The sequence below is a fragment of the Ruegeria sp. CDSA221 genome (assembly GCF_059611825.1).
In genome coordinates this window covers 55915-111795 of the sequence record NZ_JBXWPK010000005.1, presented here as the reverse complement: position 1 = coordinate 111795, position 55881 = coordinate 55915, and the positions used below count along the sequence as shown (strand labels likewise).

59 protein-coding genes (2 of these 59 cut by a window edge) are annotated in these 55881 nt (G+C 58.2%); 44 read left to right on the top strand and 15 right to left on the bottom strand.

Going from position 1 to position 55881, the window contains the following annotated elements; all coding sequences use genetic code 11:
* From gatB to pepN, 4 genes are all read right to left on the bottom strand, one after another.
* On the bottom strand, positions 1-203 hold the 5' portion of the coding sequence (gene gatB, locus AC2FJ5_RS09500) for an Asp-tRNA(Asn)/Glu-tRNA(Gln) amidotransferase subunit GatB (protein WP_496793208.1). Its footprint begins 1309 nt before the window's first position; the window shows 203 of its 1512 coding nt (coding positions 1-203); it begins with the start codon at positions 201-203; its stop codon lies beyond the left edge, outside the window.
* Between the two features lie 70 nt (positions 204-273).
* Positions 274-1485: a hypothetical protein gene (locus AC2FJ5_RS09495; RefSeq protein WP_496793207.1), complete on the bottom strand. Its 1212-nt coding sequence runs from the start codon at positions 1483-1485 to the stop codon at positions 274-276.
* A gap of 177 nt (positions 1486-1662) precedes the next feature.
* Positions 1663-2091 carry a hypothetical protein gene (locus tag AC2FJ5_RS09490; protein WP_496793206.1) on the bottom strand — a complete coding sequence of 143 codons (429 nt, stop codon included), beginning with the start codon at positions 2089-2091 and terminating at the stop codon, positions 1663-1665.
* Entirely contained in the window at positions 2088-4697 is a 2610-nt protein-coding gene (gene pepN / locus AC2FJ5_RS09485) for an aminopeptidase N (protein WP_496793205.1), read from the bottom strand. Before pepN ends, AC2FJ5_RS09490 begins: the two co-directional genes overlap by 4 nt.
* 221 nt (positions 4698-4918) lie before the next feature.
* Here pepN and AC2FJ5_RS09480 point away from each other — a divergent pair, with 221 nt between their 5' ends.
* The 3 genes from AC2FJ5_RS09480 (at position 4919) to AC2FJ5_RS09470 (ending at position 8502) form a co-directional block, all read left to right on the top strand.
* The gene (locus AC2FJ5_RS09480; RefSeq protein ID WP_496793203.1) at positions 4919-7051 is read left to right on the top strand and encodes a malate synthase G; all 2133 of its coding nucleotides are present in this window, start codon (positions 4919-4921) and stop codon (positions 7049-7051) included.
* A 25-nt stretch (positions 7052-7076) separates the two neighbouring features.
* Positions 7077-7502 carry a GlcG/HbpS family heme-binding protein gene (locus AC2FJ5_RS09475; RefSeq protein ID WP_271950308.1) on the top strand — a complete coding sequence of 142 codons (426 nt, stop codon included), beginning with the start codon at positions 7077-7079 and terminating at the stop codon, positions 7500-7502.
* Between the two features lie 220 nt (positions 7503-7722).
* Positions 7723-8502: a gamma-glutamyl-gamma-aminobutyrate hydrolase family protein gene (locus AC2FJ5_RS09470; RefSeq protein WP_496690873.1), complete on the top strand. Its 780-nt coding sequence runs from the start codon at positions 7723-7725 to the stop codon at positions 8500-8502.
* A gap of 42 nt (positions 8503-8544) precedes the next feature.
* Here AC2FJ5_RS09470 and AC2FJ5_RS09465 read toward each other — a convergent pair whose 3' ends face one another.
* Together AC2FJ5_RS09465 and AC2FJ5_RS09460 are read right to left on the bottom strand one after the other, a co-directional pair.
* Complete coding sequence (locus AC2FJ5_RS09465) at positions 8545-10785, bottom strand: xanthine dehydrogenase family protein molybdopterin-binding subunit (protein WP_496793202.1); 2241 nt, start codon at positions 10783-10785, stop codon at positions 8545-8547.
* Positions 10786-10788: 3 nt separating this feature from the next.
* The gene (locus tag AC2FJ5_RS09460; RefSeq protein ID WP_496793201.1) at positions 10789-11253 is read right to left on the bottom strand and encodes a (2Fe-2S)-binding protein; all 465 of its coding nucleotides are present in this window, start codon (positions 11251-11253) and stop codon (positions 10789-10791) included.
* A gap of 102 nt (positions 11254-11355) precedes the next feature.
* On the opposite strand from AC2FJ5_RS09460, the gene AC2FJ5_RS09455 reads away from it, so the two are divergent.
* The gene (locus AC2FJ5_RS09455) at positions 11356-11934 is read left to right on the top strand and encodes a TetR/AcrR family transcriptional regulator (protein WP_142634953.1); all 579 of its coding nucleotides are present in this window, start codon (positions 11356-11358) and stop codon (positions 11932-11934) included.
* Here AC2FJ5_RS09455 and kynU read toward each other — a convergent pair.
* Positions 11927-13120 (bottom strand): kynureninase, encoded by a 1194-nt coding sequence (gene kynU, locus AC2FJ5_RS09450; protein ID WP_496793200.1) that lies wholly within the window; start codon positions 13118-13120, stop codon positions 11927-11929. The two genes, AC2FJ5_RS09455 and kynU, sit on opposite strands and share 8 nt — an antisense overlap.
* Before the next feature lie 183 nt (positions 13121-13303).
* Between kynU and AC2FJ5_RS09445 the strand changes: the two genes are divergently transcribed.
* From AC2FJ5_RS09445 to AC2FJ5_RS09415, 7 genes are all read left to right on the top strand, one after another.
* Entirely contained in the window at positions 13304-13756 is a 453-nt protein-coding gene (locus AC2FJ5_RS09445) for a methyltransferase family protein (RefSeq protein ID WP_142634949.1), read from the top strand.
* Positions 13757-13884: 128 nt separating this feature from the next.
* The gene (locus AC2FJ5_RS09440; RefSeq protein WP_496793198.1) at positions 13885-15456 is read left to right on the top strand and encodes a Re/Si-specific NAD(P)(+) transhydrogenase subunit alpha; all 1572 of its coding nucleotides are present in this window, start codon (positions 13885-13887) and stop codon (positions 15454-15456) included.
* Positions 15457-15469: 13 nt separating this feature from the next.
* Complete coding sequence (locus AC2FJ5_RS09435) at positions 15470-16924, top strand: NAD(P)(+) transhydrogenase (Re/Si-specific) subunit beta (RefSeq protein ID WP_271950227.1); 1455 nt, start codon at positions 15470-15472, stop codon at positions 16922-16924.
* 160 nt (positions 16925-17084) lie between these two features.
* The gene (locus AC2FJ5_RS09430; protein WP_496793197.1) at positions 17085-17441 is read left to right on the top strand and encodes a VOC family protein; all 357 of its coding nucleotides are present in this window, start codon (positions 17085-17087) and stop codon (positions 17439-17441) included.
* A 108-nt stretch (positions 17442-17549) separates the two neighbouring features.
* Complete coding sequence (locus AC2FJ5_RS09425; protein WP_496793195.1) at positions 17550-18827, top strand: DUF3422 family protein; 1278 nt, start codon at positions 17550-17552, stop codon at positions 18825-18827.
* A gap of 68 nt (positions 18828-18895) precedes the next feature.
* Positions 18896-20044, top strand: coding sequence for an MFS transporter (locus AC2FJ5_RS09420; protein ID WP_496793194.1), 1149 nt, complete (start codon positions 18896-18898; stop codon positions 20042-20044).
* Between the two features lie 15 nt (positions 20045-20059).
* Positions 20060-21223: a M20 aminoacylase family protein gene (locus AC2FJ5_RS09415; RefSeq protein ID WP_496793192.1), complete on the top strand. Its 1164-nt coding sequence runs from the start codon at positions 20060-20062 to the stop codon at positions 21221-21223.
* Positions 21224-21260: 37 nt separating this feature from the next.
* Here AC2FJ5_RS09415 and AC2FJ5_RS09410 read toward each other — a convergent pair whose 3' ends face one another.
* Together AC2FJ5_RS09410 and moaA are read right to left on the bottom strand one after the other, a co-directional pair.
* Entirely contained in the window at positions 21261-22577 is a 1317-nt protein-coding gene (locus AC2FJ5_RS09410; protein WP_496793191.1) for a 3-deoxy-D-manno-octulosonic acid transferase, read from the bottom strand.
* 1 nt (position 22578) lies between these two features.
* The gene (gene moaA / locus AC2FJ5_RS09405) at positions 22579-23586 is read right to left on the bottom strand and encodes a GTP 3',8-cyclase MoaA (protein ID WP_496694854.1); all 1008 of its coding nucleotides are present in this window, start codon (positions 23584-23586) and stop codon (positions 22579-22581) included.
* A gap of 90 nt (positions 23587-23676) precedes the next feature.
* On the opposite strand from moaA, the gene AC2FJ5_RS09400 reads away from it, so the two are divergent.
* A complete protein-coding gene (locus AC2FJ5_RS09400) occupies positions 23677-24093 on the top strand; it encodes a hypothetical protein (RefSeq protein ID WP_496690863.1) in 417 nt (138 codons plus the stop codon).
* On the opposite strand, the gene AC2FJ5_RS09395 is transcribed toward AC2FJ5_RS09400, so the two are convergent.
* From AC2FJ5_RS09395 to glmU, 4 genes are read right to left on the bottom strand one after another with little or no spacing between them, the layout of a single operon-like run.
* On the bottom strand, positions 24081-24770 hold the full coding sequence (locus AC2FJ5_RS09395; protein ID WP_496789525.1) for a DNA alkylation repair protein: 690 nt from the start codon (positions 24768-24770) through the stop codon (positions 24081-24083). The genes AC2FJ5_RS09400 and AC2FJ5_RS09395 overlap by 13 nt on opposite strands.
* Positions 24767-25312 carry a pyridoxamine 5'-phosphate oxidase family protein gene (locus tag AC2FJ5_RS09390; protein ID WP_496702129.1) on the bottom strand — a complete coding sequence of 182 codons (546 nt, stop codon included), beginning with the start codon at positions 25310-25312 and terminating at the stop codon, positions 24767-24769. Before AC2FJ5_RS09390 ends, AC2FJ5_RS09395 begins: the two co-directional genes overlap by 4 nt.
* Positions 25313-25315: 3 nt before the next feature.
* Entirely contained in the window at positions 25316-27136 is a 1821-nt protein-coding gene (glmS, locus tag AC2FJ5_RS09385) for a glutamine--fructose-6-phosphate transaminase (isomerizing) (RefSeq protein WP_281994883.1), read from the bottom strand.
* A gap of 3 nt (positions 27137-27139) precedes the next feature.
* Positions 27140-28492, bottom strand: coding sequence for a bifunctional UDP-N-acetylglucosamine diphosphorylase/glucosamine-1-phosphate N-acetyltransferase GlmU (gene glmU / locus AC2FJ5_RS09380; protein ID WP_496701727.1), 1353 nt, complete (start codon positions 28490-28492; stop codon positions 27140-27142).
* Between the two features lie 134 nt (positions 28493-28626).
* Between glmU and AC2FJ5_RS09375 the strand changes: the two genes are divergently transcribed.
* Positions 28627-29298 carry an HAD-IA family hydrolase gene (locus tag AC2FJ5_RS09375; protein WP_142634920.1) on the top strand — a complete coding sequence of 224 codons (672 nt, stop codon included), beginning with the start codon at positions 28627-28629 and terminating at the stop codon, positions 29296-29298.
* Between the two features lie 40 nt (positions 29299-29338).
* Complete coding sequence (locus AC2FJ5_RS09370) at positions 29339-30529, top strand: DegT/DnrJ/EryC1/StrS family aminotransferase (protein WP_271950215.1); 1191 nt, start codon at positions 29339-29341, stop codon at positions 30527-30529.
* Here AC2FJ5_RS09370 and AC2FJ5_RS09365 read toward each other — a convergent pair whose 3' ends face one another.
* Positions 30530-31600, bottom strand: a complete 1071-nt coding sequence (locus AC2FJ5_RS09365; protein WP_496793189.1) for a Hint domain-containing protein — start codon at positions 31598-31600, stop codon at positions 30530-30532.
* Between the two features lie 175 nt (positions 31601-31775).
* On the opposite strand from AC2FJ5_RS09365, the gene AC2FJ5_RS09360 reads away from it, so the two are divergent.
* On the top strand, positions 31776-32939 hold the full coding sequence (locus tag AC2FJ5_RS09360) for an isovaleryl-CoA dehydrogenase (RefSeq protein ID WP_496793187.1): 1164 nt from the start codon (positions 31776-31778) through the stop codon (positions 32937-32939).
* 53 nt (positions 32940-32992) lie between these two features.
* Here AC2FJ5_RS09360 and AC2FJ5_RS09355 read toward each other — a convergent pair whose 3' ends face one another.
* Positions 32993-33598 carry an OmpW/AlkL family protein gene (locus tag AC2FJ5_RS09355; RefSeq protein WP_496793355.1) on the bottom strand — a complete coding sequence of 202 codons (606 nt, stop codon included), beginning with the start codon at positions 33596-33598 and terminating at the stop codon, positions 32993-32995.
* 136 nt (positions 33599-33734) lie between these two features.
* Here AC2FJ5_RS09355 and AC2FJ5_RS09350 point away from each other — a divergent pair, with 136 nt between their 5' ends.
* From AC2FJ5_RS09350 to nuoL, 29 genes are all read left to right on the top strand, one after another.
* Positions 33735-35261 (top strand): AMP-binding protein, encoded by a 1527-nt coding sequence (locus tag AC2FJ5_RS09350; RefSeq protein ID WP_496793186.1) that lies wholly within the window; start codon positions 33735-33737, stop codon positions 35259-35261.
* Positions 35258-35740, top strand: coding sequence for a DUF4365 domain-containing protein (locus AC2FJ5_RS09345; RefSeq protein WP_281994878.1), 483 nt, complete (start codon positions 35258-35260; stop codon positions 35738-35740). The genes AC2FJ5_RS09350 and AC2FJ5_RS09345 overlap by 4 nt, the downstream gene beginning before the upstream one ends.
* 1 nt (position 35741) lies before the next feature.
* A complete protein-coding gene (locus AC2FJ5_RS09340; protein WP_496793185.1) occupies positions 35742-37346 on the top strand; it encodes a carboxyl transferase domain-containing protein in 1605 nt (534 codons plus the stop codon).
* Between the two features lies 1 nt (position 37347).
* Positions 37348-37773, top strand: coding sequence for an ASCH domain-containing protein (locus AC2FJ5_RS09335; protein ID WP_496690855.1), 426 nt, complete (start codon positions 37348-37350; stop codon positions 37771-37773).
* A 3-nt stretch (positions 37774-37776) separates the two neighbouring features.
* Positions 37777-39708 carry an acetyl/propionyl/methylcrotonyl-CoA carboxylase subunit alpha gene (locus tag AC2FJ5_RS09330; RefSeq protein WP_496793183.1) on the top strand — a complete coding sequence of 644 codons (1932 nt, stop codon included), beginning with the start codon at positions 37777-37779 and terminating at the stop codon, positions 39706-39708.
* 64 nt (positions 39709-39772) lie between these two features.
* Positions 39773-40627, top strand: a complete 855-nt coding sequence (locus tag AC2FJ5_RS09325; protein WP_496701735.1) for a hydroxymethylglutaryl-CoA lyase — start codon at positions 39773-39775, stop codon at positions 40625-40627.
* Positions 40628-40630: 3 nt separating this feature from the next.
* Positions 40631-41413 (top strand): crotonase/enoyl-CoA hydratase family protein, encoded by a 783-nt coding sequence (locus tag AC2FJ5_RS09320; RefSeq protein ID WP_496793182.1) that lies wholly within the window; start codon positions 40631-40633, stop codon positions 41411-41413.
* A gap of 182 nt (positions 41414-41595) precedes the next feature.
* The gene (locus AC2FJ5_RS09315; protein WP_496690852.1) at positions 41596-41961 is read left to right on the top strand and encodes an NADH-quinone oxidoreductase subunit A; all 366 of its coding nucleotides are present in this window, start codon (positions 41596-41598) and stop codon (positions 41959-41961) included.
* Entirely contained in the window at positions 41952-42485 is a 534-nt protein-coding gene (locus AC2FJ5_RS09310; protein ID WP_037307875.1) for a NuoB/complex I 20 kDa subunit family protein, read from the top strand. Before AC2FJ5_RS09315 ends, AC2FJ5_RS09310 begins: the two co-directional genes overlap by 10 nt.
* A 10-nt stretch (positions 42486-42495) precedes the next feature.
* A complete protein-coding gene (locus tag AC2FJ5_RS09305) occupies positions 42496-43101 on the top strand; it encodes an NADH-quinone oxidoreductase subunit C (protein ID WP_271950203.1) in 606 nt (201 codons plus the stop codon).
* Positions 43101-43274 (top strand): hypothetical protein, encoded by a 174-nt coding sequence (locus AC2FJ5_RS09300; protein WP_170433422.1) that lies wholly within the window; start codon positions 43101-43103, stop codon positions 43272-43274. The genes AC2FJ5_RS09305 and AC2FJ5_RS09300 overlap by 1 nt, the downstream gene beginning before the upstream one ends.
* 7 nt (positions 43275-43281) lie before the next feature.
* Positions 43282-43410 carry a hypothetical protein gene (locus AC2FJ5_RS09295; protein WP_496793180.1) on the top strand — a complete coding sequence of 43 codons (129 nt, stop codon included), beginning with the start codon at positions 43282-43284 and terminating at the stop codon, positions 43408-43410.
* Positions 43411-43633: 223 nt separating this feature from the next.
* Complete coding sequence (locus tag AC2FJ5_RS09290) at positions 43634-44860, top strand: NADH-quinone oxidoreductase subunit D (RefSeq protein WP_496793179.1); 1227 nt, start codon at positions 43634-43636, stop codon at positions 44858-44860.
* A complete protein-coding gene (locus tag AC2FJ5_RS09285) occupies positions 44857-45387 on the top strand; it encodes a hypothetical protein (protein ID WP_496793177.1) in 531 nt (176 codons plus the stop codon). Before AC2FJ5_RS09290 ends, AC2FJ5_RS09285 begins: the two co-directional genes overlap by 4 nt.
* Positions 45387-46487 carry an NADH-quinone oxidoreductase subunit NuoE gene (nuoE, locus tag AC2FJ5_RS09280; protein ID WP_496793176.1) on the top strand — a complete coding sequence of 367 codons (1101 nt, stop codon included), beginning with the start codon at positions 45387-45389 and terminating at the stop codon, positions 46485-46487. Before AC2FJ5_RS09285 ends, nuoE begins: the two co-directional genes overlap by 1 nt.
* 32 nt (positions 46488-46519) lie before the next feature.
* The gene (locus AC2FJ5_RS09275; protein WP_496793174.1) at positions 46520-46741 is read left to right on the top strand and encodes a DUF5337 domain-containing protein; all 222 of its coding nucleotides are present in this window, start codon (positions 46520-46522) and stop codon (positions 46739-46741) included.
* Between the two features lie 12 nt (positions 46742-46753).
* Entirely contained in the window at positions 46754-48052 is a 1299-nt protein-coding gene (nuoF, locus tag AC2FJ5_RS09270; RefSeq protein ID WP_142635179.1) for an NADH-quinone oxidoreductase subunit NuoF, read from the top strand.
* A gap of 5 nt (positions 48053-48057) precedes the next feature.
* The gene (locus AC2FJ5_RS09265) at positions 48058-48474 is read left to right on the top strand and encodes an MAPEG family protein (RefSeq protein WP_142634887.1); all 417 of its coding nucleotides are present in this window, start codon (positions 48058-48060) and stop codon (positions 48472-48474) included.
* The gene (locus AC2FJ5_RS09260) at positions 48474-48857 is read left to right on the top strand and encodes a hypothetical protein (RefSeq protein ID WP_496690849.1); all 384 of its coding nucleotides are present in this window, start codon (positions 48474-48476) and stop codon (positions 48855-48857) included. The genes AC2FJ5_RS09265 and AC2FJ5_RS09260 overlap by 1 nt, the downstream gene beginning before the upstream one ends.
* 98 nt (positions 48858-48955) lie before the next feature.
* The gene (locus AC2FJ5_RS09255) at positions 48956-49360 is read left to right on the top strand and encodes a DUF5333 domain-containing protein (RefSeq protein WP_271950189.1); all 405 of its coding nucleotides are present in this window, start codon (positions 48956-48958) and stop codon (positions 49358-49360) included.
* 20 nt (positions 49361-49380) lie between these two features.
* Positions 49381-49806 (top strand): DUF5333 family protein, encoded by a 426-nt coding sequence (locus tag AC2FJ5_RS09250; RefSeq protein WP_271950187.1) that lies wholly within the window; start codon positions 49381-49383, stop codon positions 49804-49806.
* Positions 49807-49814: 8 nt separating this feature from the next.
* Positions 49815-51836, top strand: coding sequence for an NADH-quinone oxidoreductase subunit NuoG (gene nuoG / locus AC2FJ5_RS09245; RefSeq protein ID WP_496793172.1), 2022 nt, complete (start codon positions 49815-49817; stop codon positions 51834-51836).
* A gap of 204 nt (positions 51837-52040) precedes the next feature.
* The gene (nuoH, locus tag AC2FJ5_RS09240; RefSeq protein ID WP_496690845.1) at positions 52041-53078 is read left to right on the top strand and encodes an NADH-quinone oxidoreductase subunit NuoH; all 1038 of its coding nucleotides are present in this window, start codon (positions 52041-52043) and stop codon (positions 53076-53078) included.
* A gap of 1 nt (position 53079) precedes the next feature.
* Positions 53080-53574, top strand: a complete 495-nt coding sequence (gene nuoI / locus AC2FJ5_RS09235; RefSeq protein ID WP_037307839.1) for an NADH-quinone oxidoreductase subunit NuoI — start codon at positions 53080-53082, stop codon at positions 53572-53574.
* Complete coding sequence (locus tag AC2FJ5_RS09230) at positions 53571-53981, top strand: carboxymuconolactone decarboxylase family protein (protein ID WP_142634878.1); 411 nt, start codon at positions 53571-53573, stop codon at positions 53979-53981. The genes nuoI and AC2FJ5_RS09230 overlap by 4 nt, the downstream gene beginning before the upstream one ends.
* Positions 53978-54580 carry an NADH-quinone oxidoreductase subunit J gene (locus tag AC2FJ5_RS09225; RefSeq protein WP_039534292.1) on the top strand — a complete coding sequence of 201 codons (603 nt, stop codon included), beginning with the start codon at positions 53978-53980 and terminating at the stop codon, positions 54578-54580. The genes AC2FJ5_RS09230 and AC2FJ5_RS09225 overlap by 4 nt, the downstream gene beginning before the upstream one ends.
* A 98-nt stretch (positions 54581-54678) precedes the next feature.
* Positions 54679-55212, top strand: a complete 534-nt coding sequence (locus tag AC2FJ5_RS09220; protein ID WP_142634876.1) for a hypothetical protein — start codon at positions 54679-54681, stop codon at positions 55210-55212.
* Positions 55209-55514, top strand: a complete 306-nt coding sequence (gene nuoK, locus AC2FJ5_RS09215; RefSeq protein WP_050602759.1) for an NADH-quinone oxidoreductase subunit NuoK — start codon at positions 55209-55211, stop codon at positions 55512-55514. The genes AC2FJ5_RS09220 and nuoK overlap by 4 nt, the downstream gene beginning before the upstream one ends.
* A 6-nt stretch (positions 55515-55520) precedes the next feature.
* Positions 55521-55881: the 5' end (the start) of an NADH-quinone oxidoreductase subunit L gene (gene nuoL, locus AC2FJ5_RS09210; RefSeq protein ID WP_496793171.1), read on the top strand. 1790 nt of this gene lie beyond the right edge of the window; the window shows 361 of its 2151 coding nt (coding positions 1-361); its start codon is at positions 55521-55523; the stop codon falls past the right edge of the window.

Sequence of the window (55881 nt, the reverse complement as noted above, 5' to 3'; positions counted from 1 at the left end):
ACCGGCAGCATTCCCGGCATTGCCGCGTCCACAAAGGCCACGTTCGAGTTCGGCTCGGCCCCGAATTGGGTCGACGCGCCAGAGAACAGCTTGGCATCGGACGAGACCTGCGCATGCACCTCCATCCCGATTACCAGTTCCCAATCGTGCTTGGCCCCGGCAATGGTTTTGGGCTTAGGCATTTCGTATGTCAGGTCGAGCATGGCGCGCCTCATTTCCGCAGAAGTCTAAGCCTGCGTATTAGGCCCGGCGCGCCAAAGGGGCAAGGGGGAATCAGTGTCCGGACAGGTGCAACCCTGTCGGAGTAAAGGTCACATCCATGCCACTGCGCAGTTCCTCACGAAACAGGTCACCGATTGCCCGCAACGCATCGCGGTGCCCGCGGGCTGCAAACCGTTCGGGCGAGTTGATGCGGACCGAGTTATTGAACCCTTGTGCCGCATGGGCCCAGATCAGCGGATGCAGTTCGGTCAGGTGATCACGGATCAGCCAGTTGGCCGCGTCGTGGATCTGAGCGCGCACCGCGTCGGCCTTTTCATTCCCCCCAAGGCCGTTCTGGATGGTTATCGCACAATAGGCAGCCAGCATATTGACCATCTGCTGATCGGGGCGGTTGCGCAGAATATCGTGCAAACCCTGCAGGAAATATTCGATATCCAGCCGTGCGCAGGCTTCGTCGTCCAGGGCGATGGCATCAAACTGGACCCACGTGTAGCCACCGGCGCCCCAAAGGTCATGGGTACGGGCTGCATTGCGCAGAGCCTGAACCTCAAGCTCTTCATAGCTGCCGAACCAGCGTGGCAGCAGATGAGTGCCCATTGCACGCATATGGCGTTGGTTATGCGGGTCCAACGTAATCAACTGTTCATACTGATCAGCCACGCGCAGATTGGACTTGCGCTGACCTGCCAGCAGAGCACAGCCAACAGCCGCAACCAGCGCATTGTTGGGCGCGGCTTCGCGGCATTTTGGCAGGATATCGGCCGCGCGGTCGAAATGGGCGGTGCAGCGAGACCGGTGCAAGGGGGGAAGAACTGCGTTTGTCGCAGTGCCGCGCCACGCCCAGGCCAGGTCAATATGCGCCATAGCCACAACAAGGGCGATCATCGGATCATCCTCATGCGCCCGCATTTCATCCTCAAGCTCAGAAATTCCGCCAAGAAGATCATAGTCTGACAATGCCCGATAATCGGACAGAGCGTGTTCGACCGCCAGCACTACATCGGACCGAGCGCCGAATGCCAGCAAATCCGCGATTGGCATCCCATCGGGCGCAGTTTCGCGCGCGTCATCGGCGGCAAGCATCTTTGCAGAAAGGTCTGCCCACCGATCCTGACGGGCCAGATCGCGGCCAAGTTCGATGACGTCCTGACCGATCAGTTCATCGGCCGAGACATTTGCGACGGGGATATTTACCGAACCCTGATCTGGCAGAGCAGCGGCCAGCACTGCATCGGCGGCGTCGAAATCTGACGCAATTTTCAAGGATGGATGTGGAACGCGGGCCTTTTGGGCCATCAGAAACCGGAACATGCTTACACTCGAAACAAAAAAAATCGTAACCTAGCTTTAGAGACTGGCCTCTATTTGGCTCAAATTCAAGCTACAACCGTCTTATTGTCGCTTTGTTCCGGTCAATGCGCCCTGAGGCTCGGGATCGTTTCAAAATGGGCTGAAATGATGCCGTTCAACCTTTAGGCCAGCCTCTTTCAGGCGGGACTCGAGTTCCTTATGCGGAGGGGTCGACTCATCGGGCAGGCGAATCCGCTTTTCCGAGGTCAGCACCAGCGACATGCGCACCGAGAAATCCCAGCGTGTATCCAGACGCACATGGTCGATTTCGCTCAATCTTACGCCAGCCTCGCGCCGCCCCGAGAACCACCGCAGCCCATCCTGATCCAGCCGGAGCCCCGAACGGGTGTTTTGTGCAAAGTCCCATAATGCGGGCAGGGTGAACAGGGCCAGCAGGCCAATCAGCCACCAGACGGCATCAAAGGCGATGACCAACACAGTCAGCGCGGAATAGACCGACAGCAGAATGGCGATGACCTGCGGTGACCTGTTATGCCGTGTATAGGAATAGGGGGTCATGCGTTCAGGATGCGCGTCACCATTTCGGTCGTGTCCCGTGAAAGGTCTGGCGTTTCGGCGATGCGGGTCAGCTGGGTGCGGATAAGGGCCTGGCGATCTGCGTCATAGCGCTTCCACGTCTGGAATGCCGAACACATCCGCGCCGTGGTCTGCGGATTGACCGGATCCAGTTTGATCAGCCAGTCCGCCAGCAGAGAATAACCAGCTCCATCAGCACGGTGGAAACCGGCGTGATTCGTCGCCAACGCCCCCAGAACAGCCCGGAAACGGTTCGGGTTCTTCCAGTTGAAATCCGGGTGCCCGGTCAGGTGGCTTACGATATCTGCTGTCTCTGCCGGGGCTGACATCGCCACCTGCAGGCCGAACCATTTGTCCATCACCAGCCGGTCATCTTGCCACCGGTCATAAAACGCGTTCAGTTCCTGTTCCCCTTTGCCCGCACGCAACAGGCAGGACAAAGCCGAAAGCTGAAGGGTCATGTTATCGGCGCGCTGATAATCCTCGGCCGCTTTTGCACCCCCGTCCAACCGTGAGGTCAACGCCAATGCGGCCCCACCCAGAGCCCGCTGGCCGGCTTGTTCTGCGTCCGGGCTAAAGGCTGCTTCGATGCTGGTTTCGCTGTGCAGGCGGGGCAGCAGATCCTGAACGTGCTGGGCCGTTACCTGCCGCAGCGTTTCAACAGCGGTCCAAATGGCCATCGGGTCGGGCGTGACACCCTGTTCATGCATCATCGCAGCAAGTTCAGATTGGGACGGCAACCCCAGCATCAAGGCGCGATAAGACGGGTCAAGATCGCTGTCGCGCAATACGGCGAGGATGCCATCGAGATAATCCGTTTCCGGTGCCGCATCCGTCAAGATCATCTTGATCAGCGTGTCTTCGGCTAAAGATCGCCCCGCCTGCCAGCGGTTGAACGGGTCGCTGTCATGAGCCAGCAAAAAGGCCCGCTCAGCGCTGCTCTGGTCATGTTCCAGAATCACAGGGGCCGAGAAATCGCGCAGGATTGAGGCCGTGGGTTTGGGCGGATTGGCACCGGCCACGCGTTCCGGTCCTTCGCAACCCTGCAAGCGCCAGCCTTCTACTGTGTATTCGAAAGCAAAGCTTTGGGTTTCCTGCGTGAACTCCAGAATGGTTGTGGGCATGGTTTCATCCCCGTTCGCGCCGATCAGCCCGACCGCAACGGGGATAACCTGCGGCAGTTTTTCTGACTGTCCGGGGGTCGGGTCGGTGCGCTGTTTCAGCGTTAAGGTGTAGATGCCATCAGTCCATTCTTCGGTCACCGATACGCGCGGGGTGCCAGACTGGCTGTACCAGCGTTTGAACTGGGTCAGGTCGCGACCTGTGGTGTCTTCAAACACCTTGATCCAGTCCTCGATGGTGCAGGCCTGACCGTCATGCCGATCAAAATACAGCTCCAGCGCCTGCGCATAGGCCTCGTCACCTACCAGACGTTTCAGCATGCCGATCACCTCGGCGCCTTTTTCGTAGACCGTCGCGGTGTAGAAGTTGTTGATCTCCTGAAAGCTCTCTGGCCTTACCGGATGTGAAAGCGGGCCGTTATCCTCGGCGAATTGGCGCGCCCGCAGGTCGATGGCATCGTGGATACGTTTGACCGGGGCCGAGCGCATGTCCGAGGTGAACTGCGCATCGCGGTACACCGTCAGACCCTCTTTCAAGCACAGCTGAAACCAGTCGCGGCAGGTGATGCGGTTGCCAGTCCAGTTGTGGAAATACTCATGCGCGATGATCGCCTCGATCCGTTCGAAATTCATATCGGTGGATGTCTCAGGGCTGGCCAGCACGGCGGACGAGTTGAAAATGTTCAGACCCTTGTTTTCCATCGCCCCCATGTTGAAATCATCGACGGCGACGATGTTAAAGACATCCAGGTCGTATTCGCGGCCATAGACGTCCTCGTCCCATTTCATCGACTTCTTCAGCGCCTCCATACCGAAGGCGCATTTTCCCTCATCGCCGGGGCGCACCCACAGGTTCAGTTCAACCTCGCGGCCCGATTTGGTTGTGAACTGACCGGGATGTGTAATCAGGTCGCCTGCGACAAGGGCGAACAGATAGGCGGGTTTGGGCCAGGGGTCATTCCATTCGGCCCAACCATCCCCCTTGCCGGTCGGGTTGCCGTTCGAGAGCAGAACCGGCAACGCGCCAATAATGCGTACGGTGAAGATCGACATCACGTCGGGTCGGTCGGGATAGAAGGTGATCTTGCGAAACCCCTCGGCCTCGCATTGGGTGCAATACATGCCGTTCGACATGTAGAGCCCCTCAAGCGCAGTGTTATTGCCTGGGTCGATTTCGACCTCGGCTTCCCAGACAAATGCCGCGTCGGGAACAACCGCCGTCAGGCCGGTCTCTGTGACGTCTGGAGTGATCTCAACCCCGTCAACAGTAGCACGGATCAGTTTCAGTTGCTCACCATGCAGGAAAAACTGACGGTCTAAGGCATCAGGATTGGGCCGGAAGGCGATGCGCGAAGTCACTCGGGTCGCATTTGGGGCCAGATCAAAGGTCAGATGTACGCTGTCCACCAGATAACCAAACGGAGTGTAGTCTTTCAGATAGATCGTCGTGGGGGCTGCGTCGCGCATCGGTGGCCTCGAATGGGGGTTGGTATCAGGCGCGACGTTATGGGTTGCTGCGATGGGCTGCAAGCGGTGCAAGTAAGCTTGTTCAATAGGCGATAAGCATCTGTCGATGTCGACGTGGCCTGACGACCAAAGACCCAAACTGACCAAGACATGTTGCCTATCGGAAATATCCGCCCTAATTGGGGCCTGTATACAACGGCGTACATACGAGGGAATGTGGCATGAGCAGCAGACAGGTGCGGAGCGGACTCAAGGTCGACGGGATTCTGACCGAATTCATAGAAGGGCATGCTCTGTCTGGAACAGGCGTTGCGGCTGACACCTTCTGGAACGGGCTTGCGCAGATGGTTCACGAGTTGGGCCCAAAGAACCGTACACTTTTGGCAAAGCGGGCCGATATCCAGGGGCGCGTCGATGCCTGGCATCTGGAAAACAATGGCCAGCCGCATAATGCTGCCGCCTATCAGGATTTCCTGCGCGAGATCGGTTATTTGGTGGCTGAAGGCGGGGATTTTCAGATCGAAACTGACAATGTGGATCCCGAGATCGCGTTGATTCCCGGTCCTCAGCTGGTGGTTCCTATTACCAATGCGCGTTTTGCACTGAACGCTGCGAATGCGCGCTGGGGCAGCTTGTATGACGCGCTTTATGGCACCGACGCGATGGGCGATCTTCCCGTTGGTGGTGGTTATGACGATGCGCGCGGAGCACGTGTGATTGCTTGGGCCAAAGCGTTTCTGGACGATGCCGCCCCGCTGGCCAGCGGATCATGGGCTGAAATGTCAGAACTGCGCGTTGAAAATGGGGTTCTGGTGCCCGCGCTGGCAGATGCAGCGCAGTTTGTGGGTTTTGGCGGTGCTGCTGAAAACCCGGACTTTGTTCTGCTGAAGAACAACGGTCTGCATGTCAAAGTCGTGATTGACGCTTCCAGCACCATTGGCGCCACCGACCCGGCCGGTATTGCTGACGTGCATCTTGAATCGGCGCTGTCGACGATCATGGACTGCGAAGATTCAGTCGCCTGTGTGGATGCCGAGGACAAGGTGGTTGCCTATGGCAACTGGCTGGGCCTGATGAAGGGTGATCTGACCGAAGAGGTCTGCAAAGGCGGCACGACTTTTACACGCAAACTGTCCGATGACCTGACTTTTACCGCGGCGGACGGTGGCGCTGGTGTTCTTAAGGGCCGGTCGCTGATGCTGGTCCGCAATGTGGGGCACCTGATGACCAACCCCGCCGTTCTGGATGCCGAAGGGCGCGAGATCGGCGAAGGTCTGATGGACGCGCTGTGCACCACTCTGATTGCGATGCACGACCTGCAGCGCGATGGCGGCAACTCGGTCACTGGTTCGGTCTACGTGGTAAAGCCCAAGATGCACGGACCTGAAGAGGTTGCCTTTGCCGTAGAAATTTTCGATATGGTTGAAGACATCCTCGGCCTGCCGCGGAATACCGTAAAGCTCGGTATTATGGATGAAGAGCGCCGCACCTCGGCGAACCTCAAGGAATGTATCCGCGCCGCCAAATCGCGCGTGGCCTTCATCAACACCGGCTTTCTGGACCGGACCGGGGATGAAATCCACACTTCGATGGAGGCAGGACCAATGCTGCCCAAGGGCGACATCAAGAACACGCCGTGGATTGCGTCTTATGAAGATCGCAATGTTGATATCGGTCTGGCATGTGGCTTGAAGGGCAAGGCACAGATTGGCAAAGGCATGTGGGCGATGCCCGACCGTATGGGTGACATGCTGGACGCCAAGACCGGTCATCCGAAATCGGGCGCAACTTGCGCCTGGGTGCCGTCGCCGACTGCCGCGACGCTGCACGCAACACATTACCATAAGGTCAACGTCCTAGAGCGCCAGGACGAATTGGCTGCCGGTGGCGCACGTGGTACGCTGGATGATCTGCTGACTGTGCCTTTGCTGGGCGGCCGCAATCTCAGCGATGATGAGATTGCGCGTGAGATCGAAAACAACGCGCAAGGCATCCTGGGCTATGTGGTTCGCTGGGTCGATCAGGGCGTTGGCTGTTCGAAAGTGCTGGACATCAATGATGTTGGCCTGATGGAAGACCGTGCCACGTGCCGGATTTCGTCTCAGGCCTTGGCCAACTGGCTGCATCATGGCACTGTCGATGAGGCGCAAGTCATGGCCGCGATGCGGAAAATGGCCGTAGTGGTCGATCGGCAGAATGATAACGATCCGGCGTATCGCCCAATGGCTCCCGGTTTCGACGGCATCGCCTTCCAAGCGGCCTGTGATCTGGTTTTCAAAGGCCGTGTTCAGCCCTCGGGTTATACTGAACCTGTCTTGCACGCCCGCCGTCTGGAGATGAAAGCCAGCCTTTAACCCAACAGAAATGACTGGATCGAATATGGTAATTTCTTTGCGCAAAGCCCGTACCCTTATCCGCAAAGCCCTTGAAAAAGGGCGCGAGTTGGGGCTGAAACCCCTCTCGGTCATCGTTCTTGATGCTGGTGGCCACGTCATCGCGTTTGAGCGTGAAGACGGTGCTGCCCCTGGTCGTTTTGCGATTGCGCAGGGCAAGGCCTATGGCTCGGTCATGCTGGGGATGGCGGGCACAGCCCAGATGCAACGCGCCGAGGCGCAGGCCTATTTCATGGCCGCCGTAAACGGTGTTTATGGCGGTCAGGTCGTGCCGGTTCCGGGCGGTGTTCTGCTGCGTGACCGAAAAGGTGCCGTAATCGGCGCAGTCGGTGTGACCGGCGACACGTCGGATAACGACGCCATCGCTGCCATGGCCGGGATCGAAGCGGCCGGGCTGACTGGCGAAGTTTGACCTTTGGTGAACTCGGAGAGCCGGCAAAGGCTCTCCGATCTTTACGCGGCACAAGCGGCGCGCAAACCGAATAGGGCTTATTCGGCGGTTGTCCGATCAGGCCCCTTGTTGTGCAGGGGTGAACAGAGACTTGCGCTGACACACAGGCTATGTGCTATTGCGCGCCTGTGACCCTGTCGATACCTTTCCCGGAACGTGCGGAAAGAACTAGGAAAGAATAATGGCTCGACCTGTCGTCGGTATCATCGGCAATTCATATTTGATGAACGATCAATATCCGACTCATGCCGGCGGCACGATGAACTCGGACGCCGTGGCCAATGTCTCGGGTTGCTTGCCGATGCTGATCCCTGCCGACCCGCGGTATGTCTGTGTCGAGGAACTGCTTGAGGTCTGTGATGGTTTCCTGCTGACAGGAGGACGCCCCAATGTACATCCTGAGGAATATGGCGAACCCGCAACCGAAGCGCACGGTGATTTCGACCGGGCTCGCGATGCGATCACGTTACCCTTGGTGCGGGCCTGTGTCGAAAGAGGGCAGCCCTTTTTCGGCATCTGCCGCGGCTTTCAGGAGGTCAACGTGGCCATGGGCGGAACACTTTATCCAGAAATCCGGAATTTGCCGGGGCGAATGAACCACCGGATGCCACCCGACGGCACGTTGGAAGAAAAATTTGCCCTGCGCCATGTGGTCAACCTGACCGAGGGGGGCGTGTTTCATCGGTTGATGGGCGCTGCCGAGGTGATGACCAACACGCTGCACGGGCAGGGGATCAAAACTGTTGGACATCGCATTGTGATTGACGGCGCTGCACCAGACGGCACGCCCGAGGCGATTTATGTGCAGGACGCGCCCGGTTTCACCCTGTCGGTGCAATGGCACCCGGAATGGGACGCGGTCAATGACCCTGTCTCGCGGCCGCTTTTTGAGGCGTTTGGCGATGCGGCACGCGACTGGTCCGCAGGAGTGCGATCGGGATTGGTTAAACAAACCGCCTGAGTCCCTGCGCCGGCCCTGATTGAAGGGACCGGCGCTTTGCTATCAAACCAGCAGATTGAATTGATTGATCAATGGCAAGCTGCGGGCGCGCTTGCCGGTAAGGTCGAACAGGGCGTTGCCAAGCGCTGGCATCGACGGAGGCGTTCCCGGCTCGCCCACACCACCCAGATGGCGGTTGGTTTCCAGAATACGAACCTCGGTCACCGGGGCGTTATGCATTCGCAGCGCGTCATAGTCGGGGAAGTTAAATTGCTCGACCTCACCGTTGGCGAAGGTGATCTCACCCATCACGGCTGCTGACAGGCCATAGATCATGCCACCGAACATCTGCGCTTCGACCGTTCCCGGATCCAAAGCAAGACCCACATCGCAGGCAATCCACGCCTTTGCGATGCGAATGGTGCCGTCCTCATCGACCACCTCGATCACCTGCGCTACCGGGGTGCCAAAGCTGTAGGTCATTGCTACGCCACGACCAACACCGGCAGGCGTATCACCCGTCCAACCTGACATTTCCTTGACGGCTTGCAGGACAGCTGCCGAAGGCGCGTGCTCGGTTTGGGCCAGCTCAAGACGGAACTCCAGCGGGTCGCGACCGGCGGCCAGGGCCAGCTCGTCCATGAATGTCTCGTGGAAGAACCCGTTATGGCTATTGCCGACCGAACGCCAGAACCCGACAGGCACATCCAGATCGGCGATGTGGCCGCTGACGCGATAGTTGGGCACGGCGTAGGGCTGGTTGAACAGGCCTTCGACCAGGACCTTGTCGGGGCCAGCGCCGGGCAAGCCCGATATGCGTTCCACGGCCTGTTGCGTGCAGGATTGCGATGCAACTCTGGCGTCGATCAAAACCGCCTTGCCGTCTTTGACTGCGCCACGCATCCGCGCCAGTGCACCGGGCCGGTAGAAGTCATGGCGCATGTCCTCCTCGCGGCTCCAGGTGGTCTGGACCGGAGTATTGGGCATGGCCATGGCAACTTTGGTTGCGATTTCGATGAAATCCAGTTCTCCGCGACGACCAAATCCGCCCCCAAGATAGGTGGTGTGAATCTCGACCGCTTCTTTATCCAGATTCGCCGTGTTTGCAGCGCGGGTCAGAAGGAAGGTCGGCGCCTGGTTGCCACACCACAGCTCGAGGTTGGAACCAGTGAACAGCGCGGTGGCGTTCATGGGCTCCATCGTGGAATGCGCCAGATAGGGTACCTGATATTCAGCGGTAATTTCGGTGGCCCCTTCGGGCAAGGTTTCAACATCGCCATCGTCGCGCATTGTCGAATTTGGCGAGTCGTCAAACGCCTCGGCAATTTTTGCGAATATACCGTCAGTATCCGGCGGGTAGGGGGCGTCGGCCCAATCGACGTCTATTGCCTCAACCGCTTGAATGGCCAGCCAGGTGTTATTGGCAATAACGGCCACGCCGTTGCCCAGATCGACCACCTTTTCCACGCCGGGCATGGATTCCGCAGCGCTGGCGTCAAAGCCGTTCATCGCACCGCCCAGTTTCGGGTTCATCCGGACCGAGGCGAATTTCAGACCTTCGGGGCGCACGTCAATGCCGAACTCAGCCGTTCCCGTGGATTTGCCAACCATGTCGACTCGTGGCAGGTTCTGTCCCAGCAAACGCCAGTCTGAGGGATCGCGCAGCTCGACCTGCATGGGTTCGATCTGCCCGGCGGCCTCAGCCAGTTCGGTATAGGGAATGCGCGTCCCGTCCGGCGCGATCACGGCGCCGTTTTCGGTCTTCAACTGGTCACGCTCCACGCCCAGACGATCAGCCGCTGCTTGTTTCAGCGTTTCCCGGGCTGTTGCCCCGGCTTCCCGCATGCGTTCGAACCCATCGCGCATCGAGGTCGAGCCGCCTGTGACCTGCAGACTGACAACCTTGCCCAGAACGCCCAGCGACTGTGCCAGATTGTGCTGGAAATTCGAGATGTCATATCCCTTGTTCGGCAGGCTCTCACCCAAAATGGCCGAGTTGTAATAGGCGGCTGCCGCAGGCCCGTGAAGGACCCGGATATCGTCCAGTTCGATGTCCAGCTCTTCGGCAATCAGGGCTACCCAAGTGGTCATTACGCCCTGTCCCATCTCGGCACGTGGCGCGAACAGGGTTACGCCCTGCTGATCAATCAGGATGAACGGGCTAAGCGCGGTTTCCCCATCACCAGGCTTCAGCGGGTTGGCTGCCGGGCGGCTGACATAATAGGCGCCAAACGCGACGCCGCCAACAATGGCGGCTGAGCCGATAAGAAACGTGCGGCGAAGAATTTTTCCTACGGAAGCCATCGCTTATGCCTCCTTCAGTCTGGAGGCTGCGTCATGGATCGCGGCACGGATACGGGGATAGGTGCCGCAGCGGCACAGATTACCCTGCATCGCATCGTCTATGTCCTGATCCGTGGGGCTGGGGTTCTCGGCCAATAGCGCGGCGGCTTGCATGACCTGACCCGATTGGCAATAACCGCATTGCGCAACCTGATGGTCAACCCAGGCCCGCTGTATCTTGGCCATCGCGTCCGGGCTGCCCAGACCTTCGATTGTGGTGACGTCACCCCAGACATCGGACAAGGCAACCTGGCAAGAGCGCACGGCTTCTCCGTCTATATGAACGGTACAGGCGCCGCATGCCGCAACCCCGCAGCCAAACTTGGTGCCGGTCAGTCCGATCTCGTCGCGCAGAACCCATAAAAGGGGGACATCCTCGGGTAGATCGACCTCATATGACGTCCCATTTATCTTTAAGCTGGCCGTCATAGCTGCGTCTCCCTCTTGGCATTTAGTGACGTTCTGACATAAATGGGTGTGAGTGTCAGAGTGTCAACTGACAAATTGAGTGAAAAGTGTCAAAAGGTTCAGATGAGAGATTTCGTGCTAGACGCAAAGTGCCTTGCCATACTGGATTCGGCGCGTAAGGCATTCGCGGCTTACGGCTTTAAAAAGACGTCGATGGATGAAATCGCAAAGGGCGTGGGGATCTCGCGCCCGGCATTGTATCTGTATTTCGACAACAAAGAGGCGATCCTGCGCAGACTCACCGAGTTGCACTATGAGGAGAAGATCGAAGCCGTTGCGAAAGCCCTGCAGGCAGACGGCTCGGTTTCGCAGATCATCGGCCAGGCAATCCACGTGCAGACCGATGGTATGGCTCAGATCATGTCCTCTCCACACGGGATGGAACTGTTAGATGCAGGAAAGTCGCTGGCCTCGGATATCATCACGCAGGGCGAGGCCCGGCTGCAATCTTTATATACCGGGTGGCTACAGAAAGAAGCGTCGAATGATCGTGCCCGTTTGTTTGATGGCGCAAGAGAAACTGCGGAGACCATTGCCTCTGCGCTGCGGGGAAACAAAATCAGCGCGACGGATTTTCAAGAATTCGACCGGATGAACTCGAACCTTGCCGCCATGATTGGTGCAGCGTTGGAAATCAGGTAACCCGCTGTCTGACTTTGAATTCCGGTGCGTCCCATAACCGGTTGGTCATGATGTCGGCCAGAATGTCCACCGCGCCGTTTACATCCTGCTCATCGATATAGAGCGGGGTGAACCCAAAGCGCATGATGTCCGGGGCGCGGAAATCACCGATCACGCCGCGCGCGATCAAGGCCTGCATTGCGGCATAGCCATCGGCGAAACGGAATGAAACCTGACTGCCACGCTGCGCAGGGTCGCGGGGGCTGGCCAGTTTCAGGTCAGGGCAGGTGGCCTCGACGCCCGAAATAAACAGCTCGGTCAGTTCGATTGACTTGGCGCGCACGTCCTTGATGTTGGCCATGTCCCAGATGTCCATCGCCGCAGACAGCGCGGTCATCTGGATGATTGGAGGTGTGCCGACACGCATCCGCTCGATACCCTGTCCGGGGCGGTAATCCAGATCGAACGTGAACGGGGCTTCATGGCCCAGCCATCCGGATAATGCAGGGCGCACGCGATCCGCATGGCGGGGCGCCACATAGATGAACGCCGGCGCGCCAGGGCCTCCGTTCAGATACTTATAGCTGCAGCCAACGGCAAAATCTGCATTGCAGCTGGACAGCTCAACCGGGATCGCCCCTGCGGAATGGGCCAAATCCCATACGGTTATTGTGCCGTTCGCATGGGCCTGTTCCGTCAGCGCCTCCATGTCATGGATCCGGCCAGACCGGTAATCGACCTCGGTCAGCATCAGAACCGCGACGTCTTTGGTGAGGTTTTCGGCAACATCCTCGGGTGCGACCACCCGTAGTTCGTATTCCGATCCGAGTGAACGCAGCAGACCGTCGACCATATAAAGGTCCGAAGGGAAATTGCCGTTATCAGACAGCACAACCTTGCGGTCGGGGCAAAGCTCCAGCGCCGAGGCGACAGCCTGATAGACCTTGATCGACAGGGTATCGCCGGTCACGATGGTACCCGGTTCCGCCCCGATCAACCGCCCGATACGGTCGCCAAGCCCGGTCGGAAGCCCCATCCACCCGGCCTTGTTCCAACCGGTGATCAGCATTTGACCCCATTCGTGTGTCATCATTCCGCTCACCCGCTCGGCGGCAGCACGTGGCAATGGGCCAAGCGAGTTGCCGTCCAGATAAATGGTTCCATTCGGCAGATCGAACATGGCTTTGGTTGCAGCGAAATCAGTCATGGAGGTCCTGTGCAGAATTCTGACAAATGTCTGACTAAAGGGCTATCTGATCAGTTCTGCCGTGTCTACGCGTTCGGCCGAAAATGCACAGATGCGACCAACTGTGGTTTTGCTTTCGTGGATGCAAAGCGGTACATACCCCGACAAATGCGACATCCATACCGCAGGATCAAAGGAACAAGCATGAAGCGCAAACTCGACATTCCGCCCGCTTGGTTGGTGGCCTTTGCTGTTCTCGCCTGGCTGCAGGCGAACTATGCGTCCTTCGGTCTGTCGCTGGCCAGCGGGTTTACCGACCTGCTCAGCGGCCTTCTGATCGGGGGCGGCGTCGTTCTTGTCGTGCTGGCGATTGCCGAGTTTCGTCGGCATCGAACGACCGTCCTGCCGCATGAAACTCCATCGAGTCTGGTTCAAACAGGTATCTTCAAGCGCAGCCGCAATCCGATCTACGTTGGCGATGTACTTATTCTGGCCGGCTTGATTCTGCGTTTCGACGCGGTGCTGTCCTTGGTGTTGATGCCTGTTTTTGTCTGGATTTTGGAACGCAGGTTTATTGTGCCGGAAGAAAACCGTATGCGCCGTGCCTTTCGCACGGATTTCGCCAGATATGAAAGGCAAACCCGCCGCTGGATCTGAGGTGGACGGGATTTTACACGACGTAACAATGCTGCGCTTGCGAAATAATCTTGCGCAGTTAAAACTGGTTCTTCAGATAGAATGCCAACTATCCTTGCGAACTGACCGAAAATTAGGGGGACGCGCCGTTGAAGATTGGAACGCCAAAGGAAACATTTGACGGTGAGAGCCGGGTCGCGATGACTCCGGATTCAGCCCGTCAACTGCAAAAGCTCGGGTATGAGTGCCTGATCGAGAAAGGGGCCGGCGCTGCGGCCGGGTTCTCGGACGCGACATATAAAGAGGCGGGTGTCGAGGTTATCGGAACCGCGGCGGCGCTGTGGAAAGCCGCCGACATCGTCGCCAAGGTACGTCAGCCAAATGAAACCGAGCTGAAGCGTCTTGCCAAGGGCAAGACATTGATCTCGTTCTTCAACCCCGCAGGGAATGAAAAGGGCATGGAGGCCGCCAAGTCCAAGGGCGCCAACGTGATCGCCATGGAAATGGTGCCGCGTATCAGTCGTGCCCAGAAGATGGACGCTCTGTCGTCGATGGCCAACATAGCGGGCTACCGCGCGGTGATCGAAGCGGGTAACAACTTTGGCCGGTTCTTCACCGGTCAGGTGACGGCTGCTGGTAAAGTACCGCCTGCCAAGGTTCTGATCGTAGGTGCCGGTGTGGCCGGTCTGGCCGCCATTGGCACCTCGACCTCTCTGGGTGCGATCACCTATGCGTTCGACGTACGCCCCGAAGTGGCGGAGCAGGTTGAATCCATGGGCGCCGAATTCGTCTATCTGGACTTCGAAGAAGACCAGCAGGACGGCGCGGCAACCGGCGGTTACGCGAGTGTTCAGTCCGATGAATTCCGCGAGGCACAGCTGGCCAAGTTCCGCGAGCTTGCTCCGGAAATGGACATCGTGATCACCACCGCGTTGATCCCCAACCGCGAAGCGCCCGAGCTTTGGACCAAGGACATGGTCGAAGCGATGAAACCGGGTTCGGTGATCGTGGACCTTGCGGCGGAAAAAGGCGGCAACTGCAAGCTGACCGTTGCGGATGAGAAGATCGTGACCGATAATGGCGTGACCATCATCGGCTATACCGATTTCCCAAGCCGGATGGCGGCACAGTCTTCGTCGCTTTACGCAACCAACATCCGTCACATGATGACAGACCTGACGCCTGAAAAGGACGGTCAGATCAACCATGACATGGAAGACGACGTGATCCGCGGCGCAACCGTGACGCATGAAGGTGAAATCACCTTCCCGCCACCGCCGCCGAAAGTTCAGGCGATTGCCGCTCAGAAAAAGCCTGAGGTCAGGGAGCTGACCCCGGAGGAGAAAAAGGCGCAGGAAGTTGCGGCCTTCAAGGCGCAAACCAAACAGCAGTTCACCTTGCTGGGTATCGGTGGTGCGCTAATGCTGTTGATCGGTCTGATTGCTCCGGCCAGCTTCATGCAGCACTTCATCGTCTTTGTGCTGGCGATCTTCGTGGGATTCCAGGTGATCTGGGGCGTCGCGCACAGCCTGCACACACCGCTTATGGCGATTACCAACGCGATCTCGTCGATCATCATCGTTGGCGCAGTGATGCAGATCGGATCCGGGTCGTTCCTGGTTATTCTGCTGGCGGCTCTGTCCGTATTCATGGCCGGGATCAACATCTTCGGTGGCTTCCTCGTAACTCGGCGCATGCTTGCCATGTTCCAGAAATCTTAAGGAGGCCGGGCACATGGATTATGGCTTCACCACTGCCGCCTACGTTGTTGCGGCTGTTCTGTTCATCCTCTCGCTTGGCGGCCTGTCGAACCAGGAAAGCGCCAAGCGCGCTGTCTGGTATGGCATCGTCGGTATGGCGCTGGCGGTTTTCGCTACGCTGGTTGGCCCCGGTTCGGGCTTGTGGCTGCTGTCACTGCTGCTGATCATAGGTGGTGGTCTGATCGGTCAATATGTGGCGCAGCGCGTCCAGATGACCGAGATGCCACAGCTTGTGGCTGCGATGCATTCGCTGGTTGGTTTGGCGGCTGTGTTCGTGGGTTTCAACGCGCATTTTGAAATCAAGAATGTCGCCGAAGTTTTTGCGGTTGTTGATGCCGCCAAAGATGTCGACCTGTCCGACCTGGGCGCGTTTGCCAAGCTGATCGCCAAGAAGACAGCGGCAGAGCTGGCAATCCTGCACGTGGAACTGTTCCTGGGCATCTTCATCGGCGCGATCACCTTTACCGGTTCGGTCGTGGCTTATGGCAAGCTGGCTGGCAAGGTCACATCGACGGCAACCAAACTGCCTGGTGGTCACGCGCTGAATGCGTCTGCGGCGGGGCTCTCGCTGATCTGTCTGGTTTGGTACACGTCCACGGGCGGATTCCTGCCCCTGTTCCTGATGACGCTGGCCGCCTTGTTTATTGGTTATCACCTGATCATGGGCATCGGCGGTGCCGACATGCCGGTGGTTGTGTCGATGCTGAACAGCTATTCAGGCTGGGCGGCTGCGGCCATCGGCTTTTCGCTGGGCAACGACCTGCTGATCGTGGTCGGTGCGCTTGTGGGCTCGTCCGGTGCGATCCTCTCCTACATCATGTGTAAGGCGATGAACCGGCACTTTGTCAGTGTGATCCTGGGTGGCTTTGGTGGTCCGCAAGGTGAGCAGATGGCTGTCGAAGGCGAGCAGATTGCAATCGAGGCCGACGGTGTTGCCGCAGCCCTGAATGACGCCGACAGCGTGGTGATCATTCCGGGCTATGGCATGGCGGTGGCGCAGGCGCAGCAATCGGTTTCCGAACTGGTGCGCAAGCTGCGCGCGCAAGGCAAGAACGTGCGCTTTGCGATCCACCCGGTTGCCGGTCGTCTGCCGGGTCATATGAACGTGCTGCTGGCGGAAGCCAAAGTGCCGTATGACATCGTTCTGGAAATGGATGAGATCAACGACGACTTCCCGGATACGGATGTTGCCATCGTCATCGGTTCGAACGACATCGTGAACCCTGCAGCACAGGAAGACCCCAACAGCCCCATCGCCGGTATGCCGGTTCTGGAATGCTGGAAGGCCAAGCAGGTGTTCGTGTCCAAACGTGGTCAGGGTACGGGGTATTCGGGTATCGAAAACCCGCTGTTCTTCAAAGAGAACACCCGCATGTTCTATGGCGACGCGAAACAGTCGCTGGACAAGCTGCTGCCAATGATCGATTGATCTAAAGCCTTAACCAAAATGCAAAGGGCGCCTTCGGGCGCCCTTTTCTTGTTTGTCATGTTGGGGGCTTTGCCTCCAAGCCCCCAAGATTTTTCTGGCCAGATGAGGCGGGCGGAATGTGGTATCCTTGGGCAATTATAGAAAGACTAGGAGGTGCCCCATGGAAAAGGTCAACGGCATAGGTGGCGTGTTTTTTCGCGCCAGAGATCCGGAAGCGCTGCGGGATTGGTACGAGACCCATCTTGGCGTTCATCATTACGATCCCGTCCCCTGGAAGCAGCGCGAAGGCTATACGGTCTTTGCCCCGTTTGCGCAGGACACCGATTATTTTGGCCGCGCCGAGCAGCAGTGGATGATCAATTTTCGGGTTGATGATCTGTCTGCCATGACGACCCATTTGCAAGCCGCAGGCATTGCCGTCGAGACCAATCCGGAATGGGATAGCGAGGTTGGAAAATTCGCACGTATTCACGACCCTGAGGGCAACCCAATCGAACTGTGGCAGCCAAATCAATGACATAAGGGGTTTGTATACCATTGTATTCCTGTAAGTTATTGAAATAAAAAGATAATTGATGTATTTTTGAACTGTCGTATAGTGCGCCGGACAACGCCGGAGCATTCAATGACGCCGATCGACGATCATCCATTGCGCTATTCGCTGGCCAACGAGTTGCATGCGCGCCCGTTTCCCGTGGCCTCGACGCCATGCACCGTTGCGTTTTTGGCCATCAAGAATCCCGTGGCGGCGGTTGCGCGGGACCGAAGCGAAGACATTGCCCATCTGGTCAATCTTCTGGACCGTCACGGTGCGCAGCACCCGCAGCCGGACGCGACGCATTACGCTGGTCAGATCGGGCGTCACTGGCTCAAGTGGGAGCAGCACACGGAATTTGTGACCTATACGGCGATCACCCGGAATGTCAGTGACCGGGCCTTCAACCCCGCTGATTTTGAGGCTTTCCCACCTGATTGGCTGATGGCCAGCCCGGGCCAGAGGATAACCTCGGCCATGGTTCGGGTGACTGAAAGACCAGATGATGAGGCGGTAAAAGCCGCGCTGGCCGAATGGTTCGAACCCGAAAGCCTTGCGGTTGCGCGCGTGCTGGATGATGCTGCGATTTGTGCCAGTGACTTTCGGATTGATCCGGCTGGGCATATGCGCTTCGCGCTCTTCGTGACCAAGGGAACAGGACAGCGCCGAACCGGGCGCATCATCCAGCGCCTGTGCGAGATCGAAACCTACAAAGCCATGTCCATGTTGGGCTTTGCTCGCATCAAGCAACTGATGCCGAAAATCGGAGAGCTGGATGGAAAGCTGACCCGGCTTATGGGGCAGATGACAGATAACTCGGCGCATCCTGACGAACTACTGCCGGATCTGCTGTCAACATCCATCGAATTGGAAACACTTTCTGCCCGATGCGCATTTCGCTTTGGGGCTACCGGGGCCTATGAGGCCATCGTGAACCAACGGATCGAGGTATTGCGCGAGGAAAGGTTCGAGGGCCGTCAGTCCTTTGCCGATTTCATGATGCGCAGGTATGAGCCCGCAATTCGGACAGTGAAAGCCACGGAAAGTCGGCTGCAGACCTTGTCCGACCGGGCGATCCGGGGGGGTGAGTTGCTGCGGACCCGGGTAGATGTGGAACGCAGCGCCCAGAATCAGGCATTGCTGGAAAGTATGGACCGCCGTGCTGATCTGGCCCTGAGGTTGCAGCACACAGTCGAGGGGCTTTCCGTGGTGGCGATTAGCTATTATGCGGTCTCACTGGCCAGCTATCTGTTGTACCCGTTGACCGCCACCGGGATCAGCAAGGGGATGCTGACCGCGGCGGCAACCTTGCCGGTTGTCCTGTGTGTCTGGCTGGGTATCAGGCATATACGAAAGCGGTTGGCCTAATCCGCGTTTGCTAAACCTTCCCAAGGCTGTAGAACTGACAGGGGCGGGCGCGGAGCAAAGGAAAATACGTGATCGGAATTATGGCCGCTTGGCGGGCCGTGGCGGCCATGTTCATTTTGAACGGCGCTTTGTTCGGGATCTGGGCCTCGCGTATTCCCGCAGTCAGGGATCACCTGGACCTGTCGCACGAAGCGCTTGGCTACGGCTTGCTGTTCATGGCGGCTGGGGCTGTGTGTTCGTTCCCGGTTACCGGACGTCTGACGGATCGGTTCGGGGCTGTGGCGATCACGCGGATCATCGCCATTCTTTATACCGCATCCCTTATCCTGCTGGCCTTTGCCGGAAGCTTTTGGGCATTGGCGTTTTTCCTGTTCGTATTCGGGGCCTTCCACGGCTCAATGGATGTTGCGATGAACGCCTGGGCGGCAGAGGTTGAGCGCGCTTATGACAGGCCCGTTATGTCGTCTTTTCACGCGATGTGGAGTCTGGGGGCCGGTCTGGGAGCGCTGAGCGGATTTGGTGCGATACAGATGGGCCTGACGGTGACACAGCACTTTTTGCTGGCCGGTGGCATCGTAGTTGGGCTGACACTGGCTCTGTCCCGTGTGCAGTGGAATTCACGCCGCGTTGCGCCCTCGGGCGGGGCGATATTTGCACTTCCGTCGGGTGCGTTGATACTTGTCGGGTTTATTGCCCTGTGCGGGGCATTGGGTGAAGGGGCCGTCGCGGACTGGAGCGCGATTTTCCTGCGGGATGTGACCGGTGCACCCGAAAGCGTCGCGGCGCTGGGATATGCCGTCTTTTCGGTGACAATGGTCGCGTTCCGTCTGGTGGGTGGTGTCGTGATCGCGCGGTTCGGACCAACCGCGACGGCCCGTTTCGGAGGGGTATGCGCCGCTTTGGGGGTGCTGGCTGTGGTATCGGCCTATGATGCCGGGATTGCTCTGGTTGGGTTTGGACTGATGGGGCTTGGATATGCAGTGATCATGCCGCTTGCGTTCAGCAGGGCGGCAAATGATCCGCATGTCCCGCCTGGTCAAGCCATCGCCAGCGTGGCCACATTAGGGTATGGCGGGTTGTTGATTGGCCCGCCCCTTATTGGGTTTCTGGCAGAGATGCTTACATTGCGTCTTGCATTCATGGCCTTGCTGCCGCTGGCTGTTTTCATTGTCCTGTTGTCAGGCGCGTTGCGTCCCGGTGACAGCGACGAACGATGATTTTGGGAGATACACATGCCGATCAAAAACCGCTTCGCAGAACTGCAGAGTGAAATCACGGAATGGCGGCGTGATATCCACCAAAATCCAGAGATCCTGTTTGAAACCCATCGCACCAGTGCGCTGGTGGCGGAAAAGCTGAAAGAGTTCGGCTGCGATGAGGTGGTCACCGGAATTGGCCGAACGGGCGTGGTGGGTGTGATCAAGGGCAAGGCGGACACGGGCGGCAAGGTTATCGGTTTGCGTGCCGATATGGATGCGCTGCCGATCCATGAGGCGACCGGATTGGACTATGCCTCGAATACCGATGGGGCGATGCATGCCTGCGGCCATGATGGTCATACTGCGATGTTGTTGGGGGCGGCGAAATACCTTTCGGAAACGCGGAATTTTGACGGGACAGTGGTGGTCATTTTCCAACCTGCCGAAGAAGGTGGCGGCGGTGGTCGTGAGATGTGTGAAGACGGGATGATGGATCGCTGGGGCATTCAGGAAGTATACGGAATGCATAACTGGCCCGGCCGTCCGGTGGGCAGTTTCGCCATCCGTCCTGGCGCGTTTTTCGCAGCTACTGATCAGTTCGACATTGTTTTTGAAGGCAAGGGCGGCCACGCAGCCAAGCCGCATGAAACCGTGGATACAACGGTGATGGCGGCGCAGGCGGTTCTGGCGCTCCAGACCATCGCGGCGCGAAACGCTGACCCGGTGGATCAGGTGGTTGTTTCGGTGACCTCGTTCGAAACCTCTTCAACCGCATTCAATGTGATCCCGCAGACTGTAAAGCTGCGCGGCACCGTCCGCACGATGAGCCGGGAGATGCGGGATATGGCCGAAAAGCGCGTGACCGAGATCTGCAACGGCGTGGCCGCCACATTCGGAGGAGCGGTCGAGGTGACCTATTACCGGGGCTACCCGGTGATGGTGAACAGTGATGATCAAACCGATTTCGCGGCCCAGGTGGCGCGGTCCGTCTCGGGCGATTGTGACCAGGCACCGCTGATCATGGGCGGCGAGGATTTCGCCTTTATGCTCGAAGAACGCCCCGGCGCTTATATTCTGGTGGGCAACGGGGACACCGCCGCCGTTCACCATCCCGAATATAACTTCAACGATGAGGCCATCCCTGCAGGATGCAGCTGGTGGGCCGAAATCGTGGAGCAAAGGATGCCAGCGGCTTGACCCCAAGGGGCAGGCACCTGCGCTGCCCCTAATGCCCTTAGCCAGATGAAGGTTTGGTCTCCAGTTTCAACCGGGCGCACAGGGTCTCGACAATGGAATCGAGCGCGGATTTCTGCGTGTTGACGCAGGATTTTGCGGCATCGCGCGCAGTATCCAGCGCGTCCTGATCGCTGAGCCAGGTCGTGACCGCGTCTGCCAGGGCCTGCGCCGAGTTCACCTCAACCGCGCCGCCGGCCTCGATGAGCGGCGCAAAGGTTTCGGCAAAGTTGAAGTATCCGGGACCGGTTATTACTGCCGCCCCGGCCTGAGCGGGTTCGAACGGGTTATGTCCGCCGATCTCATGCAGCGAACCGCCCAGAAATACGATCGGGCAAAGCGCGTACCACGTGCCAGTCTCGCCCAGTGTGTCGGCAACATAGACCTGTGTTTCGGTGTCGATACGCCCTTCGGATGTTCGGAATACGGCAGTTTGAACAGCCTGTTTCAACAGCGCAGCCACATCCTGCCTGCGTTCGGGGTGGCGCGGGATCAACAGCAGCAGAAGGTTGGGCCAGCGCTCCAACAATTTCGCATGGGCGGCCAGAACAATCTCTTCTTCTCCGGCATGGGTCGAGCTGGCGATCCACACAGGACGCCCTGCAATCTGGGTCTGAATATCTTCCAACACAAAATTATCGACCGGAAGCGGATCGGACATCGCTTTGAGGTTGGTTCCCGGTTGCACGCGGTCCGCCACAGCCCCCATGTCCACCAGATTAGCGGCGGTTTTGCCATTCTGGGTCAGGAACAGGCTGAAATTGTCCAAAATGAATCGTGCGGTTTGCGGCCGTTTTTTCCAACCTTCGACGGATTTCTCTGACAGGCGGGCATTCAACAGGGCCAGAGGGATTCCCCGTCCAGCCGCGTCAACGATCAGGCGTGGCCAGATTTCGCTTTCGACAAATACTCCGGCTTCGGGGCGCCAGTGATCCAGAAATCGCCGGACCGGCCCTGCGGTGTCCAGCGGCGGATACTGGTGTCGCGTACGGGGTGGCATCCGTTTTTCGATCAGCGCCGCCGAAGTTGGGGTGCCCGAGGTCACCAGGAACTGGGCATCCGGCAGGCGTTCACCCAGCCGTTTGATCAGGCTGATGACCGACAGGGTTTCCCCCACACTTGCAGCGTGGAACCAGATCAATCGGCCCTTGGGGCGTGGTAGGCTGGCATGGCCGAGCCTTTCATGCTGACGAATTGTCGGGACATCTGCCGCCAGGAGTTTCTTGCGCACGGTGCGCCAAGCCAAAGGTGCAGCAACGGCGGTCAGGCTGCAATACAAACGGTAAAGCAGCGTCGGCTGGCCAGAGGGGGCGGTCATGTCAGCCGCCCGTATGGCTCATGTGGCGGCTCATCTTGCCGTCGACCGCCTGGCGGGAATAGTCGAAGTCGTGACCTTTGGGCTTAAGATTTATCGCCGCGCGGACGGCCTGTTCCAGCGGCACCTCGGTATCGAGATGATCTCGCAGGGGGGCACGCAGATCGGCCATGTCCTCTTGCCCCAGACACATATACAGCTCACCCGTACAGGTCAGGCGGACGCGATTGCAGCTTTCGCAGAAATTATGCGACAGCGGTGTGATAAAGCCGATCTTCTGGCCCGTTTCTTCAAGCCGCGCATATCGCGCGGGTCCACCAGTGCGTTCTGCCAGATCGGACACGGTATAGTGGCTTTCGTATTCCTTGCGGACATCCTTGAGCGACCAGTACTGATCCAGACGGTTCTCGTTCCCTATATCGCCCATCGGCATTACCTCGATCCAGGTCAGATCCATGTCGCGCTCAGCGCACCATTGGGTGATTGTTGGAAGTTCGGCCTCGTTGAACCCCTTCAGGGCCACAGCGTTGATCTTGACCCGCAGGCCAGCCTTTTGGGCAGTATCAATTCCGTTCAGAACCTGTTTCAACCGGCCCCAACGGGTGATCTGGCTGAATTTCTCATCATCCAACGTGTCCAGCGACACATTCACCCGGCGCACGCCCGCCGCATAGAGATCGTCAGCAAAGCGGTGCAGTTGCGAGCCATTGGTTGTCAGCGTCAGCTCTTTCAACGCGCCGCTGTCCAGATGCCGGGTCATGGCATTGAAGAATGACATGATGTTTCGGCGGACCAGCGGCTCGCCCCCGGTGATGCGCAGCTTTTCCACGCCCATCTTCACGAAGGTCGTGCACATACGGTCCAGCTCTTCCAGCGTCAGCAGGTCCTTTTTCGGCAGGAACTTCATGTCTTCGGACATGCAGTAAACACAGCGAAAATCACAGCGATCCGTAACGGAGACGCGGAGATAGGTGATGGCACGTGCGAACGGGTCGATAAGCGGAGCTGTCATGCGTCATACGTAAAGCGGCGACTGGCCTGCGACAAGCCTGAACTGTGCTTTGTGCTGGCACAGTCCTGTGAGGGGGGCTAAGTTCAGGCCATGAAATACGCTCTGCTGACCATTTGTATCCTTGTTGCGGGCTGTGACACTGTCCGCTCGACAACTGATCGGGTTTTCGGTCGCGACAAACCTGCGGCTGAACCAGAGGTTGCCGCGGAAGCAGACGTCACCGAATCCGTTCGGGTCCCCGCAACCGCCGCAGGTTGGGTTGGCGCCAAGACCACCATTGCCAGCTTAGGTGACCCGACAACGCCGGGACGCTGGATGGAAACGCCTTTGGTCGAGACAGAGTTCACGGGTCGCGTTGTCGTGCCCAGAACAGGGGCGCAGGCCTATATCACGCTGGTCCCGGCCCGTGGGCCCCAAGGCAGTGGAAGCAGGCTGTCGCTGGATGCGATGCGGGCGCTGCTTTTGCCTTATGACGAACTTGTCGAGCTGGAAGTTTATTCCAACTGACCTTTCAGATATTTGCCAGCTTCACGCCGAGCAAAGGGCTTCATGGCCGCACTATGGTCGCGCAGAAAGTTAACCACTCGGTCCGCGTCATGTTTCGACAACTCACGCAGCCACCAGGCAACGGCTTTCTGGATGAACCAGTCACGGTCGGGCACATAGCCCGCTGCCCAGCCAAGAATACGGTCGCGCCGGTTCAGGTCTTCTGGCTTAGGGTGGTTCTGCTTGGTCCAGGGCAGGGTGGCGACCAGCGCGGCGCGCCGTGTCCACATATGGTCTGACGCTGTCCAGCTTTCGACCTGATCCAACCGCGCCGGGTCCGCAGACAAGCGTTTCTGCATCGCCATACAGGCGTGATCTGCCACCGCCCAGGCGTCGAAATCCGGCAACCAGCTTTGCAGCAGGTCCCAAGCAGCCTCATCGGGGCGGATACGGGCTTGGGTCAGCAACTTGGCTGCGGCCAGACGGCCCTCGTGGATATCGGTCTGCCAGAGGGCGTCAGCCAGATCCACCCGCGCAGCAACGTCCAGTTCCTGTCGCCATAGTTTGGTCAGGTCGTTCAGAACCGGATTTGCAACGCCCAGATAGAGGCGTTCGACCTTGTGATAAGCCGCCATCTGCACGGCGCGCTCGGGGTCGGCATGGGCCCGGATCTGGTCAAGATAGGTGACGGGCGTCATTGGTCCGCAGCGCGTGTTGGCTTGCCGTCGATCGTCTGATGGTTCCGCTCAACCCAATAATCGCGGATATCGTCATCGGACTTACCGTCGACCCATTTCTGCATCGTGTCCCGTTCGGACTGGTATTCCATGAACGGTACGGCATACCCGCAAGAGGTCTGAACCATGTCAATCGCAATGTCATAGATCTGGCGGGCGCTGCGGTGGTCGGGAAACAGCCCGGCCAACGCGTCCCAGCCCTCGTCCCCGGCATGCAATGTACGCGCGGTGCCATAGGTCCTCAGGATCAGCGGGCGTGTGGTGAAGGAACACCACATGAGGGTCATGCGATTGACCTCAAGCAAATGCCCGGCGGTTTCATTGCCACTGCCGGTCAGGTTCATCCAGACAATCCGATTGGGCCCCAGTACCCGCAGCGAGTCCATCCCTTTGGGAGAGATATTGACCCGTCCTTCAGGTCCGGCGGTGCCGACGAAGAACAGATGCTGATCCTCGATAAACTTGCGATGGGCGTCATCCAGCGCCGGAAATTGCTTGGACATGCGTCACTCCACCGTTACGGATTTCGCCAGATTGCGCGGCTGGTCCACATCCGTGCCCTTGGCCACCGCCGTATGATAGGCCAGCAGCTGAGCGGGCACCGAATAGAGGATCGGCGCAAGGCTGGGGTGCACATGCGGCATGCGGATCGTGCTCCAGACCCCGTCTTCGGCCTCGGCGATGCCGTCATCATCGGACACCAGGATGACTTTACCCTTGCGTGCCATGACCTCTTGCATATTCGACACGGTTTTGTCGAACACCGTGTCTCGCGGGGCCAGAACCACCACGGGCATGTGTTTGTCAATCAGGGCAATGGGGCCGTGCTTTAGCTCACCCGAAGCATAACCTTCGGCATGGATATAGCTGATTTCCTTGAGTTTCAGCGCCCCTTCCATCGCCAGCGGGTACATCAGGCCGCGTCCCAGAAACAGAACATCGCGCGCCTCGGACAAGCGCTGGGCGGATTTCCTGATGGCCCGGTTCTGATCCAACGCGGTGTTCAGCACCGAAGGCAGCCCGCGCAATGCGGCGGCGTGATCGGCAAGTTCCTCGTCGCTCAACGTGCCACGGTCCGCGGCAGCCTTGAGCGCCAGCATCAGCAACACGCTCAGCTGACAGGTGAAGGCTTTGGTCGAGGCGACGCCTATCTCGACCCCGGCATGGATCGGCAGGGCGATGTCACTTTCACGTGCGATCGAGCTTTCTGGAACATTGACGACTGAGACGACCTTGTCCGCTTTGCCGTCGCAATACCGCAGGGCGGCCAGCGTATCGGCGGTTTCACCCGATTGGCTGACAAACAGCGCCATAGTGCGTTCCGGGATCGGAGGTTCACGATAGCGAAATTCGCTGGCGATATCGACTTCGACCGGTATTCTGGCAAGTTGCTCGAACCAGTATTTGGCGGTCAAACAGGCGTAGAAAGCAGTCCCGCAAGCGACCATCGTCAGACGGTCCAGCTTGGTGAAATCCAGATCCCCCGGCAGAACGACCTGATCCCCGGCAGAGGGCAGGTAGGACCGGATCGCCTCGGCAACCACAATCGGCTGTTCCGCGATTTCCTTGGCCATGAAATGCTTGTGCCCGGCCTTGTCGGCGCGGCTGTGATCCACTTTGATCTTGCGGGTTTCGCGATTGGCAAGCTCACCTGCCTCGTTGCGGATTTCCAGCGATGTGCGGGTCAGAACCGCACGGTCACCTTCTTCCAGATAGGTGATGCGATCCGTCAGCGGCGCTAGCGCGATGGCGTCCGAGCCGACAAACATCTCTCCGTCCCCGTGCCCGATTGCCAGTGGCGAGCCTTTGCGCGCGGCCACGATCAGGTCATCTTCGCCGTCAAACAGAAAGGCCAGGGCAAATGCGCCGACCAGCCGGTCGATGGTTTTATAGGCGGCTTCAACCGGGGGCAGCCCTGATTTGAGGTAATGTTCAGCCATCAGGGCGACGGTTTCCGTATCGGTTTCGGTTTCGAACCCGATCCCGTGTTCCGCCAGCTCTGTCCGCAGCTCCCGATAGTTTTCAACGATGCCGTTGTGAACAACGGCAACCGGCCCGGCCCGGTGGGGATGCGCATTCGAAACTGTCGGCGCGCCATGGGTGGCCCAGCGGGTATGGCCGATACCGGATTTACCGGGAAGCGGGTCATGCACCAGAAGGTCGCTGAGGTTTACCAGCTTGCCTACAGCCCGACGCCGACCCAGGGATCCGCCATTGACCGTAGCAATGCCTGCACTGTCATACCCCCTGTATTCCAGCCGTTTTAGGGCCTCGACCAGGATAGGGGCAGCTTCGTGCTTGCCCAATACGCCTACAATCCCACACATCTGTCAGGCTCCTTTGTCGCGACGAGCCTTCTTCGCCGTCAACATGTCAAACAATTTACGCGCATAACCGGGCTTGTTGTCCTGCTTGGCGCGCGCAACGGCCAAAGCATCCGCTTCCACATCGCGCGTCACCACGGTTCCGGTGGCCGTCATCGCGCCGTCACCAATGGTGACAGGTGCCACCAGCATGGTGTTCGATCCGACAAAGACGTTCTGGCCGATGGTCGTTTGGTGCTTCATCACGCCATCATAGTTGCAGGTGATCGTGCCCGCGCCGATATTTGTCGCCGCCCCAACCGTTGCGTCCCCGATATAGCTGAGATGGTTGACCTTGGCGCCTTCGGCGATCTCAGCATTCTTGATTTCAACAAAATTTCCGACGCGGGTGTTTTCTGCCAGCTCAGCGCCGGGGCGCAGGCGGGCATAGGGGCCGACGATGGCGCCGCGGCTGACATGGCAGCCCTCAAGATGCGAAAACGCGCGGATCGTTGCACCGCTTTCCACCGTGACACCGGGGCCAAAGACCACGTTGGGTTCGATCACCGTATCGCGGCCAATGACGGTATCAGCGGCCAGATAGACGGTTTCCGGCGCCATCAGCGTGACCCCCAAATCCAGCAGTTCGGCGCGGGCACGGGCCTGAAAAACCGCATCCGCAGCGGCCAGGTCAACGCGTGAGTTCACACCCAGCGTCTGTGCCTCGTCACAGGCGACTGCGGTGACATTCAGGCCACGGGATCGGGCGATTGCCACGACATCCGGCAGGTAATATTCACCGGCGGCATTGTCATTTCCCACGCTGTCGATCAGCGAAAACAGTAATTCAGCGTCACAGGCCAAAAGACCAGAGTTACAAAGTGTTATATCGCGCTCTTTATCCGAGGCGTCTTTGTATTCGACGATGCGTTCAAGGGCCTGTCCGTTCATGACCAACCGGCCATAGCGTGCAGGATCTGCGGCCTCAAAACCCAGAATAACCAGATCGTTCTTGGCCCGCGCTTCGATCATACGTTCCAACGTATCGGGTTGCAAAAAGGGCGTGTCCCCGTACAGAACAACCACGTCGCCGTTGAAACCCTGCAGCGCTTGGCGCGCCTGTGCGACAGCATGGGCGGTGCCCAGCTGTTCGGCCTGAATGGCGATTTGTGCGGTCTCGTCCTCGGCCAGGGTCGCTTTGGCAACGGCTTCGGACCCGTGCCCGGTGACAATGACGGTCCGCTCGGGCGACAAAACAGCACCAGCGCGCATGGCATGGACCAGCATAGGCGCCTGAGCAATCGGGTGCAGGACTTTCGGGATATCCGAATTCATCCTGGTGCCTTTACCGGCAGCAAGGATGACAAGGGCGATACTCATGAAATCGTTTTCTCTTTGTGTTTTGTTGCAGTCCGTTTTATCCGCTGAGGGTAAAGTCGCAAGCGGTTCAGCCATCAAACTAGATTGCCGTTTGCAACAAGACGTGGCGAAAACCCGCCGAGGCAGGAGGCGTAATGCGAACAGTCATCTTTGATCTGGACGGGACACTGGCGGATACTTCCGGGGATTTGCTGGAGGCCGCAAACCATTGTTTTCGCGATATGGGGCACGGCGATGTGCTGGTCCACGGGCAGGATGCTGGTATCGCTTTGCGTGGTGGGCGGATGATGCTGACCCACGGTTTGAAGCGGGTTGGGGCCTATGACGAGCAGGCTGTTCACGCTTATTACCCGATGCTTTTAGAAGCGTACTCGGAGGCGATTGACACCCATACCCGGTTTTATCCAGGCGCGCTGGACGCGGTTGGAAAGTTGAAAGAGGCAGGCTATGGCGTTGGTATCTGCACTAATAAACCCGAGGCTCTGGCACATCAGCTGCTGACCCAAATGGGTGTGCGCGACCGGTTCGGCTCACTCGTCGGTGCGGATACTTTGCCGGTTCGCAAACCCGATCCGGAGCCCCTGCGTGAAGCTGCCCGCCGGGCCGGCGGACACCCGGATCTGTGCGTTCTGATCGGGGATTCCGACACCGACCGGAATACGGCGCGTGCTGCAGGTGTACCTTCGGTGCTTGTAACATTCGGGCCATCTGGCGACGACATGGCTGCGCTGAAACCCGAAGCGCTGTTGCATCATTTTGATGACCTGCCGAAACTTGTTTTTGATTTGGTCGGAGCTGCAGCCTGACCCCTTGACCCCGGCCCATCGCGGCCTCAAGAGCGAAAAGATGACTGAGAAGTTTACTGGCAATTTCACCCAGCAGGAACCAATCCCGGATGAGGCGATCGAGGCGGCTCTGGCCGTTTTGCGTCATGGCCGGCTGCACAGATATAACGTCTCGCCCGGCGAACTGGCCGAGACCGCCCTGTTAGAACAGGAATTTGCCGCGCAGACCGGCGCAAAATACTGTCTGGCGGTCTCTTCGGGCGGCTATGCACTGGCGACAGCATTGCGCGCGATAGGGGTGCAGCCCGGAGATACGGTTCTGACCAACGCTTTCACCCTGGCGCCGGTGCCGGGGGCGATTGCCTCGATCGGAGCCAAGCCGGTATTTGTCGGTGTGACCGAAGCGCTGACGATTGATCTGGATGATCTCGAAAGCAAACTGGATCAGTCTGATGTGCTGATGCTCAGCCATATGCGCGGGCATCTGTGCGACATGGATCGGTTGATGCAAATCTGCGATGCCGCCGGTGTGGCCGTGATCGAAGATTGCGCGCACACGATGGGCGCCGCATGGCGCGGGCAAAAATCCGGACGGCAGGGCGTTATCGGGTGTTATTCCTGCCAGACCTACAAGCACATAAATTCCGGTGAAGGCGGTTTGTTGATTACCGATGACGAGGAACTGGCTGCCAAGGCGACGGTCCTTTCAGGATCCTACATGCTGTATGAGCGCCACCTTGCAGCGCCGGGCCCAGAGGTGTTCGAGCGGATCAAGTACACCACGCCCAACGTCTCAGGGCGCATGGACAATTTGAGGGCCGCGATCCTTAGGCCGCAGCTTCGCAATCTGGAACAACAGATTGACCGGTGGAATGAGCGCTATGTCGAGATCGAAAAAGGGCTGCGCGGCACGCCGGGACTTACCATTGTCGAACGACCCGAGGCGGAAACTTATGTGGGCTCGTCTATTCAGTTCTTGCTGCTGGACTGGTCACCCGAACGGATTGCTCTTGTGATGCAGCGCTGCGCGGCGCGTGGTGTGGATCTGAAATGGTTCGGCGGAGCAGAGCCCACCGGATTTACCTCGCGCTATGACAGTTGGCGATATGTGGAAAGCGCGCCTCTGCCTGCGAGTGACCGCATTTTGACCGGGATCATGGATATGCGAGTGCCATTGACTTTTTCACTGGATGATTGCCGGTTGATCGCACGGATCATTCGCTCCGAAGTCGGCGCGGTGTTCCAGTCCTGATCACATTACCTGTGACACGAGCGGGGATTTTTGGTTCTTCCGCAGCCGCTCGACCAGTCTTTTTTGCAGCCGATTTTCAGGGATCGGATAAGACGGCACCGTATTCTTGGCTTCCAGCAGATTCGGAAAGATCATTTGGATTTCTTCGCGGGCCTGCGCCGTAACGGATGCCAGCGACGTGTCGGTCAGCAACAGGCTTTCGCTCGGGGCGCCATTTGCAAAAACGATTTCGTGGTTGTCGAACAGCAGGTGGTAATACACAACCTGATCAAGGCTGTTGTCTATCTCGATTCCCGGCAATTCCGACAGCTTGATGGCCGCGACCAGCACATCCGGCGATCCGAACATGCGCTGCGCCACCGCCGAAGAGATTTGCATTCTGTGCTGCCGGGAAACCAATAGATCCTGTTTCGGCAAACCGTCCCCCAATGTGGATTTCGCGATTCGAACCGGATTTAGGTTTGGATTGATTGCCAGATCGGTTGCCGAAAGATGCCGCTGTCCGATCCATCTGACAGGTTTCAGCCCCGATCGGGTCAGCACAAGATCACCTTCGCGCAAGGTTTCAACGGGACGTTCCCCGAATTCCGTCTCGATCAGGGTGCCCTGACAAAAACACACCAGTAACTCGATGTTATCGACAATGGCGCCAAGGCTATCATTAGGGCCAAGTTCGGTAAGGCGCAGGGTATAGTCACCGGCGGAAGGGAAATCGACCTGCATGGTGAATGTGGAAAAGCTGTTCGCAGTCGGCAGAACAGTCATCGAGGCGATAACGACGCCGTTGCTGTCCAGAATCTCGACGGTAAATCCTTCGCTGCCTGCATTCGAGTTAGATGCCGTCCTAAGTGCGGAATCCAGGCTAAGCTCGCCGGATTTGGGGTCATCCAGCGTAAAGGTTTGCTCCATCACCGTGACTTGGCTTGCGTTGCCATCCATTTCGGCCACACGATTCGATGAACCATTCCCGAGATAGGCACCCTCAGTGTGGTCAGCTTCGATATCCGTACCAGACCAATTTGCGGAACCGCTATTAAAAGTACCATTTACGATGACATTGGTTGGGGCCATTCGCAGAATCCTTGAAGCAAAAACCTTAACGGCTTTGGCGATCTAATCGTCGAGTATGGTGAATTTGTGACGCTCCGGATCGGCTCGCGGGTGAACCTTTTTCGGTCAGCGCTTGACCCGGGTTCATGGTCATGGCAGGTTATTTGAACAATCGTTCATTTACTGGGAGAGTTCGATGTTCACGGCGGCCATGCAATTCGATCTGGGTGAAGATGTGAACGCACTGCGTGAAATGGTGCATCGCTGGGCGCAAGAGCGGGTGAAGCCGATGGCCGCGAAGGTCGATGCCTCGAACGCGTTTCCCAATGAGCTTTGGCGCGAGATGGGCGAATTGGGCCTGCTGGGAATTACAGTGTCCGAGGAATATGGTGGCGCGGCCATGTCCTATCTGGCCCATACCGTCGCGGTCGAAGAAGTGGCGCGGGCCTCTGCCTCAATCTCATTGTCATACGGGGCGCATTCAAACCTGTGCGTCAATCAGATCAAGCTGAACGGCAGCCCAGAGCAAAAGGCGAAATATCTGCCTCGGTTGATTTCCGGCGAACATGTGGGCGCGCTGGCCATGTCTGAGGCGTCCGCCGGATCAGACGTCGTTTCGATGAAGCTGAAGGCGGAAAAGCGCAACGACCACTACCGGCTGAACGGAAGCAAGTACTGGATCACGAACGGGCCGGACGCGGATACTCTGGTCGTTTACGCCAAGACGGATCCTGATGCTGGATCCAAAGGGATCACCGCCTTTCTGGTCGAAAGAGAGATGACGGGCTTTTCCACGTCGCCCCATTTCGACAAGCTGGGCATGCGCGGATCAAACACGGCGGAATTGATTTTTGATGACGTCGAGGTGCCCTTTGAAAATGTTCTGGGCGAAGAGGGTAAGGGTGTCGCGGTTCTGATGTCAGGGCTGGACTACGAACGCGTTGTGCTCGCCGGGATCGGAACCGGAATCATGGCCGCCTGTCTGGACGAAGTCATGCCGTATTTGGCCGAGCGCAAGCAATTCGGCAAACCGATTGGCAGCTTTCAGCTGATGCAAGGCAAGATTGCAGACATGTACACGGCCATGAATTCAGCCCGGGCTTATGTCTACGAGGTCGCCAAGGCCTGTGACCGTGGGGATGTGACCCGGCAAGATGCGGCAGCGTGCTGTCTGTATGCTTCGGAACAGGCCATGACGCAGGCCCATCAGGCAGTTCAGGCTATGGGCGGCGCGGGGTTCCTGTCGGATTCGCCGGTCAGCCGCATATTCCGCGACGCCAAGCTGATGGAAATCGGAGCCGGCACCAGCGAAATCCGCCGGATGCTTATCGGACGGGAACTGATGAACGAAATGCTCTGAGCAAAAAAAACGCCCCGCCGACGAGGTAACGGCAGGGCGTTCTGTGTAAAGGATCAGAAGCGGTGAACGTAGGATACGCCGACCAGCCAAGGATCGATTTCAGCGGTGCCGATATCGGCACCGTTCAGTGTGACATCCGAGTCGATATCGAACCAGCGAACGTTCAGACGAACAGCGCCTTTTTCGGTGACCATATAATCCAGACCGGCCTGGAGTGCGAGGCCGACCGAGTTGTCGAGTTCGAGATCACCCAGAGCCGATTTTTCGTCGAAGAAGATGGTATAGTTGATGCCCGCGCCGACATAGGGTTTCCAGACCGAGTTGGTCGGGAAGTGATAGTTCAGCGACAGTGTGGGCGGCAGGTGTTTGACGGTCCCTGCGTCGAGGCTGCCACCCAGTGTGACCTCATGGCTGAACGGTGTGGCGGCCAGCAGCTCGATACCCAGATTATCCCGAACGAAATACTCGGCAGTAAAGATCGGGCGTGTGTCGGAATCGACATCTGCATCCAGCCCGGCGAGGGACCCATTGTCGGATTTCGGGTCGAGATAGCCGACACCGACACCAACGGTCCAGTCGCCCTGATTTTGGGCGAAAACGGGCGCAGAAAACGCGACGAGCGCGGTCGAAAGGGTCAAAGCGGCGAGTTTCTTGGTCATTTTACGGCCTTTGGATTTGTTGATGACCGGGTTTTGCATGAAGCAGAGCCCGCCGACTCTGATCTGCATCAAATTCCCGTGACCGTCTTTGGTGGCTCGATTCAGAAAAGACCTAGAAAAACAAAGGGTTTCGGCAATGTGTCCCGCTGAAGGCATACCTGGTTTGCATCAGGGTGGGGGCTGGGACCTGCCGGACCGGTTGAACATGGCGCGGCAATGCTTGGAACAGCCCCCAGAGCAGACGGCGATCATCGATCTGACCGGGGGTGAGGGCAAGGTCGTCACGTTTGCACAACTCGGACGCTTGGCCGATGACATCGCACTCGCCTTGCTCGATCGGGTGCGGCCTGGGGATCGCGTTGGAGTACTGCTCAGCCAGTCACCCGGCTGCGCGGCGGCGCATCTTGCGATCTGGAAGATCGGCGCGATTTCGGTGCCTTTGTTTAAATTGTTCAAACATGACGCGCTGGCCTCGCGTGTCGTGGATGCAGGGGCGCAACTGGTGTTGACAGACGCAGAGGGTGCTGCACTGCTGGGGGATTTGGCCGTACCGGTTCGGGTCGATCAGATAGCTCCGTCTGATGATCCGGTGCCCTTTGCCGATACCGGCCCCGAGGATCCGGCAGTTCTGATCTATACTTCCGGCACCACGGGCAGCCCCAAAGGCGCGCTGCATGGGCATCGGGTTTTGACCGGCCATTTGCCGGGGGTCTCGATCAGCCACAACCATCTGCGCGAAGGTGACTTTCTGTGGACGCCCGCCGACTGGGCATGGATTGGCGGGTTGTTCGATGTGTTGATGCCAGGGCTGGCGCTGGGCATTCCGGTGGGCGCGGCCCGGCTCGAGAAATTCACCCCCGAGGCCTGTGCGGATGTGATCGCACGTGGCGGGGTACGGAACGTGTTCTTTCCGCCTACCGCATTGCGGATGCTCAAGGCCACGGATCAGGCGATCCCCGGTCTGCGCTCGGTCGCTTCCGGAGGGGAGCCGCTGGGTGCCGAGATGTTGGAATGGGGGAAGCAGGCGTTCGGCCTGACGATCAACGAATTCTACGGCCAGACCGAATGCAACATGGTGGTGTCTTCCTGCGCTCAGGATTTTCCCGTGCGCCCGGGTTGCATCGGTAAACCGGTTCCGGGGCATGAAGTTGCAGTGATCGACCAGGATGGCCAGCCCACAGATCAAGAGGGTGACGTGGCCATCCGCCGAGGCTCGGCCTCGATGCTGCTGGAATACTGGAACCGGCCTGAGGCCACGGCCGAGAAGTTCCGCGGCGATTGGCTGATCACTGGGGATCGCGGCGTGTGGGAGGGTGAGTACTTACGTTTTGTTGGCCGCGATGACGATGTGATCACTTCCGCCGGGTATCGCATCGGCCCCGCCGAGATCGAGGATTGCCTACTGACCCACCCGGCGGTGGCGACAGTTGGTGTGGTCGGCAAGCCCGATCCGTTGCGGACCGAAATCGTGAAGGCCTATGTCGTGTTGAAACCGGGAGCCACGGTTGCGGAGCGAGAGTTGCAGGATTGGGTCAAAGACCGTCTGGCGCAGTATTCCTATCCGCGCGAGGTGGCGTTTCTGGAGGAACTGCCGATGACTGTGACGGGGAAAGTGATCCGGAAGGAATTGAAGGCGCAGGCGGCGTTGGAGGTCAGAAGATGAGTTTCAGAAACTCCGCGTCATTTGGAAAGCGCATCGAATATTGGGTTATCGGGCTGCTGCTAAAAGATGGCTTCGATGTATTTGTACCGCTTGTCGATGATGATGGCATTGACGCGATCATCCGAGGCAGAGCAGGACAAAAGATCGACCTGCAAATCAAAGCACGTTCGGGTCAGGTGAAATTTGGTTCTTCCGCTTTGTTCGGCGTCGGGCAGTCTCATCCGAAGGAACGAGATGGTTATTACTTTTTGTTCTATTCAGAACGTCTCGACGAAATGTGGCTAATGTCGTCAGCGGATTTCATAAAGAACTGCGTGACCACTTCCTCTGGAAAAAATGCAGGACATCGGAGTATTTGGATGAATGGGCGCTCGAAAGTCAGAAATCAAGAATATCCGAACCCAAGGTTTGATACATGGCGCATTTCAATGCAGGGCCAACCCGACTTTTCGCGATTGAGACAGGCGCTAGGGGAATAAGATGAAACTCACATCAAAAGCCATACCCACCTCTGAGGGTTTCAAGGCAAACCGCGCGGCCCATCTCGACGCGCTGGCGCAAATCTCTGCCGCTGCCGAAGCGGCCCGTCTGGGCGGTGGTGAAAAATCCCGCGCGCGGCATGAATCGCGGGGCAAGATGCTGCCCCGGCGCCGGGTTGCGAACCTGCTGGATCCAGGGTCCCCGTTTCTGGAAATCGGCGCGACGGCGGCGCATGGGATGTATGGTGATGCCGCGCCAAGCGCTGGTGTGATTGCGGGCATTGGCCGGGTGCAGGGGCGCGAGGTCATGGTGGTTTGCAACGACGCCACCGTGAAGGGCGGCACTTATTATCCGATGTCGGTCAAGAAACACCTGCGCGCGCAGGAGATTGCCGAGGAAAGCCAACTCCCCTGTATCTATCTGGTCGACAGCGGCGGGGCGAACCTGCCCAACCAGGATGAGGTCTTTCCCGACCGCGACCACTTTGGCCGCATCTTCTATAATCAGGCCCGAATGAGTGCCAAAGGAATCCCTCAGATCGCGGTGGTCATGGGTTCGTGTACGGCGGGCGGGGCCTATGTGCCCGCGATGTCGGATGTGACGATCATCGTCAAAGATCAGGGCACGATCTTTCTGGCCGGTCCGCCCTTGGTCAAAGCCGCGACCGGAGAGGTTGTCAGCGCCGAGAATCTGGGCGGTGGCGACGTCCATACCCGTCTGTCCGGCGTGGCCGATTACCTGGCTGAGGACGACGCCCACGCGCTGGCCTTGGCGCGGCAAGCGGTGGGTTCTCTGAATCTGCGCAAACCGCAGACCGTGGATTGGGCCAGCCCCGAAGACCCGGCTTATGACCCCGAGGAAATTCTGGGCGTTGTTCCCGCCGACCTGCGCACGCCCTATGATATCCGCGAGGTGATCGCGCGGCTTGTCGATGGCTCTCGGTTCGACGAATTCAAACCGCGCTTTGGTGAGACGCTGGTGACCGGATTTGCCCATGTCAAAGGTTGTCCTGTCGGGATCATCGCCAACAACGGCGTACTGTTTTCCGAGGCGGCCCAAAAGGGCGCGCATTTTGTCGAGCTGTGTTCGCAACGCAAAATCCCACTGGTCTTCCTGCAAAATATCACCGGCTTTATGGTGGGCCGCAAATACGAAAACGAAGGCATCGCGCGGCACGGGGCAAAGATGGTGACAGCCGTTGCTACGACCTCGGTACCCAAGATCACCATGCTGGTGGGCGGCTCGTTCGGGGCCGGGAACTATGGCATGGCCGGGCGGGCCTATCAGCCGAGGTTCCTGTGGACTTGGCCGAACTCGCGTATTTCCGTAATGGGGGGCGAGCAGGCGGCGGGCGTGCTGGCCACCGTCAAACGAGACGGGATCGAGCGGCAGGGTGGCAGCTGGTCGGCTGAGGAAGAGATCGAATTCAAGCGCCCAACATTGGATATGTTCGAGGAACAATCTCACCCACTCTATGCCTCGGCGCGCCTATGGGATGATGGCATCATCGACCCGCGCAAAAGTCGCGATGTTCTGGCCTTGTCGCTGAGTGCCGCCCTGAATGCCCCGATTAAGGAGACACGTTTCGGCGTGTTCAGGATGTAAGATGAACGTTTCTTTGAATGATGTCATGGCCCGCTATCCGGGTGCTCAGACTTTCAAGTTTGGTGACAACGCAACGTTGAGCGCAGAACTTTTGGCCTTAGTGCGTGCAGGAAGGAAAACAGCAACCTGCGGTGCTTTGCGAGACTATCCCGAAGGCAGTGCTGATACTCCGGTCGTTGGGCGGCGCGATATCGCTTTGGACTGGGATGGCCGTCCCGCGCTGGTGATCGAAACGATTGAGGTAACGACCTGCCGATATTGCGATGTGACCGAGGATTTTGCGCTGGCCGAGGGCGAGAATGAGACGCTTGAAGGATGGCGCGAAGATCACCGCCGGTATTTCGAGCGAAACGGCGGGTTTGATCCCGAAATGGAATTGCTCTGCGAGCGGTTCCGACTTGTCGAAGATCTCGGGGTTGAGGGGTAAGCCATGTTCAGCAAAATCTTGATTGCTAACCGGGGCGAGATTGCCTGTCGGGTGGTGGAAACGGCTCAGAAAATGGGTGTGTCCTGTGTTGCAGTGTATTCGGACGCGGACGCCTCGGCCAAGCATGTGCAAATGGCGGATGAGGCGGTGCATATCGGTGGAGCGGCCCCGGCGGACAGCTATTTAAAGGGTGATGTGATCATTCAGGCAGCGTTGGATACAGGCGCGCAGGCGATCCACCCCGGCTATGGGTTTCTGTCTGAAAACCCCGGTTTCGTTGACGCGGTTGAGGCTGCGGGTCTGATCTTTATCGGGCCCTCGGCGGATGCGATCCGCAAGATGGGCCTCAAAGACGCGGCAAAAGTGTTGATGGAGCAGGCGGGCGTGCCCGTGGTTCCGGGTTATCACGGCGATAACCAAGACCCTGATCATCTGGCGGGCGCGGCCCAGACTATCGGCTATCCAGTGCTGATCAAAGCCGTTGCGGGGGGCGGCGGCAAGGGGATGCGGCTGGTAGAGCACCCCGAAGACTTTACTGAGGCTCTAGACAGTGCGCGGGGAGAGGCGAAAACCGCCTTTGGCAACGATGCCGTTCTGGTCGAAAAATTCGTTTCCAAGCCCCGGCATATCGAGGTGCAGGTGTTCGGCGATGGCACCCAGGCGGTGCATCTGTTCGAACGCGATTGTTCGCTGCAGCGGCGGCACCAGAAGGTGATCGAAGAAGCTCCGGCGCCCGGAATGACGGTTGAAATGCGTGAGGCCATGGGGCAGGCGGGCGTGCGCGCCGCCGAGGCGATTGGCTACAAGGGCGCAGGCACGGTTGAGTTCATCGTCGATGCATCGGACGGGCTGCGCCCGGATCGGTTCTGGTTCATGGAGATGAACACGCGTTTGCAGGTGGAACACCCCGTGACCGAGGCGATTACCGGCGTTGATCTGGTCGAATGGCAGTTGCGAGTCGCTTCGGGTGAAGCGTTGCCAAAAACGCAGGATGACCTGACGATCAACGGGCATGCCTTCGAAGCACGGCTTTACGCCGAGGACGTGCCCAAAGGGTTTCTGCCCGCCACAGGTACGCTGACACATCTGCGCTTTCCTGCGGAATGCCGCGCCGATAGCGGAGTGCGGTCCGGCGATACAATCAGCCCCTGGTACGATCCGATGATTGCCAAGGTCGTGGTGCATGGCCCGACGCGTGCAGTGGCGCTGGAAAACCTGCACCGGGTTCTGCGGCGGACCGAGGTTGCCGGGACGGTCACGAATCTCTCGTTTCTTGGCGCGCTGACCCGGCACCCCGGATTTGCGGCGGGCGATGTCGATACCGGGCTGATCGGTCGGGATATCGACGGGCTGGTCCGAACTTCTGATGCGGGCGCGCGCTTGATTGTTGCAGCAGCCATGACGGCGCTTGATCTGGTCGAGACCGGGCCCGACACGGGTTTCAGCCTGTGGGCGCCGCTGCACCGGGCCGTCCAGTTGAAGTGCGATAGCGAGCTCATTGATCTAGACGTACAGGTCGAAGGACCTGACCGGCAGGTCTGGCAGATCAAGGACACAACGGTTCTGGCGCAACGGCGCAATGGAGGCTGGTACATTGATGACCGCCCGATGCCGCCCGTGGCACTGGCTGGTGCGACAATCACAGTATTCGATGACTATGGGCAAGTGTTTGAGCATGTCGATCCGCTGGATCGCGATGCAAGCGCCTTGGGTGATACCAATGTGGTCGAGGCGCCGATGCCCGGTCTGGTCAAGGCCATGTTCGCCACCGTAGGGCAAGCCGTTTCAGAGGGTGATCGACTGGCCATTCTGGAAGCGATGAAAATGGAACATTCCTTGCTGGCTGCCCGTGATGGCGTGATCGCCGAGGTGCTGGCGGAAACGGGCGCTCAGGTCGAGGCCGGCGCGGCGCTGGTCCGGCTGGAGGAGGAATGATCTGTCCCGCTGCGCCGCAACGTGGCACAGTCGGGACAACACGGCATAACGGGAGGCGAAAGCTATGGGTGAACGGGTCGACATTTTTGAAGTAGGGCCACGTGATGGGCTGCAGAACGAACTGCGGGAAATTCCTGTTGCCGAGAAGGTCGCTCTGATCGATTGCCTGAGCAAGGCGGGCTTCAATCGGATCGAAGTTGCCAGTTTTGTGTCTCCGAAATGGGTGCCCCAGATGGCTGGCAGTGCCGATGTTCTGGCCGGGATCCAGCGGGTTGGTAAGGTGCGCTATGCGGCGCTGACGCCGAATATGCGCGGGTACGAGGACGCCTTGTCTGCCAAAGCGGATGAGATTGCCGTATTCGCATCTGCCTCGGAAGGGTTCTCGAAGGCCAATCTCAACGCGACCATCGCCGAATCCATTGAGAGGTTCAAACCGATCCTAGAGGCTGCGCGCCATATTGACCTGCCGGTGCGCGGTTACGTGTCCTGCGTGACCGACTGCCCCTATGATGGTCCGACCCCACCCGAGAAGGTGGCCGAGATTGCGGACACACTATTTGCGCTGGGTTGCTATGAGGTATCGCTGGGAGATACGATCGGGCAAGGAACACCGGACACTATCGCCCATATGCTTCTGGCGGTGCGTGAGACGGTGCCTGTTACCCGCTTGGCGGGACATTTCCACGACACCAATGGTCGGGCCATCGACAATATCGACGCTGCATTGGCGCTGGGCGTGCGGACATTTGACTCAGCAGTCGGGGGGCTGGGCGGTTGCCCCTATGCACCCGGCGCCGCAGGGAACGTGGCCACCGAAGCCGTGGTCGCGCATCTAGAGCGTCTTGGATACGAAACGGGACTTGATCTGGGGATCGTGGAACAAGCGGCACAAATGGCACTGGCCATGAGGGCGGAGTAGGCGATGTTTGAAACGATCTCGGTCACGGTTGATCCACGTGGCGTTGCAACCCTGACGCTGAACCGCCCCGAAAAGCATAATGCGATGTCCGCGCAGATGATCCGGGAACTGACACAAGCGGCGGTGCAGTTGGGCGGCGATGGCACTGTGCGCGTCGTCGTTCTGACCGGAGCAGGCAAAAGCTTTTGTGCCGGTGGGGATCTGGGCTGGATGCAAGACCAGATGGCGGCGGATCCTGAGACACGCTTTGTCGAGGCGCGAAAGCTGGCCGAGATGTTGCAGGCGTTGAACGTGATGCCCAAACCGCTGATCGGAGCGTTACAGGGCAACGCCTTTGGTGGCGGCGTGGGCCTTGCCGCCGTCTGCGACGTGGCAATAGGTGTCGAGACCCTGAAAATGGGCTTGACCGAGACGCGACTGGGCCTGATCCCGGCCACCATCGGCCCCTATGTTGTCGCTCGGATGGGGGCGGCACGTGCGCGGCGGGTCTTTATGTCGGCCCGATTGTTTTACGCGGCCGAGGCCGTCAATTTGGGCCTATTGGCCAAAACGGCCTCAGCAGAAGATCTGGCGGACGCTGTCGAGGCCGAGGTTGAACCTTATTTGTCATGTGCGCCTGGTGCGGTGGCCTCGGCCAAGGCCTTGGTCCATAGTCTGGGGCCGCGTGTTGACGATCCCGTTATCGACCAAACGATCCGGGCGCTGGTTGCGCGCTGGGAAACCGACGAGGCGCATGAGGGAATCAGCGCATTCTTCGACAAGCGAAAACCTGTATGGAATAGTTAGGTTTACGTTCTGTCGGTCTGTGCGTTTCACGGATCGAAGTTCGGCTGGAATGAAACGGAATATTAGGGTGCCATGCGGTTGTGTTTGGTTGACCCTCTGACCCCGCGCGGATAGAGAATGTCCAGTCAACACGCTAATTGACGGCGCTCCCCTACGGGGCACGCGCAGGAAAGGAGCTATTCGTGGAAGACCTGCTGCGGGAGTACCTCCCGATCCTGGTGTTTCTGGTCGTCGCTGCGGGCCTTGGAATCGTCTTGATTCTTGCCGCTGTGGTGCTGGCCGTCCGCAATCCCGACCCTGAAAAGGTCAGCGCTTATGAATGCGGCTTCAACGCCTTCGACGATGCGCGGATGAAATTCGACGTCCGATTCTATCTGGTCGCGATTCTTTTCATCATCTTCGATCTGGAAATTGCGTTCCTGTTCCCTTGGGCCGTGGCTTTCAAAGACATCAGCGATGTCGGATTCTGGTCCATGATGGTGTTCCTGGGCGTTCTGACCATCGGCTTTGCCTATGAATGGAAGAAGGGGGCCCTGGAATGGGAGTGATGACAGGTGCAAACACCGCCGGCGTCGACAAAGAAGTCGCCACCCAGGCCCTGAATGCCGAGCTGCAGGACAAAGGCTTTCTGCTGACCTCGACGGAGGACATCATCAACTGGGCCCGAACCGGGTCGTTGCACTGGATGACCTTCGGGCTGGCCTGTTGCGCAGTTGAGATGATGCACACCTCGATGCCGCGTTATGATGCAGAACGGTTTGGTATCGCGCCACGCGCGTCCCCACGTCAGTCGGATGTGATGATTGTGGCCGGAACGCTGACCAACAAAATGGCGCCTGCGCTGCGTAAGGTCTATGACCAGATGCCCGAGCCGCGCTATGTGATCTCGATGGGATCCTGCGCCAACGGCGGCGGGTATTACCATTATTCCTATTCTGTTGTGCGCGGCTGTGACCGCATTGTGCCGGTCGATATCTACGTGCCCGGTTGCCCTCCGACGGCTGAGGCGCTGTTGTATGGTCTGATGCAGCTGCAGCGCAAAATCCGCCGCACCGGCACCATTGTACGCTGAGGAGAGGGCAATGAGCGAAGCACTCAAAGAACTCGGCGCGCAGCTGGAACTCAAACGGACCGATTGCGTTCTGTCCTGGGATGTCACCCATGATGAGTTGAACGTGGACGTGGCCCCGTCGAATCTTGTGGAATTTATCGAATTCCTGAAGGGCGATGCCAGTTGCAAGTTTTCGACCCTGGTGGACATCACAGCCGTTGACTATCCCGAACGGGCCAAGCGGTTCGATGTGGTCTATCACTTCCTGTCGATGTACCAGAACCAGCGTATCCGCCTGCGCGTGTCGATCCGTGAGGATGACATGGTGCCGTCGATTGTCGACGTTCACCCTTCGGCCAACTGGTTCGAGCGCGAGGTGTTCGATATGTTCGGCATCCTTTTCTCGGGCCATCCTGATCTGCGGCGAATCCTGACCGACTATGGCTTTCGTGGCTATCCGCTGCGCAAGGATTTCCCGACCACCGGTTATACCGAGGTCCGTTATGACGAGGCGCAAAAGCGTGTGGTCTATGAGCCGGTCAATCTGGTGCAGGAATACCGTCAGTTTGATTTCATGTCTCCGTGGGAGGGTGCGAATTACATCCTGCCCGGCGATGAGAAACAGGAGAGCGAATAATGGGTGGCATCTGGTGGCTGATCCTATCTGCACTGACCATCATCCCGATGGTGAAGATATTGCCGTTCTTCGGGATTAACAAATACTGGTGCCTGCTCTGTCTGATCCCCTTTGGCACGATCGCGTTGCTGTGGTGGGTCGGGCTGAAACTGCAAGAGCTGGAGCGCCGCTGAGATGATGATGCTGGGGGAACTGATCGTGCTGGGTGCGCTGGGGGTCCTTCTGGCGGGGGCTGCAGCCAAGGCGGCCGAGGCCGAAAAGGTCCGGGTTCGGGCCGAAGCAAAAAAGAACACGCGGGGACGGCGGTAATGGACCCGGCAATTCTGATCCAGTCGTTTTGGAACTTTGACTACTATAATCCTTGGCTGCTCTGGGCGTTTAGTCTGACTAGCGTCCTTGGTGCGGCGGTCATGCTGCGTGAGTTGAAGTTTCCCGTTTGGCTGGCTCTCATAGCGTTTATGCCAAATTTCGCGGGACCAGTGATGTGTTTTATCGCGGGGCTAATGATCAGCCGAAAGCGAAGAGAGAAACTATGATGGACGGCTCAAGATATGAGGACGGCAGCACGGACGCGCTGAGCGGAGAACAGAAGATCCGCAATTTCAACATTAACTTCGGCCCGCAACATCCTGCGGCACACGGAGTTTTGCGTCTGGTGCTTGAGCTGGACGGCGAGATTGTCGAACGTTGCGACCCGCATATCGGCCTGCTGCACCGTGGCACCGAAAAGCTGATGGAAAGCCGGACGTATCTGCAGAACCTGCCGTATTTCGATCGTCTCGACTACGTTGCGCCGATGAACCAGGAACATGCCTGGTGTCTGGCCATTGAAAAGCTGACCGGAGTTGAGGTGCCGCGCCGCGGCTCATTGATCCGGGTGCTGTATTCCGAGATCGGGCGCATCCTGAACCATCTGCTGAACGTGACCACGCAGGCGATGGATGTGGGCGCGCTGACCCCGCCGCTCTGGGGGTTTGAAGAGCGCGAAAAGCTGATGGTGTTCTATGAACGCGCCTGCGGAGCACGTCTGCACGCGGCCTATTTCCGCCCCGGCGGTGTGCATCAGGACCTGCCGCCGGAACTGCTGGACGATATCGAGGCGTGGAGCCACGAATTCCCTACCATTCTCGACGACATTGATGGTCTGCTGACCGAAAACCGCATCTTCAAACAGCGCAACGCCGATATTGGCGTGGTGACCGAGGATGATATCCAGAAATACGGTTTCTCGGGCGTGATGGTACGCGGATCGGGGCTGGCCTGGGATTTGCGCCGCGCGCAGCCCTATGAATGCTATGATGAGTTCGAGTTCCAGATCCCTGTCGGTAAGAACGGTGACTGCTATGACCGCTATCTCTGCCGCATGGAAGAGATGCGCCAGTCCTTGCTGATCATCCGTCAAGCCATCGCCAAAATCCGCGAATGCCCCGGTGACGTTCTGGCCCGCGGCAAGATCACCCCGCCGAAACGCTCGGACATGAAGACCTCGATGGAAAGTCTGATCCATCACTTCAAACTGTACACCGAAGGCTTCCACGTGCCCGCGGGTGAGGTCTATGCCGCCGTCGAGGCCCCGAAGGGCGAATTCGGCGTCTATCTGGTCGCCGATGGCACCAACAAGCCTTACAGGGCCAAACTGCGCGCGCCGGGTTTCCTGCACCTGCAAGCTATGGACCACATCGCCGGAGGTCACCAACTGGCCGACGTCGCCGCGATTATCGGGACGATGGATGTTGTGTTTGGGGAGATTGATCGGTGAGTTCTCTCGGCGAAAGAATTAGCCTCGGCGTTGCAGTCGTTTCGGCTGTGGCGGCCTGCATAGCTGCCGGTGCATCGGCATTTCAGACCAAATATACCAGAGAAACGTTTGGTAACTACGTTAACGAAGCAAGACACGAACGTCTGATAGATGCGTGTTCTGCATATCTGTTTCAGGTAGAGGACACTTTGGTGTCGTTCCGATCATGGACCAATGCAAGTCTGGAAGATGTTGAATGGTTCAATAAGCAACATGAGGGCGGACCTGACTTGGTTGATGCCTATTTGGACGCGGCAGTTGAAGGGGCAATTGCTGTGAGTCCGCTTGAGCACCGGCTTTTGTTATTGGCAGACAAAGAGTTGGAGGGTGAGATTAGTAAGATCAGAAGTGCGATAGTAGCAATGTATCTGATAACAGATGATAGAACTCCGTCTGACCGCAACACGATGGATTCTTGGATCGAAGATTGGTCGACGGCTGCTAAGGCCATAAGAGCGGCTTGCAAAAAACAGATTGGATCCAATTGATGCTTCGCCGCCTCCACGCCGAACAACCAGAAAGTTTCGCCTTTACCACTGCCAACCAGCAATGGGCCGAAGCGCAGATTACCAAGTACCCCGAAGGGCGTCAGGCCAGTGCGGTGATCCCTCTGCTGTGGCGCGCGCAGGAGCAGGAGGGATGGCTGAGCCGTCCGGCGATTGAATCTGTCGCCGACATGCTGGGCATGGCCTATATCCGCGTGCTGGAGGTTGCGTCTTTCTACTTCATGTTCCAACTGCAACCGGTTGGCTCGGTGGCGCATATTCAGGTGTGCGGGACCACGTCCTGCATGATCTGCGGGGCCGAGGATTTGATTGCGGTCTGCAAGGACAAGATCGCCGCCAAGCCGCATGCTTTGTCCGCCGATGGCAAGCTCAGCTGGGAAGAGGTCGAATGCCTGGGCTCTTGCACCAACGCGCCGATGGCGCAGATCGGCAAGGACTATTACGAAGACCTGACCGCCGAGGGTTTTGGCAAGATCATCGACGATCTGGCCGCTGGCAAAGTGCCGACGCCGGGCCCTCAGAACGGGCGCTATGCGGCAGAGCCCTTGAAGGGACTGACCAGCCTGACAGAGTATGACAGCGGCCGAACCCAGTATAATGCCAGCGTTCAGTTGGCGACTGAACTGGGGGATACCGTCAAACGCATCGACGGGACCGAGGTTCCGATCCTGACGCCATGGCTGGGCAAGGATGGCAAGGCAGCGGCGACAAAGGCTGCTCCGAATCCTCCCAAGGCCCCCGCACCGGCCAAACCCGCGGTGAAACAAGCGGCTGAGGCGAAGGCGGTCAAAGAAGACCAGCCCGATACGCTTTCGGGTGCGCGGGACGGCAAGTCGGACGATCTGAAGCTGCTTAAAGGTGTCGGGCCTAAGCTTGAGAAGACGCTGAACGAGCTGGGCTTCTATCATTATGATCAGATCGCCAAATGGACGCCCGAGCAGGTTGCCTGGGTTGATGCGCGGTTGAAGTTCAAAGGCCGGATCGAGAGAGACGGCTGGATTGATCAGGCCACCAAGCTGGCGGCGGGTGAAGAAACCGAGTTCGCCAAGCGGGCCAAGGACGACGGTACATACGAAGACTAGGATGTGTGCCCGCTCTGGGCATTTAGGACAAGATGGACAAGGACAAGGAACAGGCCATGGCCCGCAAGGGTCGACATATCGGAGTGGTCATCGCCGTGACCATGATGGTCTGGCTTGCCATGACCATGTTCATTGGCCCTGCGATGGAACTGCCGGGACGCTATGCGCTGCTGTTTGATTTTGCCGCGCTGGCCGGGTTCATCTATGCGGGCGTCAACATTTTTCAACTCTGGCGCATGCGTCAGGACAGCTGAAGGTAACACATGATGCTGAAGGATCAGGACAGGATCTTTACCAACATCTACGGGATGCATGAGCGTACATTGCGCGGTGCACAGGCCCGGGGGCATTGGGACGGCACCGCTGGCCTGATCGGCAACGGGCGCGACTGGATCATCCAGACGATGAAGGATTCAGGGCTGCGCGGCCGGGGCGGCGCGGGTTTTCCAACCGGTCTGAAGTGGTCCTTCATGCCCAAGGAAAGTGACGGTCGCCCGTCCTATCTGGTGGTAAATGCGGATGAATCCGAGCCTGGCACCTGCAAAGACCGTGAAATCATGCGCCACGATCCGCATACGCTTATCGAAGGCTGCCTGATCGCCTCTTTCGCGATGAATGCGCATACTTGCTATATCTACCTGCGCGGTGAATACATCCGCGAGCGTGAGGCGCTGCAGGCCGCGATTGACGAAGCCTATGACGCCGGTTTGTTGGGCAAGAACGCCGCTGGGTCAGGCTGGGACTTCGATCTGTTCCTGCATCACGGGGCGGGCGCCTATATCTGTGGTGAAGAAACTGCCCTGATCGAAAGCCTTGAGGGCAAAAAGGGCATGCCGCGGATGAAGCCGCCGTTCCCGGCGGGCGCAGGTTTGTATGGGTGCCCAACCACGGTGAACAATGTGGAATCCATTGCGGTAGTGCCGACGATCTTGCGTCGCGGGGCCGACTGGTTCGCAGGCTTTGGCCGTCAGAACAACGCGGGCACCAAGCTGTTTGCGATCTCGGGCCATGTGAACAATCCTTGCGTCGTTGAAGAGGCGATGTCGATTCCGTTTGAACAGCTGATCGAAACCCATTGCGGCGGCATTCGCGGCGGCTGGGACAATTTGCTGGCGGTTATTCCGGGTGGTTCGTCGGTGCCCTGTGTGCGCGGTGAGAACATGCGCGACGCGATCATGGACTTTGACCACCTGCGCAACGATCTGGGCTCGGGCCTGGGTACGGCTGCGGTGATCGTGATGGATAAATCCACCGATATAATTAAAGCGATCTGGCGATTGTCGAAGTTTTACAAACATGAAAGCTGCGGTCAGTGCACACCGTGTCGTGAAGGCACCGGATGGATGATGCGCGTCATGGATCGCCTTGTGCGCGGTGAGGCCGAGTTGGAAGAGATCGACATGCTGTTTGACGTGACCAAACAGGTCGAAGGCCACACGATCTGTGCCCTCGGTGATGCGGCAGCCTGGCCAATCCAGGGCCTGATCCGCAATTTCCGGGAAGAAATCGAAGACCGCATCAAGGCCCAGAAATCGGGCCGCACGGGTGCGATGGCAGCGGAGTGATTCAAATGGAAGTATTCTCGGACTATGGCCATGCACTTGCATCGGTGATGATCTTCACCCTCGTCGTCCTGTTCCTAGCCCCATTTTCGGCAATGGCCAAACAGGGTAAGGGGCTGGCGCCAGGCGCCACGCCCGAGCAAGATTATTCAGACAGGGCCTATCGGTTGAACCGTGCCTATCTGAACGGCACTGAAACGCTTCCTGCTTTTGCGGCGGTGACGATCGCGGCAATTTTGTTGGGGGTCAGCCCGTTTTGGGTAAACTTGCTCGCCTCGGTGGCACTGGTTTCGCGTCTGGCAATGCTGTTTGTTCATCTGCGTGGACTGGGTAAGCCGAACTCTGGCTTGCGCTCGGTTCTTTACGTGGTTGCCTGGCTTTGCATGTTCGTGATGGGGATCATGGCATTGGTGGCGGCGTTTTAATGATTGAACGAACTGTTGATCTTGTGACCAGAACCAAGAATGTTTCTTTCATCGGCGCAGTTTTACTGTTGGCGGCGGTTTCGGCCTGCGGGCTGATTAAGCCTTCGGAAGATCGTATTCTATTCGATGGCAAGTCGTTCAGAGCCAAAGCAAAGCACATCAACAAAAAAGCGTCTCCTTCGGATTTCACGGTTGTGATCAAAGGAGTATCTGCCTCATTGGATGGTGCGCGCGAGGCTGGCCGTTATGAGGGCACCAAGTTTTGCATCGCGAATTTCGGATCCTCCAGGATCGACTGGAAGGTCGGGCCGGATACCGAACCACAAAACCTTCAGATCAACGATGACAGACTAACCTTTGCCGGGAGCTGCCGCCGTCCATGAAGCGGGTTTTTGCATATCACGCCGTGACAGGCCCATTGCTATTGCATAGCAATGCTGGCCTCCGTCGTCTTGGTCTTTCCAAGACGAAAGGATTTGTCATGTCTGGTATCAAAATGCTTGCCGTTGCAACGGCGCTGACACTGCCCGCGGTTGCTTTGGCTAAACCTCCCTTGCGCGAAGTCAAAGAGATCGACAACGAACTCTATTACATCGCAATCGCGAACGAAATTTCGGAATACTGCCCCTCCATCAGCGGACGGCGTATGAAGGCGATTGGTGTGATGTGGGGCTTGCGGTCGAAGGCGAACCAGTTGGGCTATTCCGACAGTGAAATCCGCTCCTATGTCGATTCGGATGCAGAAAAAGACCGGATGCGCGCCAAGGGCGAGGCCTATCTGGCCCAAAATGGCGTGTCGTATGACCGGCCGAATTCCTTCTGTACGCTTGGTCGCGCGGAAATTGAAAGAAACAGCGCCATCGGCGTGTATTTGAGGGCGAATTGAGTATGGGTTTCAGAGCTTTGATGACGGGCTTTGCTGGTGTTTTGCTTTTGGTCTTAGCTGGATGCGAGTCAACATCCAGCCAAGCTTTGGACGCTGACACATCTCGCGCTCAGTTTCGTACTCAGGTTCCGCAGAGCCTCTATGATGTGGCCTTTGCCAACGCTATGGCAGAGCAGATTGCAGGCGGTTGTCCGAATTTGTCGCTCAATCGTTCGCAGATCAGGCAAAGCATGAAAACGGTAGCTGACGACCTAGAAGCCAAGGGGTATCGGGAAAGTGATTTTGTCTATCTCGAAAGAAATTTGCCGCGGAAGCGGATACAGGACGACGCTATTCGCTATATCCAAGGAAACGGCATCGTGATTGGCGTTCCAGATACGATGTGCTCGGCAGGGCGAAGCGAAATCGCCAAAAAATCTGCTATCGGCACATTCCTGAAAGGGTAGTTTAAATCATGTCTGACCTCCGCAAAGTTAACATCGACGGACAGGAAATCGAAGTCGATGGTGCGATGACCCTGATTCAGGCCTGCGAACAGGCCGGGGTCGAAGTGCCGCGCTTTTGCTATCACGAGCGTCTGTCGATTGCTGGGAACTGCCGGATGTGTCTGGTCGAAGTTGTTGGGGGGCCGCCCAAACCTGCGGCCTCTTGTGCCATGCAGGTGCGCGATCTTCGTCCGGGGCCGGAAGGGCAGGCACCGGTGGTCAAAACCAACTCGCCCATGGTCAAGAAGGCCCGCGAAGGAGTGATGGAGTTCTTGCTGATCAACCATCCACTGGATTGCCCGATCTGCGATCAGGGTGGCGAGTGCGATCTGCAGGATCAGGCGATGGCTTATGGCATGTCGGGCACGCGGTTTAAGGAAGCCAAGCGCGCGGTCGATGATCTGGATCTGGGTCCGCTGGTTGGCACCGCGATGACCCGCTGTATCAGTTGCACCCGCTGCGTGCGCTTTACAACCGAAGTGGCCGGGATCACTCAGATGGGTCAGACCGGGCGGGGCGAAGACGCCGAGATCACGTCATATCTGAACCAGACGCTAGATTCGAATCTGCAAGGTAATATCATCGACTTGTGCCCCGTCGGGGCGCTGACCTCGAAACCCTATGCTTTCACCGCGCGCCCTTGGGAACTGACCAAGACCGAAAGCATCGACGTGATGGATGCCTTGGGCTCGAACATTCGCGTGGATACCAAAGGGCGCGAAGTCATGCGCTTTTTGCCGCGCAATCATGATGGCGTGAACGAAGAATGGATCAGTGATAAGACGCGGTTTGTGTGGGACGGCCTGCGTCGTCAGCGGCTGGACAAGCCATACCTGCGTGAAAACGGTAAGCTGCGCCCGGCGACGTGGCCCGAGGCGTTGACTAAAGCGGCCGAGGCGTTGAAAGGGGCTGAAAAGCCCGCCGGTATCGTGGGCGACTTGGCCCCGGTCGAGGCTACGTTTGCTCTGAAGCAGATGATTGAAGGGCAGGGCGGGGTTGTCGAATGCCGTACCGATGGCGCCAAGTTGCCAACGGGCAACCGTGCGGCCTATGCCGGGACCGCCGCGATCGAAGATATCGACAGCGCCGAGCGCATTCTGCTGATCGGAACCAACCCGCGCGATGAGGCGCCGGTGCTGAACGCGCGCATTCGCAAAGCCTGGGCGCATGGGGCCGAGATTGCTGTGGTCGGCCCGGCTGTCGATCTGACCTATGACTACCACCATGTCGGCGATGATCGTGCGGCATTGCAGCAGGTGGTGGATATGGGCGGAGATGATGAGGTCAAGGGCAAACGCTCGTTGGTCATCATTGGTCAGGGTGCATTGCAGGAAGCGGATGGCGCTGCGGTTTTGGGCGCTGCGCAAACCATTGCGGCGAATACCGAAAGCGGTTTGATTGTCCTGCACACAGCCGCCTCACGTGTTGGTTCTATGGATGTCGATGCCACCAACGAAGGTGGCATGGATTCAATCAGCGCGGCGGATGTGATCTATAATCTCGGTGCCGATGAAGTTGAAATCGGCGACGGCGCCTTTGTCATCTATCAGGGCAGCCATGGCGATCGAGGTGCGCACCGCGCCGACGTGATCCTGCCGGGCGCAGCCTATACCGAGGAAAACGGCCTGTTCGTGAACACCGAAGGCCGCCCGCAACTGGCGATGCGTGCCGGGTTTGCACCAGGTGAGGCGAAGGAAAACTGGGCGATCCTGCGCGCTTTGTCTGCCGAACTGGGTGCGACGCTGCCTTATGACTCGCTGGCGCAACTGCGCACCGCGCTGATCGAGGCGGTGCCGCATCTGGCCCGTATCGACGAGGTGATCGAAAACGAGGTTCAGGCGCTGAAGCTCGGCCCTCTGGGCAAGGCGAGCTTCCGTCACACCGTCAAGGACTTCTACCTGAGCAACCCGATTGCACGGGCCTCGCAGTTGATGGCTGAGCTATCGGCGCAGACGCAGGCACGCAAAGGCGAAAAGATCGCGGCGGAATGAACCGAAACTCTGTCATATCGCATCTCGACCCTGTGCTGGTCGGACAGGGGCTCGCCCCTGTTTTGCCTATGAAACGGAATAAAAAGGGTGGCGTAGCGGCTGCAGATGCTGTTTACACCAACGCGCCGACCCAGACGCACTTTGCGCAGGCACATGGCCTTAGCATTTCGTGCGGAAAACGGAATACCCACGGTGTGAGGACCAATGGCTGAATTCTTTAACACCCCAGGCGGAATAGCCCTCATCATTCTGGCACAAGTGCTTGCCGTTGTGGCCTTTGTGATGATTTCGCTGTTGTTCCTTGTCTATGGAGACCGCAAGATCTGGGCGGCGGTTCAGATGCGCCGTGGCCCCAATGTGGTGGGCGTCTATGGCCTGCTGCAAACGGTGGCCGACGCGCTGAAATATGTGGTTAAAGAGGTGGTTATCCCAGCGGGTGCAGACCGCACCGTCTTTATCCTCGCGCCGTTGACCTCATTTGTTCTGGCGATGATCGCCTGGGCCGTGATTCCGTTCAACGACGGCTGGGTGCTGTCGGATATAAATGTCGCCATCCTGTATGTCTTCGCCGTGTCCTCGTTGGAGGTTTATGGCGTGATCATGGGGGGGTGGGCGTCGAACTCAAAGTACCCTTTCCTTGGCTCATTGCGCTCTGCTGCTCAGATGATTTCCTACGAGGTCTCGATTGGTCTGATCATCATCGGTGTGATCCTGTCGACCGGGTCGATGAACTTCGGTGACATCGTGCATGCGCAAGACGGGCGCTTTGGGTTCTTCAGCTGGTACTGGTTGCCGCATTTCCCAATGGTCTTCCTGTTTTTCATCTCGGCGCTGGCCGAAACCAACCGCCCACCGTTTGACCTGCCAGAGGCGGAATCCGAACTGGTCGCGGGCTATCAGGTCGAATACTCGGCCACGCCTTTCCTGTTGTTCATGGCTGGCGAATATATCGCCATTTTCCTGATGTGCGCGCTGACCACGCTGCTGTTTTTCGGCGGCTGGCTGTCCCCGATCCCGGGCCTGCCCGACGGCGTGTTGTGGATGGTCGCGAAGATGGCGTTCTTCTTCTTCCTCTTCGCAATGGTCAAGGCGATCACGCCGCGCTACCGCTATGACCAGCTGATGCGGCTGGGTTGGAAAGTCTTCCTGCCCTTCTCGCTGGCTTGGGTAGTCTTCGTGGCCTTTGCGGCGAAATTCGACTGGTTCTGGGGTGCATTCGCCCGCTGGAGCGTAGGAGGCTGACATGACCCAAATCGACTACACCCGCGCCGCCAAGTACTTCCTGCTACAGGACTTCTGGGTCGGCATGAAGCTGGGACTGAAGTACTTCTTCGCACCGAAGGCCACTCTGAACTACCCGCATGAAAAGGGTCCTCTGTCTCCGCGTTTTCGCGGTGAACACGCCCTGCGTCGTTACCCCAACGGTGAAGAACGCTGTATTGCCTGCAAACTCTGCGAGGCGATCTGCCCTGCACAGGCCATTACAATCGACGCCGAACCGCGCGAAGATGGCAGCCGCCGTACCACGCGCTATGACATCGACATGACCAAGTGCATCTATTGCGGTTTCTGCCAAGAGGCCTGCCCGGTCGATGCCATCGTCGAAGGTCCGAATTTCGAATTCGCCACGGAAACCCGCGAAGAGTTGTTCTACGACAAGGAAAAACTGCTCGACAACGGCGAGCGCTGGGAAGCCGAGATCGCCCGCAATCTGGAAATGGACGCGCCGTACCGATGACTGACGCCCCGACAAATCCGTTTGAGCTGATGATGAAGCAGGCGCAGGACATGGCCAAGGCGATGAACCCTGCGATGGAGAGCTTCTCGCCCAAAGGGTTCGAAACTCTATGGCCGACCATGCCGAAAGAAGTCATGGAGATGATGTTCGGCAACACCGTCAACAAAGACGGGTTGGATGCCAAGACCCGCCTGTTGCTGACACTGGCCGGGCTGACCTGTCAGGGCGCGCAGGCGGATGCGGCGGTGCGTCAGACCGTGCGCCACGCTGTGGAAGCCGGTGCCAAGAAACAAGAGATCGTGGAAACGATCGGTCAGATGTCGGTCTTTGCCGGCATCCCGGCCATGACCCGCGCGCTGGAATTGGCGCAAGAGGTCATGGGCGATAACGAGGATGAGGATCAATGACCGTCTTTGCCTTCTATCTGTTCGCCATCAGCGCCATCACCGGCGGGCTGTTCACGGTGATCAGCCGCCAGCCGGTGCATTCCGTGCTGTGGTTGATCCTGTCCTTCCTGTCCGCGGCAGGATTGTTTGTGCTGCTGGGGGCTGAGTTCGTGGCGATGCTGCTGATCATCGTCTATGTCGGCGCGGTCGCGGTTCTGTTCCTGTTCGTCGTGATGATGCTGGACGTGGATTTTGCTGAGCTCAAGGCCGAGATGGCACGCTATATGCCGCTGGCCTTGCTGATCGGTCTGGTCATCCTGATGCAGTTTGTCATGGCCTTTGGGGCTTGGGACAGCGCGCAAGGTGCTGCGGCCAATCTGGCTCAGCCGGTCCCGGCGGACCGCCACAACACCGAGGCGCTGGGCGTTATTCTTTACGATCAATACTTCCTTCTGTTCCAGCTTGCGGGCCTGATCCTGCTGGTGGCCATGATCGGAGCCATCGTGCTGACCCTGCGCCACCGTCAGGACATCAAGCGTCAGGACATCATCGGCCAGATGATGCGCGACCCGGCCAAGGCGATGGAACTGAAAGACGTGAAACCGGGGCAGGGGTTGTGAAAAAAGTAACGAAGCATATCCTAGCGATCTGTTTCGCTTGGGTTGCGTCAAGCGGTGCTTCCTACGCTTGTTCGTCAGCCTCTATGGCGGGAGTCCTGATGGATACGGGTACAGAGTATCATTGGGATGTCCTCGAAAAGATCCGCGACCAAGAAGGTGGTGAGGGCATATTTCCGGTTGCCCGTGGGCAGTACTGCAGTTTTGCCTTTGCTGGCGAATACGATAATTATTTTGGTACACCAGTTAACAAGATCAAATCAGGCTTGCTGGTGCAAACGGTCCACAGTCTGGATGCTTGTAATCCTGAAACCAACTTGGTGATCACCGATTGCCAGAATGTGCAGGCTGCCATCCTGCTTGGGAAAGGACCTTATCCGGAAGAAGGTCAAGCTCACATTGCGGGATATACGCCAAGCCTAATTGGACACCATCTAGCGCCCGAAGGCCCGCTAGAGCTTTCTGAAATTGACAACGTTAGTGATTTGCGCGCCCAAGCGTCGGAGATTGGACTTCGTTCATACGACGAAAGCGAATTCGAGGAATTCTACAAATACCGTTTGGGCAACGATTCGATAGACGCTTTTTGCGGCTGCAAACTTTACTACCCCGACTCGCCAGGAGCGAAGCTATGATCGGACTTGAACACTATCTTACGGTCGCGGCGACGCTGTTCGTCATCGGCATCTTCGGTCTCTTCCTGAACCGCAAGAACGTCATCATCCTGCTGATGAGCATCGAACTGATGCTGCTGGCGGTGAATATCAACCTTGTGGCGTTCTCCAGCTTCCTGGGCGATCTGGTCGGGCAGGTGTTTACGCTGTTCGTGCTGACCGTGGCGGCGGCCGAGGCCGCGATCGGGCTGGCCATTCTGGTCTGTTTCTTCCGCAACCGCGGCTCGATCGCGGTTGAAGACGTCAATATGATGAAGGGGTAAGGGCACATGGAAACCACCATCCTCTTTGCCCCGCTGGTGGGCGCGCTGCTCTGCGGGTTCGGCTGGAAATTCATTGGCGAGAAAGCCGCCATGTGGACCGCCACGGGTCTGTTGTTTCTGGCCTGTCTGTTGTCGTGGATCGTCTTCCTGACGTTCGACGGCCACACCCAGCAGATCGAGATCATGCGCTGGATCGAGAGCGGATCATTGTCGACAAGCTGGGCCATTCGTCTGGACCGGCTGACCGCGATTATGTTGATCGTGGTGACGACCGTCTCGGCGCTGGTGCACCTGTATTCCTTTGGCTACATGGATCACGATCCGCAATGGCGCGAAGGCGAAAGCTATAAGCCACGCTTCTTTGCCT

Bases quoted from the DNA above. Each gene is read 5' to 3' on its own strand.
- AC2FJ5_RS09365 (WP_496793189.1), bottom strand. From the start codon at position 31,600: ATGGCCCCAACCAATGTCATCGTAAATGGTACTTTTAATAGCGGTTCC.
- AC2FJ5_RS09300 (WP_170433422.1), top strand. From the start codon at position 43,101: ATGGGTGGCATCTGGTGGCTGATCCTATCTGCACTGACCATCATCCCG.
- AC2FJ5_RS09250 (WP_271950187.1), top strand. From the start codon at position 49,381: ATGACGGGCTTTGCTGGTGTTTTGCTTTTGGTCTTAGCTGGATGCGAG.
- AC2FJ5_RS09415 (WP_496793192.1), top strand. From the start codon at position 20,060: ATGCCGATCAAAAACCGCTTCGCAGAACTGCAGAGTGAAATCACGGAA.
- AC2FJ5_RS09480 (WP_496793203.1), top strand. From the start codon at position 4,919: ATGAGCAGCAGACAGGTGCGGAGCGGACTCAAGGTCGACGGGATTCTG.
- AC2FJ5_RS09470 (WP_496690873.1), top strand. From the start codon at position 7,723: ATGGCTCGACCTGTCGTCGGTATCATCGGCAATTCATATTTGATGAAC.
- AC2FJ5_RS09360 (WP_496793187.1), top strand. From the start codon at position 31,776: ATGTTCACGGCGGCCATGCAATTCGATCTGGGTGAAGATGTGAACGCA.
- AC2FJ5_RS09265 (WP_142634887.1), top strand. From the start codon at position 48,058: ATGGAAGTATTCTCGGACTATGGCCATGCACTTGCATCGGTGATGATC.
- AC2FJ5_RS09340 (WP_496793185.1), top strand. From the start codon at position 35,742: ATGAAACTCACATCAAAAGCCATACCCACCTCTGAGGGTTTCAAGGCA.
- pepN (WP_496793205.1), bottom strand. From the start codon at position 4,697: ATGCGCGACGCAGCCCCCACGACGATCTATCTGAAAGACTACACTCCG.
- AC2FJ5_RS09460 (WP_496793201.1), bottom strand. From the start codon at position 11,253: ATGACGGCCAGCTTAAAGATAAATGGGACGTCATATGAGGTCGATCTA.
- AC2FJ5_RS09435 (WP_271950227.1), top strand. From the start codon at position 15,470: ATGGATTATGGCTTCACCACTGCCGCCTACGTTGTTGCGGCTGTTCTG.
- AC2FJ5_RS09355 (WP_496793355.1), bottom strand. From the start codon at position 33,598: ATGACCAAGAAACTCGCCGCTTTGACCCTTTCGACCGCGCTCGTCGCG.
- AC2FJ5_RS09455 (WP_142634953.1), top strand. From the start codon at position 11,356: ATGAGAGATTTCGTGCTAGACGCAAAGTGCCTTGCCATACTGGATTCG.
- nuoH (WP_496690845.1), top strand. From the start codon at position 52,041: ATGGCTGAATTCTTTAACACCCCAGGCGGAATAGCCCTCATCATTCTG.
- nuoK (WP_050602759.1), top strand. From the start codon at position 55,209: ATGATCGGACTTGAACACTATCTTACGGTCGCGGCGACGCTGTTCGTC.
- AC2FJ5_RS09335 (WP_496690855.1), top strand. From the start codon at position 37,348: ATGAACGTTTCTTTGAATGATGTCATGGCCCGCTATCCGGGTGCTCAG.
- AC2FJ5_RS09225 (WP_039534292.1), top strand. From the start codon at position 53,978: ATGACCGTCTTTGCCTTCTATCTGTTCGCCATCAGCGCCATCACCGGC.
- AC2FJ5_RS09465 (WP_496793202.1), bottom strand. From the start codon at position 10,785: ATGGCTTCCGTAGGAAAAATTCTTCGCCGCACGTTTCTTATCGGCTCA.
- AC2FJ5_RS09425 (WP_496793195.1), top strand. From the start codon at position 17,550: ATGACGCCGATCGACGATCATCCATTGCGCTATTCGCTGGCCAACGAG.
- AC2FJ5_RS09400 (WP_496690863.1), top strand. From the start codon at position 23,677: ATGAAATACGCTCTGCTGACCATTTGTATCCTTGTTGCGGGCTGTGAC.
- nuoI (WP_037307839.1), top strand. From the start codon at position 53,080: ATGACCCAAATCGACTACACCCGCGCCGCCAAGTACTTCCTGCTACAG.
- AC2FJ5_RS09345 (WP_281994878.1), top strand. From the start codon at position 35,258: ATGAGTTTCAGAAACTCCGCGTCATTTGGAAAGCGCATCGAATATTGG.
- AC2FJ5_RS09320 (WP_496793182.1), top strand. From the start codon at position 40,631: ATGTTTGAAACGATCTCGGTCACGGTTGATCCACGTGGCGTTGCAACC.
- AC2FJ5_RS09475 (WP_271950308.1), top strand. From the start codon at position 7,077: ATGGTAATTTCTTTGCGCAAAGCCCGTACCCTTATCCGCAAAGCCCTT.
- AC2FJ5_RS09350 (WP_496793186.1), top strand. From the start codon at position 33,735: ATGTGTCCCGCTGAAGGCATACCTGGTTTGCATCAGGGTGGGGGCTGG.
- AC2FJ5_RS09255 (WP_271950189.1), top strand. From the start codon at position 48,956: ATGTCTGGTATCAAAATGCTTGCCGTTGCAACGGCGCTGACACTGCCC.
- AC2FJ5_RS09370 (WP_271950215.1), top strand. From the start codon at position 29,339: ATGACTGAGAAGTTTACTGGCAATTTCACCCAGCAGGAACCAATCCCG.
- AC2FJ5_RS09305 (WP_271950203.1), top strand. From the start codon at position 42,496: ATGAGCGAAGCACTCAAAGAACTCGGCGCGCAGCTGGAACTCAAACGG.
- AC2FJ5_RS09295 (WP_496793180.1), top strand. From the start codon at position 43,282: ATGCTGGGGGAACTGATCGTGCTGGGTGCGCTGGGGGTCCTTCTGGCG.
- moaA (WP_496694854.1), bottom strand. From the start codon at position 23,586: ATGACAGCTCCGCTTATCGACCCGTTCGCACGTGCCATCACCTATCTC.
- kynU (WP_496793200.1), bottom strand. From the start codon at position 13,120: ATGACTGATTTCGCTGCAACCAAAGCCATGTTCGATCTGCCGAATGGA.
- AC2FJ5_RS09330 (WP_496793183.1), top strand. From the start codon at position 37,777: ATGTTCAGCAAAATCTTGATTGCTAACCGGGGCGAGATTGCCTGTCGG.
- AC2FJ5_RS09490 (WP_496793206.1), bottom strand. From the start codon at position 2,091: ATGACCCCCTATTCCTATACACGGCATAACAGGTCACCGCAGGTCATC.
- glmS (WP_281994883.1), bottom strand. From the start codon at position 27,136: ATGTGTGGGATTGTAGGCGTATTGGGCAAGCACGAAGCTGCCCCTATC.
- AC2FJ5_RS09260 (WP_496690849.1), top strand. From the start codon at position 48,474: ATGATTGAACGAACTGTTGATCTTGTGACCAGAACCAAGAATGTTTCT.
- AC2FJ5_RS09410 (WP_496793191.1), bottom strand. From the start codon at position 22,577: ATGACCGCCCCCTCTGGCCAGCCGACGCTGCTTTACCGTTTGTATTGC.
- AC2FJ5_RS09430 (WP_496793197.1), top strand. From the start codon at position 17,085: ATGGAAAAGGTCAACGGCATAGGTGGCGTGTTTTTTCGCGCCAGAGAT.
- AC2FJ5_RS09445 (WP_142634949.1), top strand. From the start codon at position 13,304: ATGAAGCGCAAACTCGACATTCCGCCCGCTTGGTTGGTGGCCTTTGCT.
- AC2FJ5_RS09275 (WP_496793174.1), top strand. From the start codon at position 46,520: ATGGACAAGGACAAGGAACAGGCCATGGCCCGCAAGGGTCGACATATC.
- nuoF (WP_142635179.1), top strand. From the start codon at position 46,754: ATGCTGAAGGATCAGGACAGGATCTTTACCAACATCTACGGGATGCAT.
- AC2FJ5_RS09220 (WP_142634876.1), top strand. From the start codon at position 54,679: ATGGATACGGGTACAGAGTATCATTGGGATGTCCTCGAAAAGATCCGC.
- AC2FJ5_RS09325 (WP_496701735.1), top strand. From the start codon at position 39,773: ATGGGTGAACGGGTCGACATTTTTGAAGTAGGGCCACGTGATGGGCTG.
- glmU (WP_496701727.1), bottom strand. From the start codon at position 28,492: ATGAGTATCGCCCTTGTCATCCTTGCTGCCGGTAAAGGCACCAGGATG.
- AC2FJ5_RS09290 (WP_496793179.1), top strand. From the start codon at position 43,634: ATGATGGACGGCTCAAGATATGAGGACGGCAGCACGGACGCGCTGAGC.
- AC2FJ5_RS09390 (WP_496702129.1), bottom strand. From the start codon at position 25,312: ATGTCCAAGCAATTTCCGGCGCTGGATGACGCCCATCGCAAGTTTATC.
- AC2FJ5_RS09395 (WP_496789525.1), bottom strand. From the start codon at position 24,770: ATGACGCCCGTCACCTATCTTGACCAGATCCGGGCCCATGCCGACCCC.
- AC2FJ5_RS09230 (WP_142634878.1), top strand. From the start codon at position 53,571: ATGACTGACGCCCCGACAAATCCGTTTGAGCTGATGATGAAGCAGGCG.
- nuoE (WP_496793176.1), top strand. From the start codon at position 45,387: ATGCTTCGCCGCCTCCACGCCGAACAACCAGAAAGTTTCGCCTTTACC.
- AC2FJ5_RS09310 (WP_037307875.1), top strand. From the start codon at position 41,952: ATGGGAGTGATGACAGGTGCAAACACCGCCGGCGTCGACAAAGAAGTC.
- nuoG (WP_496793172.1), top strand. From the start codon at position 49,815: ATGTCTGACCTCCGCAAAGTTAACATCGACGGACAGGAAATCGAAGTC.
- AC2FJ5_RS09375 (WP_142634920.1), top strand. From the start codon at position 28,627: ATGCGAACAGTCATCTTTGATCTGGACGGGACACTGGCGGATACTTCC.